The organism is Streptomyces sp. NPDC102437 (genome assembly GCF_044765565.1).
GTDB lineage: Bacteria > Actinomycetota > Actinomycetes > Streptomycetales > Streptomycetaceae > Streptomyces.
Genome location: NZ_JBIWKI010000033.1, coordinates 1 through 57,324, shown reverse-complemented (window position 1 = coordinate 57,324; position 57,324 = coordinate 1). Strand labels below are relative to the sequence as shown.

At 71.5% G+C, this 57,324-nt stretch carries 46 protein-coding genes and 1 riboswitch (1 of these 47 only partly in view); of the genes, 20 read left to right on the top strand and 26 right to left on the bottom strand.

Features of this window, described 5'->3' with window-relative positions:
* The 5 genes in view from ACIRJP_RS31815 to ACIRJP_RS31795 are tightly spaced (at most 5 nt apart) and all read left to right on the top strand, a layout consistent with a single transcriptional unit that may run on beyond the window.
* Positions 1–496: the final stretch of a MupA/Atu3671 family FMN-dependent luciferase-like monooxygenase gene (locus ACIRJP_RS31815; protein WP_404181587.1), read on the top strand. It extends 557 nt beyond the left edge of the window; 496 of the gene's 1,053 nt are visible here — the last part of the coding sequence; its start codon lies beyond the left edge, outside the window; the stop codon is at positions 494–496.
* Complete coding sequence (locus tag ACIRJP_RS31810; protein WP_404181584.1) at positions 496–5,175, top strand: amino acid adenylation domain-containing protein; 4,680 nt, start codon at positions 496–498, stop codon at positions 5,173–5,175. Before ACIRJP_RS31815 ends, ACIRJP_RS31810 begins: the two co-directional genes overlap by 1 nt.
* Positions 5,172–9,125, top strand: coding sequence for an amino acid adenylation domain-containing protein (locus ACIRJP_RS31805; RefSeq protein WP_404181581.1), 3,954 nt, complete (start codon positions 5,172–5,174; stop codon positions 9,123–9,125). The genes ACIRJP_RS31810 and ACIRJP_RS31805 overlap by 4 nt, the downstream gene beginning before the upstream one ends.
* 5 nt (positions 9,126–9,130) lie before the next feature.
* A complete protein-coding gene (locus ACIRJP_RS31800) occupies positions 9,131–12,427 on the top strand; it encodes an amino acid adenylation domain-containing protein (RefSeq protein ID WP_404181578.1) in 3,297 nt (1,098 codons plus the stop codon).
* Positions 12,424–14,472, top strand: a complete 2,049-nt coding sequence (locus tag ACIRJP_RS31795) for a beta-ketoacyl synthase N-terminal-like domain-containing protein (RefSeq protein WP_404181575.1) — start codon at positions 12,424–12,426, stop codon at positions 14,470–14,472. The genes ACIRJP_RS31800 and ACIRJP_RS31795 overlap by 4 nt, the downstream gene beginning before the upstream one ends.
* A gap of 80 nt (positions 14,473–14,552) precedes the next feature.
* On the opposite strand, the gene ACIRJP_RS31790 is transcribed toward ACIRJP_RS31795, so the two are convergent.
* Genes ACIRJP_RS31790 through ACIRJP_RS31780 form a run of 3 tightly spaced genes read right to left on the bottom strand, consistent with a single transcriptional unit; the run spans position 14,553 to position 16,107 of the window.
* Positions 14,553–15,305 (bottom strand): thioesterase II family protein, encoded by a 753-nt coding sequence (locus tag ACIRJP_RS31790; RefSeq protein WP_404181572.1) that lies wholly within the window; start codon positions 15,303–15,305, stop codon positions 14,553–14,555.
* Between the two features lie 60 nt (positions 15,306–15,365).
* The gene (locus ACIRJP_RS31785) at positions 15,366–15,854 is read right to left on the bottom strand and encodes a hypothetical protein (protein ID WP_404181569.1); all 489 of its coding nucleotides are present in this window, start codon (positions 15,852–15,854) and stop codon (positions 15,366–15,368) included.
* 19 nt (positions 15,855–15,873) lie between these two features.
* Entirely contained in the window at positions 15,874–16,107 is a 234-nt protein-coding gene (locus tag ACIRJP_RS31780; RefSeq protein ID WP_404181566.1) for a hypothetical protein, read from the bottom strand.
* Positions 16,108–16,296: 189 nt separating this feature from the next.
* On the opposite strand from ACIRJP_RS31780, the gene ACIRJP_RS31775 reads away from it, so the two are divergent.
* Positions 16,297–17,004: a TetR/AcrR family transcriptional regulator gene (locus tag ACIRJP_RS31775; protein WP_404181563.1), complete on the top strand. Its 708-nt coding sequence runs from the start codon at positions 16,297–16,299 to the stop codon at positions 17,002–17,004.
* 125 nt (positions 17,005–17,129) lie between these two features.
* Here ACIRJP_RS31775 and ACIRJP_RS31770 read toward each other — a convergent pair whose 3' ends face one another.
* Positions 17,130–17,528, bottom strand: coding sequence for a hypothetical protein (locus ACIRJP_RS31770; RefSeq protein ID WP_404181561.1), 399 nt, complete (start codon positions 17,526–17,528; stop codon positions 17,130–17,132).
* 80 nt (positions 17,529–17,608) lie between these two features.
* Here ACIRJP_RS31770 and ACIRJP_RS31765 point away from each other — a divergent pair, with 80 nt between their 5' ends.
* Positions 17,609–19,819, top strand: a complete 2,211-nt coding sequence (locus ACIRJP_RS31765; protein ID WP_404181558.1) for a prolyl oligopeptidase family serine peptidase — start codon at positions 17,609–17,611, stop codon at positions 19,817–19,819.
* A 39-nt stretch (positions 19,820–19,858) separates the two neighbouring features.
* The gene (locus tag ACIRJP_RS31760) at positions 19,859–20,311 is read left to right on the top strand and encodes a Rieske (2Fe-2S) protein (protein ID WP_404181555.1); all 453 of its coding nucleotides are present in this window, start codon (positions 19,859–19,861) and stop codon (positions 20,309–20,311) included.
* Between the two features lie 189 nt (positions 20,312–20,500).
* Here the strand turns inward: ACIRJP_RS31760 and ACIRJP_RS31755 are convergent, their stop codons facing one another.
* Positions 20,501–21,160: a cysteine hydrolase gene (locus tag ACIRJP_RS31755; RefSeq protein WP_404181552.1), complete on the bottom strand. Its 660-nt coding sequence runs from the start codon at positions 21,158–21,160 to the stop codon at positions 20,501–20,503.
* Between the two features lie 113 nt (positions 21,161–21,273).
* Between ACIRJP_RS31755 and ACIRJP_RS31750 the strand changes: the two genes are divergently transcribed.
* Positions 21,274–21,750: a pyridoxamine 5'-phosphate oxidase family protein gene (locus ACIRJP_RS31750; protein WP_404181549.1), complete on the top strand. Its 477-nt coding sequence runs from the start codon at positions 21,274–21,276 to the stop codon at positions 21,748–21,750.
* Positions 21,751–21,811: 61 nt separating this feature from the next.
* Here the strand turns inward: ACIRJP_RS31750 and ACIRJP_RS31745 are convergent, their stop codons facing one another.
* The 4 genes from ACIRJP_RS31745 to ACIRJP_RS31730 all read right to left on the bottom strand — a co-directional run bounded on the left by ACIRJP_RS31745 (position 21,812) and on the right by ACIRJP_RS31730 (position 26,906).
* Positions 21,812–22,450 (bottom strand): response regulator, encoded by a 639-nt coding sequence (locus ACIRJP_RS31745; protein ID WP_404181546.1) that lies wholly within the window; start codon positions 22,448–22,450, stop codon positions 21,812–21,814.
* Positions 22,447–23,679, bottom strand: a complete 1,233-nt coding sequence (locus ACIRJP_RS31740; RefSeq protein WP_404181543.1) for a sensor histidine kinase — start codon at positions 23,677–23,679, stop codon at positions 22,447–22,449. Before ACIRJP_RS31740 ends, ACIRJP_RS31745 begins: the two co-directional genes overlap by 4 nt.
* Positions 23,680–23,684: 5 nt before the next feature.
* Complete coding sequence (locus ACIRJP_RS31735) at positions 23,685–25,874, bottom strand: MMPL family transporter (protein WP_404181540.1); 2,190 nt, start codon at positions 25,872–25,874, stop codon at positions 23,685–23,687.
* Between the two features lie 123 nt (positions 25,875–25,997).
* Positions 25,998–26,906 carry a LysR family transcriptional regulator gene (locus tag ACIRJP_RS31730; protein ID WP_404181537.1) on the bottom strand — a complete coding sequence of 303 codons (909 nt, stop codon included), beginning with the start codon at positions 26,904–26,906 and terminating at the stop codon, positions 25,998–26,000.
* Positions 26,907–26,979: 73 nt separating this feature from the next.
* On the opposite strand from ACIRJP_RS31730, the gene ACIRJP_RS31725 reads away from it, so the two are divergent.
* Positions 26,980–28,032 (top strand): DMT family transporter, encoded by a 1,053-nt coding sequence (locus tag ACIRJP_RS31725; RefSeq protein WP_404181534.1) that lies wholly within the window; start codon positions 26,980–26,982, stop codon positions 28,030–28,032.
* Here the strand turns inward: ACIRJP_RS31725 and ACIRJP_RS31720 are convergent.
* On the bottom strand, positions 28,023–29,354 hold the full coding sequence (locus ACIRJP_RS31720) for an aminotransferase class I/II-fold pyridoxal phosphate-dependent enzyme (protein ID WP_404181531.1): 1,332 nt from the start codon (positions 29,352–29,354) through the stop codon (positions 28,023–28,025). The genes ACIRJP_RS31725 and ACIRJP_RS31720 overlap by 10 nt on opposite strands.
* 35 nt (positions 29,355–29,389) lie before the next feature.
* Here ACIRJP_RS31720 and ACIRJP_RS31715 point away from each other — a divergent pair, with 35 nt between their 5' ends.
* Positions 29,390–30,088: a pyridoxamine 5'-phosphate oxidase family protein gene (locus ACIRJP_RS31715; protein WP_404181527.1), complete on the top strand. Its 699-nt coding sequence runs from the start codon at positions 29,390–29,392 to the stop codon at positions 30,086–30,088.
* A gap of 69 nt (positions 30,089–30,157) precedes the next feature.
* Here the strand turns inward: ACIRJP_RS31715 and ACIRJP_RS31710 are convergent, their stop codons facing one another.
* Positions 30,158–31,216 (bottom strand): EamA family transporter, encoded by a 1,059-nt coding sequence (locus ACIRJP_RS31710; RefSeq protein ID WP_404181524.1) that lies wholly within the window; start codon positions 31,214–31,216, stop codon positions 30,158–30,160.
* Positions 31,217–31,377: 161 nt separating this feature from the next.
* Positions 31,378–31,968 carry a Clp protease N-terminal domain-containing protein gene (locus ACIRJP_RS31705; RefSeq protein WP_404181521.1) on the bottom strand — a complete coding sequence of 197 codons (591 nt, stop codon included), beginning with the start codon at positions 31,966–31,968 and terminating at the stop codon, positions 31,378–31,380.
* Positions 31,969–32,213: 245 nt separating this feature from the next.
* Between ACIRJP_RS31705 and ACIRJP_RS31700 the strand changes: the two genes are divergently transcribed.
* Both ACIRJP_RS31700 and ACIRJP_RS31695 read left to right on the top strand, forming a co-directional pair.
* Positions 32,214–32,435, top strand: a complete 222-nt coding sequence (locus ACIRJP_RS31700) for a hypothetical protein (RefSeq protein ID WP_404181518.1) — start codon at positions 32,214–32,216, stop codon at positions 32,433–32,435.
* 61 nt (positions 32,436–32,496) lie between these two features.
* On the top strand, positions 32,497–32,928 hold the full coding sequence (locus ACIRJP_RS31695) for an SRPBCC family protein (RefSeq protein WP_404181515.1): 432 nt from the start codon (positions 32,497–32,499) through the stop codon (positions 32,926–32,928).
* 82 nt (positions 32,929–33,010) lie between these two features.
* Here the strand turns inward: ACIRJP_RS31695 and ACIRJP_RS31690 are convergent, their stop codons facing one another.
* Positions 33,011–33,628 carry a PadR family transcriptional regulator gene (locus ACIRJP_RS31690; protein ID WP_404181512.1) on the bottom strand — a complete coding sequence of 206 codons (618 nt, stop codon included), beginning with the start codon at positions 33,626–33,628 and terminating at the stop codon, positions 33,011–33,013.
* A gap of 176 nt (positions 33,629–33,804) precedes the next feature.
* On the opposite strand from ACIRJP_RS31690, the gene ACIRJP_RS31685 reads away from it, so the two are divergent.
* The 3 genes from ACIRJP_RS31685 to ACIRJP_RS31675 all read left to right on the top strand — a co-directional run bounded on the left by ACIRJP_RS31685 (position 33,805) and on the right by ACIRJP_RS31675 (position 37,432).
* On the top strand, positions 33,805–34,722 hold the full coding sequence (locus tag ACIRJP_RS31685) for an aminoglycoside phosphotransferase family protein (protein ID WP_404181509.1): 918 nt from the start codon (positions 33,805–33,807) through the stop codon (positions 34,720–34,722).
* A 488-nt stretch (positions 34,723–35,210) separates the two neighbouring features.
* Positions 35,211–36,317: a hypothetical protein gene (locus tag ACIRJP_RS31680; RefSeq protein ID WP_404181506.1), complete on the top strand. Its 1,107-nt coding sequence runs from the start codon at positions 35,211–35,213 to the stop codon at positions 36,315–36,317.
* Between the two features lie 293 nt (positions 36,318–36,610).
* The gene (locus ACIRJP_RS31675) at positions 36,611–37,432 is read left to right on the top strand and encodes a PhzF family phenazine biosynthesis protein (protein ID WP_404181503.1); all 822 of its coding nucleotides are present in this window, start codon (positions 36,611–36,613) and stop codon (positions 37,430–37,432) included.
* A gap of 94 nt (positions 37,433–37,526) precedes the next feature.
* On the opposite strand, the gene ACIRJP_RS31670 is transcribed toward ACIRJP_RS31675, so the two are convergent.
* Positions 37,527–38,306, bottom strand: a complete 780-nt coding sequence (locus ACIRJP_RS31670; RefSeq protein ID WP_404181624.1) for a CPBP family intramembrane glutamic endopeptidase — start codon at positions 38,304–38,306, stop codon at positions 37,527–37,529.
* A gap of 184 nt (positions 38,307–38,490) precedes the next feature.
* Here ACIRJP_RS31670 and ACIRJP_RS31665 point away from each other — a divergent pair, with 184 nt between their 5' ends.
* Positions 38,491–40,281: a substrate-binding and VWA domain-containing protein gene (locus ACIRJP_RS31665; protein WP_404181500.1), complete on the top strand. Its 1,791-nt coding sequence runs from the start codon at positions 38,491–38,493 to the stop codon at positions 40,279–40,281.
* 96 nt (positions 40,282–40,377) lie between these two features.
* Here ACIRJP_RS31665 and ACIRJP_RS31660 read toward each other — a convergent pair whose 3' ends face one another.
* Positions 40,378–41,883 carry a glutamate-cysteine ligase family protein gene (locus ACIRJP_RS31660; protein ID WP_404181497.1) on the bottom strand — a complete coding sequence of 502 codons (1,506 nt, stop codon included), beginning with the start codon at positions 41,881–41,883 and terminating at the stop codon, positions 40,378–40,380.
* A gap of 480 nt (positions 41,884–42,363) precedes the next feature.
* On the opposite strand from ACIRJP_RS31660, the gene ACIRJP_RS31655 reads away from it, so the two are divergent.
* Positions 42,364–42,957: a hypothetical protein gene (locus ACIRJP_RS31655; protein ID WP_266735537.1), complete on the top strand. Its 594-nt coding sequence runs from the start codon at positions 42,364–42,366 to the stop codon at positions 42,955–42,957.
* A gap of 320 nt (positions 42,958–43,277) precedes the next feature.
* Complete coding sequence (locus ACIRJP_RS31650) at positions 43,278–43,484, top strand: DUF5999 family protein (protein ID WP_072488625.1); 207 nt, start codon at positions 43,278–43,280, stop codon at positions 43,482–43,484.
* Positions 43,485–43,571: 87 nt separating this feature from the next.
* Here ACIRJP_RS31650 and gcvP read toward each other — a convergent pair whose 3' ends face one another.
* Positions 43,572–46,457, bottom strand: coding sequence for an aminomethyl-transferring glycine dehydrogenase (gene gcvP, locus ACIRJP_RS31645; protein ID WP_404181493.1), 2,886 nt, complete (start codon positions 46,455–46,457; stop codon positions 43,572–43,574).
* A 194-nt stretch (positions 46,458–46,651) separates the two neighbouring features.
* Positions 46,652–46,748, bottom strand: a riboswitch (glycine riboswitch).
* Between the two features lie 113 nt (positions 46,749–46,861).
* Between gcvP and ACIRJP_RS31640 the strand changes: the two genes are divergently transcribed.
* Positions 46,862–47,230, top strand: a complete 369-nt coding sequence (locus tag ACIRJP_RS31640) for a PRC-barrel domain-containing protein (protein ID WP_404181490.1) — start codon at positions 46,862–46,864, stop codon at positions 47,228–47,230.
* Here ACIRJP_RS31640 and ACIRJP_RS31635 read toward each other — a convergent pair.
* The 10 genes from ACIRJP_RS31635 to ACIRJP_RS31590 all read right to left on the bottom strand — a co-directional run bounded on the left by ACIRJP_RS31635 (position 47,155) and on the right by ACIRJP_RS31590 (position 57,134).
* Entirely contained in the window at positions 47,155–48,639 is a 1,485-nt protein-coding gene (locus ACIRJP_RS31635; RefSeq protein ID WP_404181487.1) for a DNA polymerase IV, read from the bottom strand. The two genes, ACIRJP_RS31640 and ACIRJP_RS31635, sit on opposite strands and share 76 nt — an antisense overlap.
* 57 nt (positions 48,640–48,696) lie before the next feature.
* On the bottom strand, positions 48,697–49,314 hold the full coding sequence (locus tag ACIRJP_RS31630) for a MerR family transcriptional regulator (protein WP_404181484.1): 618 nt from the start codon (positions 49,312–49,314) through the stop codon (positions 48,697–48,699).
* Positions 49,315–49,482: 168 nt separating this feature from the next.
* The gene (locus ACIRJP_RS31625; protein ID WP_404181481.1) at positions 49,483–49,956 is read right to left on the bottom strand and encodes a bifunctional nuclease family protein; all 474 of its coding nucleotides are present in this window, start codon (positions 49,954–49,956) and stop codon (positions 49,483–49,485) included.
* Positions 49,957–50,009: 53 nt separating this feature from the next.
* Positions 50,010–50,753, bottom strand: a complete 744-nt coding sequence (locus ACIRJP_RS31620) for a MerR family transcriptional regulator (RefSeq protein ID WP_404181478.1) — start codon at positions 50,751–50,753, stop codon at positions 50,010–50,012.
* Positions 50,754–50,792: 39 nt separating this feature from the next.
* The gene (locus ACIRJP_RS31615; protein ID WP_383723402.1) at positions 50,793–51,581 is read right to left on the bottom strand and encodes an FHA domain-containing protein; all 789 of its coding nucleotides are present in this window, start codon (positions 51,579–51,581) and stop codon (positions 50,793–50,795) included.
* A 190-nt stretch (positions 51,582–51,771) separates the two neighbouring features.
* On the bottom strand, positions 51,772–52,560 hold the full coding sequence (locus ACIRJP_RS31610; RefSeq protein ID WP_404181474.1) for a DUF881 domain-containing protein: 789 nt from the start codon (positions 52,558–52,560) through the stop codon (positions 51,772–51,774).
* Between the two features lie 5 nt (positions 52,561–52,565).
* Complete coding sequence (locus tag ACIRJP_RS31605) at positions 52,566–52,898, bottom strand: small basic family protein (protein WP_003970459.1); 333 nt, start codon at positions 52,896–52,898, stop codon at positions 52,566–52,568.
* Positions 52,895–53,818: a DUF881 domain-containing protein gene (locus tag ACIRJP_RS31600; RefSeq protein WP_404181471.1), complete on the bottom strand. Its 924-nt coding sequence runs from the start codon at positions 53,816–53,818 to the stop codon at positions 52,895–52,897. Before ACIRJP_RS31600 ends, ACIRJP_RS31605 begins: the two co-directional genes overlap by 4 nt.
* Positions 53,819–53,916: 98 nt before the next feature.
* Entirely contained in the window at positions 53,917–56,412 is a 2,496-nt protein-coding gene (locus tag ACIRJP_RS31595; protein WP_404181468.1) for a sugar phosphate nucleotidyltransferase, read from the bottom strand.
* A 113-nt stretch (positions 56,413–56,525) separates the two neighbouring features.
* Complete coding sequence (locus tag ACIRJP_RS31590; protein WP_404181465.1) at positions 56,526–57,134, bottom strand: CDP-alcohol phosphatidyltransferase family protein; 609 nt, start codon at positions 57,132–57,134, stop codon at positions 56,526–56,528.
* Positions 57,135–57,324: the final 190 nt, after the last annotated feature.

Genomic DNA, 57,324 nt, shown 5'->3' with positions numbered 1-57,324 from the left:
GGCCGGACGGCTGCGCGCCGGAGTGCTCGGCGCGACCGTCGGTCAGAGCCGGGACGAGCTGGCCGAGAAGATCGCCCGCTACCGCACCGCCTGCGCCGAGGCCCCCGACCAGCGGGGCACCGACGCCCACGGGCGGGTCACGCTGATGGCCCACACCTACGTCGGCACCGACGACGCGGAGGTCCGCCGGATGGCGGGCGCCCCCCTCAAGACCTATCTCGCCTCGTACGTGCGCCAGACCGCGGCGAACCGCTCCGCGGACGCCACGACCGCGGGCCTCACCGAGGAACAGACCGCGATGCTCGCCGACTTCGCGTTCGAGCGCTATCTCAGCTGGGGCAGCCTGCTCGGCTCCCCGGGCCACTGCGCCAAGATGCTCGCCGATCTGGCGGAGCTGGGCGTCGACGAGGTCGCGTGCTTCATCGACTTCGGCATCGGACGGGACGACGTACTGGCCGGGCTGCACCGGTTGGCCGAACTGAAAGAGAACCTGTGATGAGCGCCCCCACCGTTTCGCGCACCGTCCCGGTCGCGGCAACCCCCTCCATGGCCGACCGGTTCGTCGCACTCGGCCGGGAACAGCGGGTCCGTCTGCTGCGCCGCATGCTGGAGGCGGGGCGGGCCCGCGAGATACCCGCCGTCATACCGCCGCGCGACCCGGCCCGCCGGGTGCCGCTCAGCCCCGCGCAGCACGACCTGTGGGTGTACGACTCGCTGTATCCCGGTACCCCCGCGCTCAATCTGTGCGCCGCCTATCACTTCGAGCGGCCCGTCGACCCGGCGCATCTGGAGGCGGCGCTGACACTGATCCAGCGTCACCACGACATCCTGCGGACGCGGATCGTGACGGACGAGTCGGGCGGACTGCATGTCGAGTTCCCCGACGACGGGCCCTTCGACCTGGAGCGCGAGGATCTGCGAGGCACCGACGCAACGATCGGCGAGGCGTTCGAGACCTTCCGCAGCCGCCCCTTCGACCTCGGCCGGGACAAGCTGATCCGGGCCCGGTTCGTCCGGGTCGACGAGCGGCGTTCCACACTGATGCTGAGTCTGCACCACACCATCAGCGACTGGTGGTCCTTCGACGTGCTGCAGAACGAGTTCGCGCAGGCGTACGGCGCGCTGCGCGACGGGCTGGAGCCGCCCCTGACCCGCCCGGCCGTGCAGTACGCCGATTTCTCGTCCTGGCAGAGCGAGTTGGCGGAGTCGGGGGTCTTCGCGAGCCGGCTCGACTTCTGGCGGCGCTATCTCGCCGACCCGCCCGGTCCGCTGACCGTGCCGGGCAGCACCGGCGGCGTCACCGGGGGCGAAGGCATCGCGCAGGTGCCCTTCCACATCGACGCCCAGACCACCGCCGCCGTGCGGGCCCTGGCCCGGGAGCGCGGCGCCTCGGTGTACGTCGTGCTCATGGCCGCGTTCGCCGTCCTGGCGCACCGGGTCAGCGGCGCCGAGGACCTGGTGATCGGCACCCCCATCGCCAACCGGGCGGCCAAGGGGCTCGACCAGGTCATCGGCTATGTCATGAATGCCGTGCCGACCCGCTGGAAAGTGGAAGCGGACCGGTCCTTCGCCGATCTGCTCACCGGGTTCGCGGTCGACTTCCCGGATCTGATGGCCAACGCGGACGTGCCCGTGGGCCGGATCGTGTCGGCCGCCGCGCCCGAGCGCAGCGCGGGCCGGGCCCCGCTGTACCAGTGGGTGTTCATGCACCTGACGCAGCAGCCGAGCGTCTCGGTGATGAAGGAGTTCGCGGAGCCCGAGCGGATCCACACGGGCGGCGAGCACGACCTGGTCGGCGTGGTGAAGGACAGCGGTGACGGCATGGAGGGCAGCTTCGGGCTGCGCACCGACGTCTTCAGCCCCGCGACGGTGGCCCGCTGGACGCAGTGCTACGTCGAGCTGCTGAAGCGGATCACCTCCGACCCGGCCGCGCTCATCGGGGACATCGACGTGGTGCCGTCGGCCATGCACGCTGAGCTGCTCGCCGGCTCCGCCGGGCCCGTCGCCCCCGCCGCCATCCCGCTGCCCGAGCTGGTGACCCGACTGGCGGCCCGCACACCGGACGCGCCGGCCGTCGAGTCCCCGGAACACACCCTGAGCTATGCCCAACTGGACGACCGGGTGGCCCGGTTGGCCGGGATTCTGGTGAGCCGGGGTGCCGGTCCCGGGCGGATCGTGGCCCTCGCCCTCCCCCGCGGCAGCGACTGGCCGGTGGCAGCTCTGGCCGTGCAGCGCGCCGGCGCCGCCTATCTGCCGGTCGACCCCTCCCACCCGGCCGAGCGCATCCGCCGGGTCCTCGCCGAAGCCGCACCGGTGCTCCTGGTCACCGAACCCGGGGCCGCGCCGCTGGACACCGGTCTGCCGGCCCTGGTCCTCGACGAGGACGCCTGGGCCGGGGAGCCGCTGCCGCCGGGAGGTCCGGAGCTCCACGACACCGCCCATGTCATCCACACCTCCGGCTCGACGGGCGCCCCCAAGGGCGTCGTGGTCAGCCATGCCGGCGTGGCCGCGCTCACCCGGTCCCTGGTGGAGCGCATCGCACTGGGCGCCCACAGCCGGGTGCTCCAGCTCGGGCCGCCCTCCTTCGACATCTCCGTCGGCGAACTGTGCCTGGCCTTCGGCTCCGGCGGAACGCTGGTGCTGCCGCCCCGGGGCCCGCTCGTGGGCGAGGAACTGGGGGCGGTGCTGACCGGGCGGCGGATCTCCTGCGCGTTCGTCCCGCCGTCGGTGCTCGCGACCGTGCCGGCCGGGCCGCATCCGGATCTGCGCGCCCTGGTCGTCGGCGCGGAGCCCTGTCCGCCGGAGCTGGTGGCCCGCTGGGCCGTCGCGGGGCGGCGTTTCCACAACGCGTACGGGCCCACCGAGTCGACCGTCGTCTCCACCGTCTCGGCGCCGCTGGACGCCGATGGAACGGCGCCGCCGATCGGCACGCCGGTGGCGGGCACCACCGCCTACCTCCTCGACGAACGGCTCCGGCCGGTACCCGCCGGGGCGGGCGGAGAGCTGTATCTGGCGGGTGACGCGCTCGCCCGGGGCTACCTGGGCCGTGCCGCGCTCACCGCCGAGCGGTTCGTCGCCGATCCCTACGGTCCGCCCGGCAGCCGCATGTACCGCACCGGCGACCTCGCCCACCGGGACGACCACGGGAACACGTACTGCCTCGGGCGCGGCGACGAGCAGGTGAAGCTGCGCGGGCTGCGCATCGAGCCCGGTGAGGTCGCCGCCGCTCTCGCCGAACTTCCCACCGTGGAACGGGCGGTTGCCGTCGTACGGCACGACCGGGGCGGTACGGCGCAGCTCGTCGCGTACGTGGTGCCCGCGCCGGGAGCGGCGGTCGACGAGGACGGGCTGCTGCTGCACGCCTCGGGGCGGCTGCCCGCGGCCATGGTCCCGGCCGCCGTGGTGACGCTGGACGCGCTGCCGTTGTCGTCGCACGGCAAGATCGACCGGGCCGCCCTGCCCGCGCCCGCCGCCCGGACCTCGGACACCGTCCGGCTGCCCGGGTCGGCGCGCGAGGAGGTGCTGTGCGGACTCTTCGCGGAGCTGCTGGACGTCGAACAGGCCGGCATCGACGACGACTTCTTCCGGCTCGGCGGCGACAGCATCATGGCGATCCAGCTCGCCGCGCGGGCCCGGTCGGCCGGTCTGGTGCTCTCGCCGCACGACGTGTTCACAGTACGCACCCCGGCCCGGCTGGCCGTGCTGGCCCGTACGCCCGAGGGCGACGCCCCCGAGGCCGAGGACACCGGGACCGGGCGGCTGCCCCTCACCCCGGTGATGCACTGGTGGCGCGAACAGGTCCGGGACACCGCCGCGTTCACCCAGTCCATGCTGTTCCCCCTGGGCTCCGGCACCCGACTCGCGGCGATCGAGGAGGCCGTCTCCGTACTGACCGCGCGGCACGCCGCGCTGCGGATGCGGCTGGTGCGCGAGGACGACACCGGCTGGGAGCTCCAGGTACCCGAGGAGGGTGAGCCGTGCGGTGCGCGGGCCGTCCGGGTGGCGGTGCCCGCGGACGCCGATCTGCACTCCCGGGCGACCGAGCTCGCGCGCACCGTGACCCTGCGCCCCGAGGACGGCGAGATGGTGCGGGCGGTGTGGCTCGACCCCGGCCCGGACCGGCCCGGCGCCCTGCTGCTGACCGTGCACCACCTGGCCGTGGACGGGTTCTCCTGGCGGGTGCTCGGGCAGGAGCTCGCCGCGGCGCTGGAGGGCGGACCCGGGAGCGACGCCGCACCCGCGAGGACCGCCTCGTTCACCCGGTGGGCCCGGCTGCTCTCCCAGGAGGCCGGACTACGGCTCGGTGAACTCCCCTGGTGGGAAAGCCAGTTGGCGGACGATACGGCCCGGCTCACCGATGGCCGGGGGGCAGGTGGCCGGCGGGAGACTCTCACCTTCGATCTGGCCCTCGGGCTCACCCGCAGTGTGCTCCTCACCCTGCCGGGCGCCTTCAACTGCCGCCCCGACGCGGTGATGCTGACCGCTCTGACCGCCGCGGCCGTCCAGCGGCGCGGCACCGGCTCCTCGCTCGTCGTCCATCTGGAGGGCCATGGCCGCGAGGCCGTCTCCACCCCGGTCGACGTGTCCGGCACCGTCGGCTGGTTCACCACGCAGTACCCGGTCCGCCTGGACATCGGTGCGGCGGCGGTGGCGCCCGGCGGCCGGCCGGGAGAGGCCCTGAAGTGTGTCAAGGAGCAGCTGCGGGCGGTGCCCGCCGGCGGGCTCGGCTGGGGCCTGCTGCGCTACCTCCACCCGGAGACCGGCCCGGCACTCGCCGCGCTCCCCGCACCCGATGTCCGCTTCAACTATCTGGGCCGTTTCGCCGGGACCGACGCGGCGGGCGGGCGGCTGCTGGAACCCGGCCCGGACGCCGTGCCGCTGGCGCACGCCCTGGAGGTGGATGTGCTGGCCCGCGAGGAGAACGGTGAGCCCGTGCTGGAGGCGAGCTTCTCCTACCCGTCCGGCGTGTTCACCGAGGACGAGGTGCTCGCGCTGGCCGGGGCGTGGTCCGAGGCGCTCGGCGTCCTCGCCGACCACTGCGGGTCGGATGGCGCAGCCTCCCACGCCCCGTCCGACTTCCCGCTCGTCGACCTGACCGGGGACCAGCTCGAACTTCTGGCGCTGGAGATGGACTTCGGCGACCTCGACGCCACCGACGAGGAGGGACGGCGATGAACGCGCGCATCGCGGACGTGCTGCCGCTCTCCCCGCTCCAGGAGGGCCTGCTGTTCCACTCCGCCCGGCAGACCGAGGGCCCGGACCCGTACCTGGTGCAGGCCCGCTTCAGGGTCGGCCCCGCGATCGCCGGGGACACGGTACGGGCGTCGGTCGCCGCGCTCCTGGACCGGCATCCGAATCTGCGCGCCTGCTTCCGGCACGAGCGCCTGGACCGTCCGGTCCAGGTCGTGCCGAAGGAGGTCAGGTTGCCGTGGACCGAGGTGGACCTGACGGGTCTCACCCGCGACGAGGCGGCCACCCGGACCGAGGAGGTGCTGCGGAAGGATGCGGCACTTCGCTTCGACGTGGCCCGCCCGCCCCTGGTCCGTGCCACGTTCCTGCGGCACGACATCGGCGCCGAGCTGATCGTGTCCTTCCACCACATCCTGCTGGACGGCTGGTCCATGCCGGTCGTCGAGCGGGACCTCGCCGCGCTCGTGGCGGGCCGGCCGCTGCCGCCCGCCGCGCCCTACCGGGACTACCTGGTGTGGCTGGGCGCTCAGGACCGGCAGAAGGCCGAAGCCGCGTGGTGCGAGTCGCTGGAGGGCCTGGGACGGCCCGCGCTGCTGGCCCCGGCCGGACCGGACACGGCGCCCGACCGTTCGCGGCTGTGGCTGACCACCGGCCTCACCGAGCGGCTGGTCCGGCGGGCCGCCGAGGCGGGCGTCACCCTCAACACCCTGGTGCAGGTCTCCTGGGCACTGGTCCTGGCCCGGCTGACCGGCTCCCGCGACCTGGTCTTCGGCGCGGTCGTCTCGGGGCGCCCGCACGATTTGCCGGGTGTCGAATCCATGGTGGGCCTGTTCATCAACACCCTGCCGGTACGGGTCCGGCTGAGGGACGGCGAGCAGGTGGACGAGCTGCTCCGCCGGATCCAGGACGAGCAGTCCAGGCTGCTGGAGCACCACCACGCCCGCGCCGCCGAGGTGCAGCGCGCCGTGGGGGCCGGTGAGCTCTTCGACTCGATCATCGCCTTCGAGAACTTCCCGCGCGGTTCCGGGGGCGACGACGGTCCCGGTGCCGTCCGCCTGTTGAGCGTGAACGACGCGACGCACTACCCGGTCACGATCGCGGCGGTCGCCGAGGACCGGCTGCTGCTGTCGGTCAGCTGCCGCCGGGGCATCCCGGCGACCGCCGTCACCGAGCGCCTCGCGCATGTACTGGAGCAGCTGGCCGGCTCGCCGCGGACCCCGGTGACGGACATCGACGCCCTGCCCGTGGCGGAGCGGCACCATCTGCTGGCCCTGGCCGACGGTCCGGCCCGTACCCCCGCCGGACCCGCCACGCTGACCGGGCGGTTCGCCGACCGGGTGGCCCGCACCCCGGACGCACCGGCTGTCGACACCGACGGCGAGACGCTCAGCTACGCCGGGCTCGACGCCGCTTCGGACCGGCTGGCCGGCCGTCTGGTCCGGGCCGGGGTGGCGCCCGGAGACACCGTGGCCCTGCTGCTTCCCCGCTCGGCGTCCCTGGTCGTGGCCCAGCTCGCGGTCCTCAAGGCGGGTGCCTGCTGGCTACCGCTGGACCCGGCGCACCCGGCACAGCGGCTGGCCCGGCTGATGGCGGCGGCGGGACCCGCCCTGGTCCTCACCGAGGGGACGGCCCCGGCCGCCGCCCGGCTGCCCGCCGGTGTCGTGCTGCTGGACATCACCGAGGAGTCCGCCCCCGCGGCCTTCGACCGGGTCGACAACCAGCCCGGGTCCGCCGCCTGCGCGATCTACACCTCCGGCTCCACCGGAGAGCCCAAGGGGGTGGTCGTCCCGCACCGGGCGATCACCGAACTCGCCGCCGACGGCCGCTTCGCGGGCGGTGCCCACGACCGGGTGCTGCTGCACAACCCGTACACGTTCGACGCCTCGACCTACGAGGTGTGGGTCCCGCTCCTGAACGGCGGGACCGTGGTCGTGGCCCCCGCCGAGGCGGTCACCCCCGAACTGCTGGAGCGGGTGGTACGGGAACGGCGGGTCACCGCGCTCATGCTCACCCCCGAACTGCTGCGCACCGTCGCGGAGATCGCGCCCGGCGCGCTGTCCGGACTGCGCGAGGTGTGGTCCGGCGGCGACGTCCTGGCGCCCGGCACCGTGCTCCGGATCCGGGAGCACTGCCCGGACACGGTGGTCGTCAACGGCTACGGCCCCACCGAGACGACGGTGTTCGCCACCGCGCACACGGCCGCCGGCCGGTCCGCGGAGCGGCCGGGGCCCGTCCCGATCGGGCGACCCCTGGACAACACCCGCGCCCACGTCCTTGACGCCCGGCTGTGCCCCGTCCCGGTGGGCTCCACCGGTGAGCTCTACATCGGCGGCAGCGGTCTCGCCCAGGGCTACCTCGGGCGGCCGTCAGCCACCGCGGAGCGGTTCGTCGCCGATCCGTACGGGCCGCCCGGCAGCCGCATGTACCGCACCGGGGACCTGGCCCGCTGGACGGCGGACGGTGTCCTGGAGTTCGCGGGCCGGGCCGATGACCAGGTCAAGGTGCGCGGCTTCCGGGTGGAGCCCGCCGAGGTCGAGGCCGCGCTGGCGGGCTGCCCCGGCGTGGCGCGGGCCGTGGTCGGCGCCCGGCAGGACGCGGCGGGCGGCAAGCTGCTGGCCGCCTGGCTGGTGCCGGCCGGCGGCGGGGAGGATCAGTGGCAGCGGACCCTCGCCGGGGTGCGGGCCCATGCCGCCCGGCAGCTGCCCCCGCACCTGGTGCCGTCCCTGTGGGCCCGGATCGACGAGGTGCCGCTCACTCGCCACGGCAAGGCGGACCGGGCCGCGCTCCCGGACCCCGGGCCCACCGGCGAACCGGTGATCCACCGGGCGCCGGGCACCCCGCGCGAGCGGGAGCTGTGCGCCCTGTTCGGCACGGTGCTCGGGGTTCCTGCGGTCGGACCCGACACCGACTTCTTCCAGGCGGGCGGCCATTCGCTGACCGCGCTGCGCCTGAAGTCGAAGATCGAGACGGTGCTCGGCGTACGGATCCCGTTGTCCGCCCTGTTCGACGCGCCGACCCCGGCCGGTCTCGCCGCCCGGCTCGACGCGCCGCAGTCCGCCGACGGCCCCGCCGCGCGGACACCGCTGCGCCGCACCCGCGAACGCCCCGGGTCCGCGACCGCTCCGGACGGGCCGCACCACAACAGCCTGGAGCATGTGCTCACCCTGCGGACCGGCGGCGACCGCACCCCGCTGATCTGCGTGCACCCGGGGCTCGGGCTCAGCTGGTCGTACGTGAACCTGCTGCCGCACCTCGCTCCGGACCGCCCGGTGCACACCCTGCAGAGCCCGGCGCTGCTGAGCGGGACCGGTCAGCTCCCGTCCACGATGGGCGAGATGGCGGAACTTTATCTGCGCAGTGTGCGTGAGCTCCGGCCGCACGGACCGTATCTGCTGCTCGGCCGGTCCTTCGGCGGCCCGCTCGTCCACGAACTCGCGGTGCGGCTGCGCCGGGCCGGCGAGGAGGTCCGGATGCTCGCCGTGGTGGACGCCATGCCGATGCCGGAAGGGATCAGAGGCACCTCTCTGGACCCGGCCGCCGTCGAGGACGAGATGCTACGCATCCTGCACCGCTCCCATGCGCCGGAACTGCCGTTGCCGAACGGCCCGTTGAAGCGCTCCACATTGTTCGCCCAGGCCCGCGCGGACACCTTCGACGGTCTCTCCCAGGCGCAGCTCCACACCCTCGTCGACGCCGGGATTCATCACACCCGGCTCGTACGGGACTGGCATCCGTCCCTCTACGACGGGGCGACGACGCTCTTCTCCGCGACGCACGACGACTGGCCCACGACGGCCGAGAAGACCGAGGCCTGGCAGCGCGTGACCGCCGCGCTCGATGTGCACGAACTGGACTGCGGTCACAGCGACGTACTCACTCCGGGCCCGGCGGCCGAGATCGCCGCGGTCCTCGAAACCGCCCTCCGAGGGGACTGAGAACCATGACCGTCGACGCCGTCGAGCTCATCGACCTCTACGCCGGGGAGGGCTGCCGGGACGAGGAGTACGAGTTCCCCGCCTCCGACGCCCAGAGCCGCCTGCTCGTCCTCGACCAGCTGAACCCGGGCTCCGCCCAGTACAACGTGCCGGTCGCCTTCGCGGTGCACGGCCCCTTCGACACCGACGCGTTCGGCCGCGCGCTGGACGCGCTGGTCGCCCGCCACGAGGCGCTGCGGACCGTGTTCCGGACTGCCGACGACGGCACCCCGGCGCAGCGCGTCTCGGCCCTCGGGCGGGTGCGGCTCACCCTCCGGCGGGACGTGCCGGCCTCCGACGCCGAGACCCTGGTGCGCGCCGAGGCCGCCCTCCCCTTCGACACCGCCGCGGGTCCGCTGCTGCGCTGCACCGTGTACGCCGTGGCGGACGGCAGCCACCGGGTGCTCCTCGTCGCCCATCACCTGGTCTGCGACGGCTGGTCGCTCGGGCTGATGCTGGACGAACTGTCCGAGGGGTACCGGCGCGAGGCCCGGGGGCTGACGTACCGGCCGGCCGAACTCCCGCTCCAGTTCCCCGACTACGCGGCCTGGCAGCGGGAGCGCGCCGCGGACGGCGCGTTCGAGGCGTCCGTGGAGCACTGGACCGACCGGCTGCGCGGCGCGCCCACCACCATGGAGCTGCCGCTGGACCACCCGCGCCCGCCGGTCCGCACAGCCGCGGGCGGCACCGAGCGCTTCCTGCTCGGCACCGAGGTCAGGGAACGGCTGGCCGAGGTCGCCGCAGCCTCGGGCGCCACCCCGTTCATGACGATGTTCGCCGCGTACGCCGCGTTCCTCTCCCGGCTCACGGGCGGCGAGGACCTGGTCGTCGGCTATCCGTCGTCGGGACGCGAGCGGCCCGAACTCCAGGAGATGGTCGGGATGCTGACCAACACCCTGGCGATGCGGGTGGACCTGTCCGGGGACCCGTCGCTCGACGAGCTGACCCGCCGCGTCCGGGCCTCGATGATGGCGGCACAGCCCTTCCAGGACGCTCCGTTCGAGGCGGTGGTCGACACCCTGGCCCCGGTCCGTGAGACCAGCCACGACCCGGTGGTGCAGGTGGCGCTCAGCTACGAGGACGAGGCCTCATCGGAGCTGCGGCTGACCGGCGCCGTCACCGAACGGCTGGCGCTGACGCTGGACACCGCGAAGTTCGACTTCCACCTGTTCGTGGAGCGGTGGGGCGCCGGACTCGCCGCCCAGTTCATCTACCGCAGCGAGCTGTTCGACGCCGCGACGGTCCACCGCTGGACGGAGAACTTCCGCACGCTGCTGGCCGGTCTCCTCGCGGACCCGTCCGCACCGCTGTCCTGCGTGGAGCTGGTGCCGGCCGACGAGGCCCGCCGCACCATCGCCGGTGCGGACCGCCTCGCCGAGGGCGCGCCGCTGGACCGTCTGGTGCCCGACCTGATCGCCGACCGGGCGGCCGAGCGCCCCGATGCCACCGCGCTGGTCTGCGGCGACCTCCGCCTCAGCTACGCCGAACTGCTCTCCCGGGCCGACGCGCTGGCCGCCCGGCTGCGCGCCGCCGGGGTGCGGCCCGGCTTCCGGGTCGGTCTGCTCCTGCCCCGCTCTGCCGACCAGGGCATCGCGGCGCTCGCCGTGCTGCGCGCGGGCGGCGCGTACGTACCGCTGGACCAGGCCCACCCGCAGGCCAGGCTCCGGCACATGGTGGACAGTTCGGGCACCGGCCTCCTGCTGACCTCGCGGGAGACCGCCGAGAAGGCGGCGGGCCTGGAGGTGCCGTGCATCCGGGTCGACCGGCCGGCCGTCACGGACCCCGTCGCACCGGGTGCCGTCACCACCGGCGGGACACCGGCCCCCGAGGACCTCGCCTACGTCCTGTTCACCTCGGGCTCCACCGGCGTCCCCAAGGGCGTCGCCATCGAGCACCGGGCGCTGATCAACCTCACCCGGGCGGTCCGGCACTCCTTCCCGGTGAACGCCGACGACCGGGTGCTGCAGTTCGTCTCGTTCGGCTTCGACGTCGCCGTCTCCGACCTCTTCTTCCCCTGGGTGGCCGGAGCGGAGCTGCACATCCCGGGCGAGGACGAACGGATCGGCGAGGCCCTCCTGGACCGGCTGCGGGACTCCCGCATCACCTATGTGTTCCTGCCGCCGTCCGCCGCGATGCTGCTGCCCGACCTGACCGGTCAGCTGCCCGAGCTGCGGACCGTCGCGGTCGGCGGCGAGGCGTGCCCGGCCGAGCTGGTCGAGCGGCTCAGCGCGCCCGGACGGCGGATCGTGAACGCGTACGGCCCCAGCGAGGTGACCGTCTACGCGACCACCGGGGACCTCTCCCCCGGTGAGCCCGTGGTGCTCGGCGGCACCGTGCCCGGGGCCCGGGTCTATGTGCTCGACGAGCGGCTCCGGCCGGTCCCCGCCGGGGTCGCCGGTGAGATCTATGTGGCCGGTGCCTCGCTGGGACGCGGCTACATCGGCCGCCCGTCCCTGACCGCCGAACGGTTCGTCGCCGACCCGCACGGCGCACCGGGCACCCGGATGTACCGCACCGGCGACCTCGGCCGGATCGACGCGCGGGGGCTCATCCACTACCTCGGGCGCTCCGACCTCCAGGTCAAACTGCGCGGCGTACGCATCGAACTCGGCGAGATCGAGACCCTGCTGGCCGGTGCGCCGGGCGTCGCGCTGGCGGCGGCCACCGTCCGCGGCACGGGCACCGCTCAGCGGCTGGTGGCGTACGTGGTGGGCCGGGAGGGGGCGGCGCCCCCGGACGCGGAGCTGCGCGCCCATCTCGCCCGGCGGCTGCCGGGGTCCATGGTGCCCGAGGTGTTCGTGCGGCTGGACGAGATGCCGCTCAGCAGCAACGGCAAGATCGACCGGGCCCGGCTGCCGGAACCCGCCACCGTGCGGTGCCGGCCGGACGGCTCGACCACCGTCGCGGGCACACCGACCGAGCAGCTGGTGGCCGGTCTGTGGGCCCGGGTGCTCAATCTCGAACTCGTCGCCGTCACCGACCACTTCTTCGACCTGGGCGGCAATTCGATCCGGCTGCTGAGCGTCCTGTCCGCCCTGCGCGAGATGGGTACGTACGGCGAACTCGGCCTGGTCGACCTGTTCCGTCACCCCACCGTCAGCGCCCTGGCCGCCCACCTGGACCGGGCGGCCCTCGGGGCCGCCGCCGGGGCTCCGGCCACCGGTACTCCCGCCGACACGGCCGCCGCGCGCGGCGGTGACCGGCACGCACGACGCACCGCCGCCGCCCGACGACTCAGCTACCGGAAAGGCTCCACACGATGACCGAGAACGCAAGCGCCGCCGAGCCCCTCGCAGCCGACTCCGCGATCGCGGTCGTCGGGATGAGCGGCCGCTTCCCCGGCGCGCCCGACCTGGAAACCTACTGGGAGAACCTGCTCGGCGGGCGCTGCTCGGTGACCGACTTCACCGAGGAGGAGCTGATCGCCGACGGCGCCGACCCGCAGGAGGTGCGCGGCCGCGACCACATTCCGGCCAAGGGCCATCTCACGGACGCGGACCGCTTCGACGCGGAGCTGTTCGGCTTCAACCGCACCGAGGCCGCGGCCCTGGACCCCCAGCACCGGCTGCTCCTGCAGACGGCCTGGTCCGCGCTGGAGGACGCCGGCCGCAGCCCGCTGGGCGGGCAGGCCCGTACCGGCGTGTACGTCGGCGGCGGCCCCACCGAACACATGCTGGCCGCGCAGACCGACCCGCGGCTCGCCGCTTCCCTCGGGGCGCTACAGGTACGGATCCTCACCGACCGCGAGTTCCTCGCCCCGTGGATCTCCTACCGGCTGGGCCTGGAGGGTCCGAGCCTGACGGTGCAGACGGCCTGCTCGACCTCGCTGACGGCGGTGCACCTCGCGGTGCAGTCCCTGCTGCTCGGCGAGTGCGACACGGCGCTGGCCGGAGGCGTCGCCGTGGACACGGTGCGCAAGCGGGGCTACGTCCACCAGCAGGGCGGCATCTACTCGCCGGACGGCCGCTGCCGGCCCTTCGACGAGCGGGCCGGCGGGACCGTGCCCGGCAACGGGGTGGGAGTGGTGGTGCTGCGCCGGCTGTCCGACGCGCTCGCCGACAACGACCCGGTCAGGGCGGTCATCCGGGGCAGCGCCGTGACCAACGACGGTGCCACCAAGGTCGGGTTCACGGCGCCCGGCGTCGACCAGCAGACCGCCGCGATCGTGGAGGCCTGGGCGGCGGCCGGTCTCGACCCGGCCGATGCCCAGTACCTGGAGGCGCACGGCACGGCCACCGCGCTCGGCGACCGTATCGAGGCGGCGGCGGCCACCGCCGCGTTCAAGGGGGCGCTCGGCACCGGGCGGATCGGCATCGGCTCGGTGAAGTCGAACATCGGTCACCTGGACGCGGCGGCGGGCGTGGCGGCGCTGATCAAATCGGTGCTCATGCTGGAGCACGCGACGCTGGTGCCGAACGCCGACGCCGGCCGCCCGCACCCCGAACTGGGCTTCGACGACTCGCCGTTCCACCTGATCGGGCGGGCGACCGACTGGCCGGAGTCCGAGCACGGTCCCCGGCGGTCCGGGGTGAGCTCGGTCGGCATCGGCGGCACCAACGTGCACGTGGTCCTGGAGGAGGCTCCGCGGCGTATCGAGGCCGGTCCGCCGGAGGCCGGGGGTGCGCCGGAGGTCCTGTTGCTGTCGGCCCGTACCCGGGAGGACCTCACCGCGGTGGCCGGCCGGCTGGCCGGGGCGCTGCGGGCCCCGGACGCCCCGTCCCTCGCCGACACCGCTCACACGCTCCGCGTGGGCCGTGCCCCGCTGGCCGTGCGCGGCTATGTGCGGGCCCGGAACCGGGCGGAGGCGGCGGAGCTGCTGGCCGAGCTGGCCTCGGGCGGTGCGGTGGGCCTCGGCGGGCCCGACCCGCTCGGCGAGGCATGGCTGGCGGGTGAGCAGGTGGTACGGGAGCGGGCCGGCCGACGGGTCTCGCTGCCGACGTATCCCTTCGCCGGTGAGAGCCACGGCACTTACCGCCTCGGACCCGTCGCGCCGGTCGCACCGGGCGGGGAGCAGCCGGAGCCGGGCGCCCGCTCCGCCGACCTGGAGCGGGACGTCCGCGCGCTGATCGCCGAGGCGCTGGGGCTGGAGGACGCCGACGACCCGGAGATGACGTACTTCGCGGCCGGCGGCGACTCGCTGACCGCCGTCCACCTGGTCGGCTGCCTTCGGGACGACTTCGACCTCGATGTCCCGATCACACTGTTCCTGGAGCAGCTGACACTGCACGAGATGGCCCGCCGGATCGTCGCGGCACGGGACGGCGACGACTCCCTCGACGCCCTGCTCTCCGAGTTCGAGGCGGAGTGAGTTGACGAGGCACAGGGCTTGGGCCCCACTCCCCGGCGGGTTCCGGGGGGCGGGGCCCAAGCCCTGTGCCTCGTGCGGTGTCAGACCCCCGTACGCACCGTTCGTCCGGGCACACGCGCGGCGATGAGATCCGCGACGCGGGGCAGGTGGTCGCCCAGGAAGAAGTGCCCGCCGGGCAGCACGTGCCGCTCGAAGGGCCCTTCGGTCTCCCGCTCCCACACCTGTACGGCGTCGACGTCGACCCGGGGATCGTCGTCGCCGGTCAGCGCTACGACGGGGCAGCGCAGCGGCGGCCCGGGAACGTGGACGCGCCGGGACAGCATTGCGTAGTCGGCGCGCAGCGGCGGCAGTGCGAGTTCGAGGATCTCCGGTTGGGCCAGCAGCTCCTCGTCCGTGCCGGACAGCAGCCGCATCTCGCGGATCAGGTCGTCGTCGCCGGGCTGTTCGGGCAGCCGCACGCGCCGCGGCAGAGACGGGGCCTCGCTGCCCGAGACGAACAGCGCCGCGGGCTCCCGCCCCACTGCCGCCAGGCGCCGTGCGGTCTCGTACGCAAGGAGCGCGCCCATGCTGTGGCCGAACAGAATCAGCGGCCGGCCGCCGCTCGCGGGGAGCGAGGCCAGTACCGCGTGCACGACATCGCCGAACCGTTCGGCGAACGGTTCGGCGATGCGGTCGTGCCGCCCGGGGTACTGCACGACCAGCGCTTCCGCGACCCCCGCGACCTGCGTCGACAGCGGGACGTAGGCACTGGCCGAACCACCTGCGTGCGGGAAGCACAGCAACTGTGCCGCGGCGTCGGGGGCCGGGCGGAAACACCGTATCCAGTTGTCCACGACATCCCTTCTCTCATGTTCTCGGTCCGGCCAGGGGCCGGCTACGTGAACGGTATCGGCTCATGGTGCGGCGGCGATCCAGTTCTCCAGTTGTTCACGGGTGGTCGCCGGGTCCGCGACGAGAACGGCGAGTTCGTTGTCGCGGGGTTCCAGTGTCGTCAGGGCCGGACAGCGGTGGCAGGCCTCGACACCGGCCTGGTTCCACCACTTGCAGTGCGGGCGGAGGTGGCACCGCGGCACCGCGGCCGGACCGGGCTCGGCCGGTACGGTCGTGATGCGTTCGATCAGCCCGCAGGCCTCGCCGACCCGGTTCGCGCAGTCCGACACGCAGTGCGAGGCGAACCGGAGCACCCGGTTGGGGGCGATGGCGTCCGGGATGCTGCCGAGAACATCGGCGGCGGGTACGGGTTCGGCCAGGTAGGCGACCTGGCCGTGCTCCCCGGACCGCACGCCGAGAACAACGCTCTCCGGGCGGCTCGCATCGCCGCTCGGACACCATCTGAGGGGGCTTTCCCGCCCGTCCCGGGCAGGGTCCGCAGTGCTGTCCACGGTGCTCACCTCCGATTCGTCAGCAGGAACGCGTGCCGGTCGAGCTGAGCACCATGCCGCCGATGACGCCGCCGGTGACGGCACCGTTCTCCTGCTCGGCCGCGACCGCCTGCGCGATGCTTGTGGCGAGCTGCTCCTGGCTGGTGATCCGCTCCGGACGCTCGGCGGCAGCAGCACCGGTGGTGCCGCCCACCGTGACGAGACCGGCAACGAGGGCTGCGGCGGCGGCCGCGGTACGCATGCTGTTGTTCATCCCTGTCCTCCATGGCATCGGTGATGGCTTGCAGGAAACGACGCTAGGGTCCGCCGCCCGCCGCGATCGGCAGTTGCGGCGGCGGCTCGGAGGCTTGTTCCGCGGACCTTCGGGGCCGGTTCCGCGGCCTGCGGCCACCGGTCCACCCGCCGGTTGCCCATTGGTCGCGGCGTCAATAGCATCGCCGGTATGTCGTCAAGCCCTCAGCGGAAGCGGATCCGGAAGTCCCCGTCGGACCGGCGTGCGGAAATCGTCGACGCGGCGGCGGCCGTCGCCCTGACCGAAGGGCTGGAGTGCATCACGCTGCGCCGGATCGGCGAGCAGCTCGGCGTACGCCCCGGTCTCATCAGCCACTATTTCCCGGCGGTCGAGGACCTCGTGGCCGAGGCGTTCGGCACCGCCGCCCAGGCCGAACTGAACACACTGCTCCCGGCGGAGCCGGAAGCCAAGTCGTCCGCGGACCGGCTCGCCCGCTTCTTTGCGCTCGCGACGGGCACCGCGTACGACGACATCAGCCGGCTGTGGATCAACGCCCGGCACCTCAGCCGCTACCGTCCTGCGCTCCGCGAGCGGGTCGGCCACCAGGAGACGCTGTGGCGGGGCCGTCTGGAGGACCTCGTCCGTGACGGCGTCCGCTGCGGCGAGTTCCGCACCGCCGACCCGTATGTGACGACGATTCAGATCCTGGTCGTCATCGACGGCCTGGGCGCCCACGTCAATACCGAAGCCTCCGACCGCCCCGAGGCGGTCACGCGGATGGCCGTCAGCACGGCCGAACGCGAACTCGGCCTGGAGAACGGCACGCTCACCAGGCGCGGTGCCGCGCTCGACGCCGAGGGCGGCGACCCCGCGGACCCGACCGAGGTGTCAGAGGCGGCTCGTAGAGTCCTGCCATGAGCGACTCGTTGAACAGGACACCCCTCGGGGCCGCCACTCCCGCCCCCGTCGCGGTGGAGGGCGGGCCGCTGCCCATCGACGTGGCGGCCGCCCGCCGGACCGCGGAGGAAATGCGCGTCACGCTGTCAGAGCTGCGTCGCGCCGGCCAATCCCAGCTCCGCCAGGACTCTGCCGCGCAGCAGCTCGTACTCCTCGCGCAGCCGCACGATCTCCGCCGGCCGTACGATCACCTCCCCGCCGACGACGATCTCCTCCGGGCGGAACTGCTCGCGGGTGAGGTCGACTTCGACGCCCATGCCCAGCCGGTTCCACCAGTGGTAGTCGACCCGCTCACCGTCCACATGGACCTCGCCGCGGATCAGATCGCCGCCCAGGAGGTCGTGCACCACGAGCGCGGTCACTCCGCACTGATCGCGCGCCGGGTTGTCCGGGGTCCACTCCGCCCGGTGTTCCGGTGTCGTGGTGTCCGCGCCCCAACTCCTGCGAACGGCCTGCTCAAGGTCGGTGAAACTGCTCAGTGTCATACCGCTCAGCGTGACAGACGCCTCTGACAGTCCACGCCCCTCGCTCCCTGCCCGGGCACACCACCTGTCATGGTGTCGCCATGATTCCGACCAGCGACGCCACGACCGACGACACGACGGACGAAACCCACCGGTTCCCGGAGCAGTTCGGGCGGACCCACCGGTTCTCGCTCGGGGTGCCCCGCGGCTTCACCGTCTCACCGGACGGCGCACGGGTGCTCTTCGTGCGTTCCACGTCCGGCACGGACCGGGTCAGCCGGCTCTGGCTGTACGAGGACGGGAAGGAACGGCTGCTCGCCGATCCGCTGAGGGCCGGGCACGGCGGCCCGGTGCCGCCGGAGGAACTGGCCCGCCGCGAACGGGCGAGGGAGACGTCGTCGGGCGTGGTGTCCTACGCGACCGACGCACAGGTGCGGCTCGCGGCCTTCGCGCTCGACGGCGAACTCTGGGTGGTGCGGACGGACGGCGGCGCGCCGTGCCGGATCCGGACCGCCGGTCCGGTGGTCGATCCCCGGCCCTCGCCGGACGGCACGCTGATCGCGTACGTCTCCGGCGGCGCGCTGCGGACCGTCACGGCTCGGGGGACGGACGACCGGCTGCTCGCCGCTCCGGACGGCGACCGGGTGACGTACGGGCTGTCCGACTACGTGTCGGCCGAGTCGATCGGCCGCTCGCGCGGCTACTGGTGGTCGCCCCGCGGCGATGCGCTGCTGGTGGCGCGGGTGGACACCTCGATGGTGGCGCGCCGGTACATCAGCGATCCGGCCCGCCCGGAGCGGCCTGCCCGCGAGATGGCGTATCCGGCGGCGGGCTCCGCGAACGCGGAGGTCTCGCTCCACCTGATGCGGGTGTCCGGGGAGCGGCTCGCGGTGCGGCTGCCGCGCGAGGCGGACGCCGACCATCCCGAGGGCGTATGGACGGACCCGTCGTTCGAGTACGTGGTGTCGGCGGCGTGGGACGGGCACGGGCCGCTGGTCTCCGTGCAGACGCGTGACCAGCGTTCGGTGCACGTGCTCGCGGTCGATCCCGGCACGGGCGGGACGAGCGTCCTGAGCCGTGCCCACGACCGGGCGTGGGTCGCCCTGCGGCCCGGGACACCGTCGCGGCTCCCCTGCGGTGCGCTCGTCGTTCCCGCGCGTCCTGGCGGCGACACCCAGGGGCTGGAGGTCGGCGGCGTGCCGACGCCCCCGGGGCTGGAGGTCCGCGAGGTGGTCGGTTCGAGCGGCGGGAGAGTCTTCTTCACAGCGAGCGAGGAACCGACCGAGGTCCATGTCTGGTCGTACGAAGCGGCGGCCCCCGGTAGTGGCGCCGCCGCCGCTCCCGTGCGCGTCAGCGAGGCCCCCGGCGTGCACACGGCCGCGGTCGGCGGGCCCACCGTGGTGCTGGACAGCAGGACGCCGGACGGTCAGACGGTGACCGTGCTGCGGGACGGAACGCCCGTGGGGCGGATCGCGGTCCTCGCCGAGGCCCCGCTGGCCGTCCCGCGGCCCGCGGCGCTGAGCCTGGGGAAGCGGGAGCTGCGCAGCAGGCTGTACCTCCCGTCGTGGCACCGGCCGGGCGACGCCCCGCTGCCGGTGCTGCTCAGCCCGTACGCCGGCCACGGCATGCAGGTCGTCCTCAAGGTGCGTACCTGGTGGGTGGCGGTCGCCCAGTGGTTCGCCGAGCAGGGCTTCGCGGTGCTGGTCACGGACGGCCGGGGCACTCCGGGACGGGGGGAGGCCTGGGAGAAGTCGGTGCACGGAGACCGGCTGACGGCTGTGCTCGACGACCAGATCGACGCGCTGCACGCGGCCGCCGCACGGTGTTCCGCGCTGGACCCGGCCCGGGTCGCCATGCGCGGCTGGTCGTTCAGCGGGTATCTCGCCGCTGCCGCCGTGCTGAGGCATCCGGAGATCTTCCACGCCGCGGTGGCCGGGGCCGCGCCGGCCGACCGGCGGCTCTACGACACGCACTGGGAGGAGCGGTTCCTGGGCCACCCGGACGTGCTGCCGGAGAACTACCAGCGCAACTCGCTGCTCGCGGAGGCGGCCGGGCTGACCCGCCCGCTCATGCTGGTGCACGGACTTGCCGATGACAATGTGGCCGTCGCCCACATGCTGCGGTTCTCCGCCGTGCTGCTGGCCGCGGGCCGGCCGCACACGGTGCTGCCGTTGTCCGGGGCCGGTCACCTGGTCACCCGGGAGGCGGCGGGCAATCTGTTGCTGCTGGAGCGGGACTTCCTCCGGAAGTCCCTGGGTGTTGAACACGGGGGTACCGACGCGCGTACACCTGGTCGTACACCGAAGCCGTGAACTCCGGAGTCGTGAACTCCGCGGAAGGGAAGCGCCAGTATGAGCACAACGCAGAACCACGAGGGCCGTCCCGGGCGGCGCGCCGTTGTCGCCGCGGCCGGGGCCGTGTCGGTGACCGCCGTACTCGCCGCCTGCGGCAACCAGAAGGACGCGGACGGTGCGGACGTGGTCGAGCCCGCCGCCGAGGGAACGGACGGCGGCGGCGCCGTTCTGGCCCGGACGGCCGACATCCCCGAGGGCGGCGGGAAGGTCTTCGCCGACCGGGGTGTCGTGGTGACGCAGCCGAAGGCGGGCGAGTTCAAGGCGTTCTCGTCGAAGTGCACCCATCAGGGATGCGCGGTGTCGAGCGTCGCGGACGGCACCATCGACTGCCCCTGTCACGGCAGCAGGTTCGACGCGTCCACGGGCGCCGTGGCGCACGGCCCCGCCACCGAACCGCTGCCCGCCAGGACGATCACGGTCTCGGGCGGTGCGATCACGCTCGCGCCCTGATCGCACCGCCCCGGTGGTGTCGGGCTTCCACCGCCTGCTCCGGCCTCTCTCCGGCCGTGTCCTCCGGCCCGGCGCTCAGGCCCAGTTCCGGGGTCGGCCGCCGGAATCCCCGGGTGAGCCGGAGGAGATGGCCGAATCCGAGGGCGAGCCGGCACCCTCCGATGACGAGGGCCGTCGCACTGAGCTGCGTCAGCACACCGGTGCCGCGGTTGCGGATCTGCGGTTCAGCCAGCAGCCGAGTACCTCGTCGGTGGTCGTGATGGTGGCGACGAGGGCGAGCGTGTTGCGGATCATCGCGGGGGTGTATTCGGCCGGCACCCCCGCGATGGCGTCGGACGGCACCACGGCGGTGTAGCCGAGGTTCACCGCGTCGAACACGGCGTTGGGAATGGCGACATTGGCCGAGACCCCGGTGATGACGAGGGTCCGGCAGCCGAGGTTGCGCAGCAGCGCGTCCACGTCGGTGCCGGCGATGGGCGAGAGGCCGTGCAGCCTGCGTACGACAAGGTCCTCGTCGGCCACTTCGATCGGTGCGGCGACCCGTACCGCCGTGGTGCCGCGGTGCTGTTGCACGGGCAGCCGGCCGGCGGCCCGGAAGAGCCTGGCGTTGTTGTTGGCACCCCGCCCGTCGGGGCGGCGTTCGGCCACCGCGTGCAGCACCTGGACCCCGGCCTCGTGCGCGGCCGCGACCAGCCGGGCGACCCGGTCCAGCGCGCCGGAGGAGCGGGCCTGCTCGGCCAGTTCGGGCAGTGCGCTCCCCGGGCCCACGACCCCCTGCTGGCATTCGACTGTCAGCAGCACGGTGGTGTTCGGATCGAGCTGCTCGGCGAGTTGGTTCCTCGAGGGCACGGCTGCCCCTTTCTGCGGCGGACGGGGCGCGCGAGGCTAACCGGCATTGCGCGACGAGGGAAGAGACCCCATGATTTCTGACACTCAGTCAGACAATGGGAGGAGGCGCGCCCATGGCCGCCATTCAGCGACGGGGCCGTCGGATCATGATGACGGACGACGAACGCGACGCCTATCTCGCCGAGCAGCGCACCTGCCGGGTCGCCACCGTGTCCCCGGACGGCCGCCCGCACGTCGGCGCCCTCTGGTTCGCCTGGGACGGGACCTCTCTCTGGCTGTACTCGATCACCCGCAGCCTGCGCTGGTCCCAGCTACGCCGGGACCCGAGGATCGCGGTGGTCGTGGACGACGGGGTGGAGTACGCGGAGCTGCGCGGCGTCGAGCTCTCCGGCGATGCCGTACCCGTGGGCGAGGCCCCCCGAACCGGCGAGCCGTGCCCCGAACTCGTCTCCCCTGAACAGCTGTTCGCGGGGAAGTACTTCGGAATGGACACCATGCCGCACGACGGCCGCCATGCCTGGCTGCGGCTGACCCCGCAGGCCCTCACCTCCTGGGACTTCCGCAAACTCACGGACCCGCCCACGGCGTGAGAGCCACCCTTTCCGCGACCTGACCCGCGATCCGGCGCGTCCGGCCCGTTCCGCGGCGTATTCAGGAGCGTCTCAGCAGCCCCCGTTCCATGGCCACCACCACCGCCCGCGTCCGGTCGCTCACGTCGAGCTTGGCGAACAGCCGCAGGAGGTGGGTCTTGACCGTGGCCTCCGCGATGACGAGGCGTCTGCCGATCTCGGCGTTGGTCAGCCCGTCGGCCACCGCGTCGAGCACGTCGGTCTCGCGGGCGGTGAGCGGCTCCTGGGCCGGGCGCCGCATCCGCGCGATCAGCTTCTCGGCCACCCGGGGCGCGAGGACGGTCTCGCCGCGCGCCGCCGAGCGGATGGCGTCGGCGAGCTGTTCGCGGGTGGCGTCCTTCAGGAGGTAGCCGATGGCGCCGGCCTCGACCCCGCGCTCGATGTCCTGATCGGTGTCGTAGGTCGTCAGGATCAGGACGCGGGTGCGCGGGTACCGGGCGGTGATCTCGGTGGTCGCCCCCACCCCGTCCAGCACCGGCATCCGCAGGTCGACCAGGGCGACGTCGGGGTCGTGCCGTGCCACCAGGTCGAGGGCGTCCCTGCCGTCCCCCGCCTCCCCGACGATCTCGATCCCGTCCTGACCGGCGAGCAGGGCGACGACGCCCGCCCGCATGACGGTGTGGTCGTCCACCACGACCACCCTGATCCGGCCGTCGGTCATCGCGTCCCCTCGCTCTCCGCGTCGTTGGCCACATCGCCGTCCCCGGGCGCCGGCTCCAGCGGGATCACCCCCAGGACCCTGGTGCCGTCGCCGACGGAGCTGGTGACCGTGAGTCGGCCGCCCAGTTCCGCCAGGCGTTTGCGCATCCCGTCGAGGCCGAAGCCCTTCGACTCCCCCGGTACGAATCCGATGCCGTCGTCGGTGATCTCCAGCTCCACCGCGTGCGGCCCGCGGGTCAGCAGCACGCCGACCGTGGAGGCGCGCGCGTGCTTGCGCACGTTGGCCAGGGACTCCTGCGTACAGCGCAGCAGCGCGATCCGGGTCCGCTGGTCGCACTCGACGTCCGCCAGATCCCCGGCCGCCGTGAGCCCGGTGTCCTCCGCGAAGCGGTCCAGGATGCGGCGCAGCGTCTGTGCCACCGACCCGGCAGCCGGACCACCCCGCTGCCGTCCCGAGCCGACCAGCTCCCGGGCCTCGGCGAGATTCTCCCTGGCCGTGGACTCGATCGAGCGCAGCTGCTGGGCACTGCGGGCCGGCTCCGCGTCGAGTCCGGCCCGCGCCGCCTCCGCCAGTACGACGATCGACGCGAGGCCCTGCGCGAGGGTGTCGTGGATGTCCCTCGCCATCCGCTCCCGTTCGTCCGCCGCCCCCTGGCGCTGGTGCGCCTCTGACAGTTCCGCCTGGGTCCGTTCCAACTCGACGATCAGCCGGGCGCGTTCGGTGCTCTGCGCGACCACCGAGTGCGCCCACAGTCCGATCAGGACCCCCACGGCGACGACGATCAGGGTGGACACCATGGTCTCGGCGAAGAACTGCAGCGATCCGCCCTCCCGGTACCAGCTCCCCGCCAGCGTCGCCGCCGTCGCCAGCCCCAGGAACCCCATCGACGTCCTGGGGGTCCGCCCGAACATCCAGTAGTGCGGCAGCGTCACCATGAACAGCGCCGCGTAGCTGCCGCCCAGATGGGCGAGCCCGCCGAGCGCGAGCACCAGCACGCAGAGGTAGACATGCGGCCGTACGACGGGGTTGTCGGGAAAGCGGTCGAGGAGCGCGTAGCAGAGCACCACGCAGCCGAGCAGCGCGAGCGACGCGTACCGGTCCCGGACGGATCCGTCCATGGCGGCGAGCCCGGCGGCCATCGCGGCGAACAGCACCCAGCACACGGCGTTCCAGCGGCGCAGTGATGTGGTCCAGAAGGCGTCGGCCGAGGTCCCGGCGAGAGCGGTCATGCCGATCAACGTACTTCGGCCAGTGGCTCGTCGCGGACGGTCCGGTCCGATCCGGCCGGGACGGGACGCGACGGCCACCAGGTCGCCTCGCCCAGCAGGAGCAGTGCCGCCGGCAGGATCATGACGCGGACGACGAAGGCGTCCAGCAGCACGGCCACCGCGAGTACGAAACCGATCTGCTTCATCTCGATGATGTGCAGCAGGACGAAGCTCACGAAGACGGTCGTCATCACGACCGCGGCGCTGGTGACCACGCTCGCCGACGTGCGGAGCCCGTCCAGGACCGCCTGCCGCGTGGGCACACCGGCGAGCACGGCCTCCCTGATCCGGCTCACCACGAACACCTGGTAGTCCATGGAGAGTCCGAAGAGGATCACGAAGAGGAAGAGCGGGACGCGCGAGCCGATCGAGCCGGTGGAGTCGAAGCCCAGCAGCCCCTCGGCCCAGGTGCCCTGGAAGACGAGGACGAGCAGTCCGAGCGCGGCCGCGGCGGAGAGCAGGTTGAGTACGACCCCGATCAGGCCGAGCACCACGGAACGGAAGGCGTACACGGTCATGGCGAAGGTCACCAGCAGCAGCGCCCCGAGGACGAGCGGGATCCTGCTGTTCTGATGGGCCGGGTAGTCGGCGTACCGGGCGACGTCCCCGCTGACGCCGTACTCCGCTCCCCGGACCCGTCCGACGGTGGCGGGCAGGTACGCGTCTCTCAGATGGCCGAGGGAGTCGCGGGCTCGTGCGGAGTTGCCGAGGTGCGGCACCTTCAGCCGCAGCACACCGATCCGGTGGTCGGCCGAGGTCTCGATGCGCGGGCCGTCGGTGAACAGCGGGTCCGCGTCGGTGAGCCGGGCCAGTTCGCGCAGCGCGCCGGTGACCTCCCCGCTGCGCGAGGCATCGGCGCGCACGACGACGTCGTGCGTCACCCGCTGCTCGGGGAACGCCTCGTTGAGGCGGTCGTACACCCGCATCGCGGGAATCTCGCGGGAGTGCGTGTCCCGGCTCATCTCCGTGACGTTCAGTCCGGCCAGTGGCAGCGCGAGTGCGATCAGGGCGAGGACCGGGACGCAGAGCGTGGCGAGGGGGTGCCGGGCCGCGGGCCGCAGCAGCACCGTCCAGATCCGGCCGCCACCCTCGCGGCGGGGGCGCGGGGCGGGCTTCCCGTGCTCCGCGCGGCGCCGTACCCGTCGCTCCGCCCGCTTCCCGAGCACGGTCAGCAGCGCGGGCAGGACTGTCAGGGAACTGGCCACGGCGACCAGTGTGACCACGATGGTGCCGGTGGCCAGCGAGGAGAAGATCACGTCGGAGGCCAGATACAGCGTCGCGGTGGAGATGACGACCGCCAGCCCCGACACCACGACCGCCCGGCCCGACGTCGCCGCGGCCAGTTCCACCAGCGCCTCGGTGCTCAGCCGGCCGCCGCTGCGGGCCCGTTCCTCGCGCTCCCGTTTGAGGTGGAAGAGGGTGTAGTCGACTCCCACGGCGAGACCGATCATCAGGATGACGTTCGTGCCGACCCCCGCGTCGGGTGAGACGTGCGAGACCACCATCGACAGGCCGATGGCCGCCGCGATCGACGTGAGGGCGAGCAGCAGCGGCACCGCGGCCATGACCACCGACCCGAAGGCGACCAGCAAGGTGACCAGGGTGACGGGAAGAGTGATCTTCTCGGACAGCGCCAGGTCGTCGCCGCGCTGCTGGTCGACCCCCTTGCTGATGGAGGGGCTGCCCGTCTCCTCCAGCAGCAGCCCGGGACTGGTCTTCCCAACGGCCGAGGTCTGCGCCGCGACGGCGTCGACCTTGTCCTTCGCGTCCCGCTCCTCGCCCTTCAGGGCCACCTCGACCATGAGGATCCGGCCGTCGCCGGACCAGAGCGGCGCGGCCACGTCCGCGACCTCCGGCAGCTTCCTCATCCGGGCCGTGAGATCCCGCGCGGCCGCTTCGGCGGCCTGCCTGTCGGGGGCTCCCGACCGGGTGGAGATCAGCACCTGCTCGGTGGAACGGCGCTCCAGGTGGCCCTCGGCCGCCATCGCCTCGGCCCGGCCCGCCTCGCCGACGCGGTAGTCGGCGGTCTTCGCGTTGTCGGTGCCGACGGCTCCGCCGACGACCAGGCAGAGCCCCACGAACACCAGCCAGCCGACGACCGCCCGCCAGGGGTGCCGCGCGCTTCGGCGCGCCATGCGCACAGTGAATGAATTCATGCCCGAAAGCCTTGCTGAACAGGGCAGTTGACGGACAGAGGTGTCAGGTTGAACCTGCCGTCCACCGATCGGTGGACCCCGGTGCTGGGGTAATCCCCCGCACACCGGGCCGATGGCCGTGGCTCACTGCGCGTCCGGCTCCAGCCCCGCCGCACGCAGGGCGGCCACCGCGGCCCTGATCGACGGACGCCGGTCCGCGTCGGTACGCCAGACGGCGTGGACGTGACGTCGCATCTTCTGCCGTACGGGCACGAGCCGTACCCCGTCGGGTACCGGTCCGCGGCCCAGCCTCGGCGCCACACAGACACCCACTCCGGCGGCGATCAGGGCGAGTTGGGTGTGGTGTTCGCCCGCCAGGTGCGCGATGCGCGGTTCGATTCCCTTGGAGCGGAGGGTGAACATCAGCCAGTCGTAACAGAATTCGCCCTCGGGCCAGGAGACCCAGTCGTCGTCGGCGAAGTCCTCCAGGTCCACCTGGTCCCGGTCGGCGAGCCGATGACCGGCCGGCATCGCGATGTCGGGTGCGTCGTCCAGGAGTTCGGCCTTGGCCAGGCCGGCGGGCACGGGCAGTCGCTTGTTGCTCCAGTCCAGCACCACCGCGAGGTCGATGTCGCCTCTGATCACCGCACGGATTCCGTCCTCGGGCTCCAGTTCCCGGGTACGTACGCGCAGTTCGGGGTGGTCCCCGCGCAGCGCGCGGAGTGCGGCGGGGAAGAGTCCGCGTGCCGCGGTCGGGAAGGCGGAGAGCCGGATCTCGCCCACCACCTCGCCGCGCTGCGCCTCGATGTCGGACTGAGCGAGCTCGACCTGGGACAGGATCCGGGCCGCGTGGTCGGCGAGCAGCCGGCCGGCGTCGGTGAGCCGGACCCCGCGCCCGTTCCTGGCCAGCAGTTGCTGCCCCACCTCCCGCTCCAGCTTCGCCATCTGCTGGGAGACCGCGGACGTGGTCACGTGCAGCCCCTCGGCGGCGCCGCCCACGGAACCGTGCCGGGCCAGTGCGTCCAGGGTGCGCAGGCGCTCCAGATTCAACATGTAAGCAATGCTACGCAGACACCCGTACAAAGTCTCGCTTGTCCTACGCGGTCGGGGCCGCCATCGTTGACCCATGAGCGCCACCGCCGCACCGGGAACCACCGCACCGAAGACCATGCCTGCCACCGAGTCCACCGCCTTGAGCCCGCCTGGGGCGCCGGCCGCCCGCCCGGCGCTGGACTGGCGGATCCGCTTCGGGGCGCTCTCGCTCATCTGGGGCTTCAGCTTCCTGCTGATCAAGGTCGGCACCGAGGGGTACGCCCCGTTCCAGGTCACCCTGGGCCGTCTGCTGTCCGGCACCGCGGTGCTGGCCGTCGCGATGGCGGTCCGGCGCGAGCGGCTGCCCCGGGGTGCCCGCACGTGGGGGCATCTGGCGGTCGCCGCGTTCTTCCTGAACGCGCTTCCGTTCTCGCTCTTCGCCTATGCCGAGCTGACCATTCCGTCGACGCTGGCGGGCATCTGCAACGCGACATCGCCCCTGTGGGGCATGGCGCTGTCGCTCGTCGCACTCTCCGAGGACCGGCCGACGCGTCGCCGGGTCGCCGGACTCGGGCTGGGCTTCCTCGGCGTGCTGACCGTGCTGGGGGCCTGGCAGGGCTTCTCCGGGCTGGACTTCGGCGGCACGGCGATGGCCCTGCTCGCCTCCCTCAGCTATCCGATCGGCTGGATCTACGTCCGCCGGACGCTGGCGGGCAGCGGCTCGTCGACGCTCGCGCTCACCGGCAGCCAGCTCTTCCTGGGCACGGCGCAGATCGCCCTGGTGACCCCGCTGTTCACCTCGGCCCCCGACGGGTTCCCGCTGCTCCCGACCCTGGCCGTGGCCGCCCTCGGGGCGCTCGGCACCGGCCTCGCGGTCCTGTTGCAGTACGGCCTGGTGGCGGAGGTCGGGCCGACGACCGCACAGATGGTCACCTACTTCATCCCGGTCATCGCCACGGCCGCCGGGGTGATCGTGCTCGGCGAGCAGCTGAGCTGGAACACCCCGGTGGGCGCCCTCGTGGTCCTGGCGGGCGCCGCCCTCACCCAGAGCAGGGCCCGGGGCGGCCGGACATCCACCGGCCGGGCCGGGACCGGCCGGACCGGGACCGAAGCCGGCATCAAGACCAGGGCCGGGGATCAGCCGTAGGCCAGCGGCTTCACCGGTCCCACCGCTGCCGCCACCGCATCCGCGAGTGGTCCGATCTCGTGCTCGGCGAGCGGCGAGACGGTGAGCCGGATCCCCTGGGGCGCGGCCAGCCGGAACCGGGCCCCGGGCGCCACGGCCCAGCCGGCGTGCAGCAGTCTCGCCACGGCACCGGTCTCGTCGCCGACCGGCACCCACACATTCATCCCGCTGCGCCCATGGGCCGCCACGCCGCGCTCCGCCAGCGCCCGCACGAGGGCGTCCCGCCGCTTCGCGTACGCCCGCGCCACCTCCCCCGGATCGACGGCGCCGGAGGTCCACAGGTGCACCACGGCCCGTTGCAGCAGTCTGCTGACCCAGCCGGGGCCCAGCCGCTGACGCCCCGCCACCCGGTCGGCCGTGACCCGGTCACCGGTCAGCACGGCGACCCGCAGGTCCGGCCCGTACGCCTTGGCCACGGACCGCACGAAGGCCCAGCGGTCCGTGGCACCGGACAGGGGATGGAGCGGCAGATCGACGATGCCGTGCCCGTGGTCGTCCTCGATCAGGAGTACGCCGCGGTGTCCGGCGAGAACTCCCCGCAGTTCGAAGGCGCGTCCGGCGGTGATGGCCGCCCCGGTCGGATTCTGCGCGCGGCCGGTGACCACGAGCGCGCGGGCACCGGCGTTCAGCGCGTCCTCCACGGCGTCGGGCACCGGCCCGTCGTCGTCCACCGCGACGGGCACGGGGCGCAGCCCCAGCGCCGGTACGAGATCCAGCATGCTGCCCCAGCCGGGGTCCTCGACGGCCACCGCGTCGCCGGGCCTGAGGTGCTCGACGAGAACGCGCTCGATCGCGTCCAGCGATCCCGAGGTCACGACCACGGGCCCGGCCGGCACCCCGTCCGCGTCCAGTGCGGCACGGGCGAGGGCGGCGAACTCCGGGTCCACCGGCGCCTGCCCGTACATCCCGGGCTGCTGCGCATACTCCTGCGCGACCGCCGCGAAGGCATCCCCCAGCGCGGGAAGCAGCACCGGATCGGGGTTGCCCGCGCCCAGATCCCGGACGCCCGCCGGCGCCTCGACCCGGAGCGATCCGCGCGCCGTACTCGCGGGACGCGGCCGCACCCGGCTGCCCCGGCGCCCCGCCGTCTCGATCACCCCGCGCTCGCGGAGCGTGCGGTAGGCGGCCGCCACCGTATTCGGGTTGACCCCCAGCTGCTCCGCCAACTCCCGCATGGGAGGCAGCACTTGCCCTGGTTCGAGCTCACCGGAGCCGATCCCGCGCTCCACACTGGCGGCAATCTCCGACGCGCGCCGCCCGACAATCCGATACTCTCCTAGCACAAACAAGATTATGCACTAGTGCAATGGAGTACGCAATGTCGGACACCGCATCGCCGCAGACCACGACCCCTGACGCCGCAGCAGCCGGATACGAGCCGACCGAGCGCACCATCCCGACCCGTTCCCGTGAACGAGCGTCATACGATCGGGAGGTGGTCCACTCGGTACTCGACGAGGCATACCTCTGCCACCTCGGCTTCGTCCGTGACGGCGCACCCGTCGTCCTGCCGACGCTCTTCGGCCGGATCGGCGACCGGCTCTACGTGCACGGCTCGACGGGCTCCCGTCCGCTGCGCGAGGCGGGCCGCACCGACCCCGGTCTGCCCGTGTGCCTCACGGTGACCCATGTCGACGGGCTCGTCCTGGCCCGCTCCGCCTTCCACCACTCGATCAACTACCGCTCCGTGGTGGTCCACGGCGTCGCGCACACGGTCACCGACCCCCAGGAGCGGCGGACCGCACTCGACGCCATCGTCGACCATGTGGTGCCCGGCCGGTCCGCCGATTCCCGGCCCGCCGACGAGAAGGAGCTCGCCGCGACCGCGGTGATCCGGCTGGACCTGCGGGAGGTGTCCGCGAAGATCCGCACGGGCGGCCCCAACGACGAGCCCCGCGACCTCACGCTCCCCCATTGGGCAGGCGTTGTCCCGCTCGCCCGCGGCTATGCGGCGCCGCTGCCCTCGGACGACCTCGACCCCGCGATCGTCGTGCCGGACTACATCACCGGACTCTGACGCACACCGGGTGACGTGCGGGCCCGCCACCGTGTGGGGCCCCCATCACCCGCCACCACGGGTGGGACGTCACGTAGCGACACGACCGGCGGACAGCTCCCCCTCGGCAGCGGTCCGGCCGGCGTCCGGACCTTCGGCAGCGGTCAGGCCGGCGTCCGCCCCCTCGGCGGCCCCCGCGCCCGGTCCTGACGCAACTGGCCCCGACGGCGTCCGCGGTGTCGACGACTGGGCGATGAAGGCGCCGATCAGCACCATGGCACCGCCGATGAGCTGGGGCGCCGACAGGTGCTCGCCGAGCATCACCCAGGCGAGCACCGTGGCGATGACCGCCTCAAGACAGGCGACCACGCCCGCCACCGCGGGTGAGAGCAGGCGCACCGAGATCACCCCGGTGACGTACGCGATCACGGTCGCCAGCAGCACGATCCAGACGAGCAGCAGCCAGGCCGGAACATCCGTGCCGTCCATGCCCGCCGTGCCGCCCAGGACGGACCAGTCCATGCCCCAGGGCTGTGCGACCACGGTGAGAACGGCCGCACCGATCAGCAGCCCGTACGCGATGACCCCGACCGGATGCGGCGGTTCGACACCGTCCGCGCCGTCCGCGCTGCCCTGGTCCGACAGAACGAAGTAGCCGACCTGACAACAGGCGGCACCGAGCGCCAGCAGCAGCCCGACCACGTCGAAGCTCAGCCCCGACCAGACCTCGACCACGCACGTCAGTCCGCCGACGGCGAGCACCACGCCGACCGCGGCCCGCCGGGTGACCGGCCTTCGCTGGACGAACCGGACCCAGCCGAGCACGAGCGCGGGCGCCAGGTACTCGACGAGAAGCGCGACCCCGACCGGGATCCTGGAGAGCGAGGCGAAGTAGAAGGCCTGCACACCCGCGACGGCGAGCAGCCCGAAGCCGAGCAGCAGAACCGGCCGGCTGCGCACCAGATCCCGGTGGCGCCAGGCCACCGGCAGCATGACCAGCGCCGCGCCCGCCACCCGCAGCCACACCACATGGAGCGGATCGAGCCCTGCCTCGATCAGCGGCTTGGCCGCCACCCCTGAACCACCGAATGCGAACGCCGAGGCCAGGGCTAGTCCCAGGCTGGCGCTTCTCCCCTGAGACGCGTGCATCGGCCCATCATGACAGCTGTGGTCAGGGGCGTCACCCCCGGTCACCCCTGACAGGCCCGCCGTCGGGCGGGCGACTCCACACCGCCCGCCCCAACATCTCCGCACCGGCCGTCCGAACGGCTCCCACACCGCCCTCCCCGTCGGCGGCCAGGAGCGGACGCTCAGACTCCACCCTCCGGCACGCCCTGCCCGGCAACATCCGCGACCCGGGCGGCGATCCGGTCCGCGTCGACCCCGCCCCGCACCAGCACCTTCACGGCCCGGCACTCGTGGTCCGAGGCCAGTGCCGCGAGCAGATCGAGCCCTCGCGCCCTTACGTCGCCGCGCGACTCCGCCCGGTCGAGCGCCCCGGCCATCGCGGAAGCGGCCGAGGGCGACCAGCCCTCCATCCCCGCGCCCCGGACGGCGGGACCCGTGCCCCGCACGATGCCCCCCGGGTCCGGGACGACCGGGACGGCGCCGGAGTCCTCGACCGAACCCTGCCAGCGGAGTCCGTATCCGATACTGCGCTGGACGAGGTAGCCGAGCACCCTGGCCAGCTGGGGGCCGCCCTCGAAGGCCGCCCGGACCGCGGGGTCCGATTCGATGAGGGAGTGCAGCAGATGCGCCGTGTCGATCTGCCGGTCGCCGTCGCGCAGCGCACGCCTGCGGGCGCCCGTCACCACGGCGGCCAGCTCCACGGTGAGTCTGGCGTCGAGCTCGGCGCGGTTCGGTACGGGTTGCTGGGGGATCCGCGGCGTCCGGTTCTGCACATCTCTCACCCCATCAGGCCCGCAGCGCGAATACATCCCCGGATGGGCCCATCCAGGCATCCCACGCAAGTTGGGCACACTCGAACGGTTTCTCCTCCTTGCGGATGAGATCGCGCCATTTCCGGATCCGATCGACGAAAAGGGCGCGCGCCGCCTTGCCACGCGCTCCCCGGGCAACCGGAAACCACCCCCGGACGTCCCACAGGCCATACCCCCACGCGACAGCCGGAAGGGAGCCCGCGTACGTGTCCTGGTTGGTCGCCCTGCCGGCACTCGACGGACGGGAGTACGTGTACCGGGTCCACGCCCCGGCCGACGCGCTGCGCGCCGACCTCTTCTGGGCCGCGTTCCACTGCCACGACGACGGTCCATACCCCCGCGCCTTCGACCGGTTCGACGCGGCTCTGATCTGGCACGCGGGAGCGGACGGGAACGACCACGCAGATCTGACGGTTCATCAGTATTGAATGTTCCGGCCACTGCGGCTACGTTCCGCGACACCGTAACCCGCCGAGAAGGGGTGGTCGCATGGCCGAAGTCAGCGCAGAGGCGCGCATCGAAGCACCGGCCGAGAAGGTGTGGGCCCAGCTGACGGACTTCACCACGTACGGTCAGTGGAACACCACCCACACCAGCTTCCCCAAGGGCGGCCCTGCGACACTCGAACTCGCCGCCACCTACGAGGAGAACATGAAGCTCATGGGCTTCCCGGCCGAGGTGACCTGGACGGTGGCGGAACTGGAGACCGCACGCCTGCTGGCCACCAAGGGCAAGGGCCCGATGGGCGTCAACCTGGCCATGCGCTACTCGCTGACCCCCGACGGGGACGCGACGACGGTCCGCATCGACGGGGAGTTCACCGGCGCCGCGGTCTCCCTGATGGCCGGAAAGCTCAAGGACTCGGCGACGGCCGCGCTCGTCGAGTCACTGCGGAAACTGGGCGGGCTCATCGCCGCCTGACACCACCCGCCGACACGAAGGGCCTCACGGCTCGGCCGCGAGGCCCTTCGCACCACACCCACGGGCAACACCACCCATGGACTCAGTGCTCGTCGGCAAGGATCAGGTACAGCTTCTTCCGGGCGTCGTTGATGACCGTGAGCGCCTTCTCCCGCTGATCGGCCGAGCCGGTCTTCCAGACCTGGCCGAACGCCTCCATCAGGCCGAATCCGGCCTGCCGGATCTCATTGACACTCTCCCAGTCGACACCGCGCCCGGCTTCCTCCCAGGGCGCCTCGGCCCCCGACTCCGCCTCGGCGCGGCCGGTGTCGGTGAGCGTGAACAGCTTCTTGCCGCCCTCGCTCGCACTGACGATCAGGCCCTCGTCCTCCAGCAGCTGAAGGGTCGGGTAGACCGAGCCCGGACTGGGCCGCCAGGCCCCGCCGCTGCGCTCACCGATCTGCTGGATCATCTCGTACCCGTGCATCGGCCGGTCCTTGAGCAGCGCCAGGATCGAAGCGCGTACGTCACCGCGCCTCGCCCTCCCCCGACCGCCGCCCCGACCGCGCCCACCCCCGAAGGGGCCACCCCCGAACGGCGGTCCGAACTGCCCGAAGGCCGCCCGCCGCCCCTCGAACTCACCACGCCCCTGATGACCGGGCCCGCAGTGCCCGTATCCACGCCCATGCCCGAACTCTTGCTCGTGCCCATGTGAACGCATCGCTCCACTCCTTCTACCGTTGATCTGTCGCGATGCTTCACGATATATCGGAACCGGTCGCCTGACAATCGCCGCAGCAGCGTGGACCCGCCCCGGGTCCACTCCATCGAGATCGAGCGGCACGGAATGCTGTGCGTCACAAACAGCCGGCCGTCGTCCGACTAGCCTGGCTCCGCATGACCCACTCCGAGATCGAAATGACCGCGGATCTGATCCTGGGACTGCTGCACGACCAGCACCCCGACCTGGCCGATCACCCTGTGCGGCTCGGCGCACGCGACTGGGACAACCAGCTGTGGCGGCTGGGTGACGACCTCGCCGTCCGGCTGCCCTGGGCAACGGAGTCGGCGGACGAGCTGCTGCGCAAGGAGTACGACTGGCTGCCCGGTCTCGCCCCGCGCCTTCCCCTTCCGGTCCCCGTCCCACAGCGCATCGGTAAGCCCTCGGCACGCTTTCCGCGGCCCTGGATCGTCACCACCTGGGTGCCCGGGACGCCCGCCGACCGCGCCCCCGCCACACGCGTCGCGGAATCGGCCGACGCCCTGGCCGCCTTTCTGACGGCCCTTCACAGACCCGCCCCCGACGGCGCTCCGGCCGGCCGTGGCCGCGGAGGGCCGCTGGCCGATCACACCGAAGGGTTCACCCAGCAACTCGCCTCGGCCACCGAGCAGGGACTGATCCCTGACCCGGACGCCGTCCGCGCGGTCTGGGAAGACGCCGTCGCCGCTCCCGACTGGTCAGGCCCGGCGCTATGGCTCCACGGCGACCTGCACCCCGCCAACGTCCTTACCGAGGACGGGACTTTCTGCGGCGTGATCGACTTCGGCGACCTCTTCGCGGGCGACCCGGCGTGCGATCTCGCCGCCGCTTGGCTCCTGCTGCCGGACGGCGCGGTAGACCGCTTCCATGACGCCTACCGACCGGCCGCGGACCCCGCGACCCTGCGCCGCGCCCGCGGCTGGGCGGTGGTGAAAGCCCTCGTCTGCATCCTCATCGGGGAGGCAGGCGTCCACGGCCGCCCCGGCGGCAAACCCACCTGGGGCCCGCCCGGACACGCCTCGCTGAGACGCCTCATCGCGACGGCCCGTCACTGATCACACCTCGCGCGCCGGGATGACGTCTCCGGATCCATGAGAGAGGGAACGCAGTGAGCACGACGACGGATCTGGCCCTGGCCTACAACCCGGCCTTCCTGGGCTTCGGGTCCTGCTCGAGGTCTTCGCGCTCTTCTGCTTCGGACTGTGGGGCCGGCGCCGGGTGCCCTGCCGACTGCGGTACCCGGCGACGGTCGCGATACCGCTGGCGGTGGCCATTGTGTGGGGCGATTTCGCCACCGCAGGCGACGAAGCCCGCTCGGGCGGGACGACGTTCACCAGACCCGGTCGTACGCAGCGATGTGGTACAGGACCAGGACGGCCAGGAACCAGCGGGCGGTTCCCCGCAGGCCGGCATGGCGCAAGGCCGGTTGCTCCGCCACTGACCCGGCGCGGCAAGCTGTGCCTCGTACCCGCGGCGGCCAAAAATGCGTTGGCCGGTCGCCGCCGGGCTGCGACGATGCCCCTGTTTCTCAAGTGGAGGGCATTTGTTCGTGTTCGAGTGTGCGGGGTGCGGCGCCACGCTGACCGCACCGCTGTCCGAGGTCGCCCTGCCGGCCCACGCACATCAGAAGTACGGGAACGGGAATCAGCTCCCCGTCCTCATGGAGCCGGGCACGTTCGCCGTGGACCCCGAGCCCTGGGGACCGCCGTGGCGGAAGTGGGAGGAGATCGACCCGGACGAGGCCGAGGCCCGCGGCATCCACGCACCGGTCCACGCACTGTCCGACGGGCCGGCCGGCACGGTCGTCATCGCCCCCGGGGACATCCGCAACACCGTGCTGATCCCGGAGATGGCCGGTGGGTACTGCTGCGGCCTCGACGGGTCCGACGGCCCCAACATGGCCTGCGAGGCGTGCGGCCTGCCCGTGGCCAGCAGGATCGACGACTGCTCGCTCTGGCAGGCGGTGTGGCTCGTCCCGGACGCCGTACGCCGCCTTCCCGTCGACGGCACCGCCATCGCACCGCTCTCCTGGGCGGAGCTGATGGCGGAGGGGACGGGCACGCCCCCGTACGAGCCGCTCACCGGCTGGGGCCGGCCGCTGGGATCCGGCCACCGGTGGTCCTGGAGCCCGCAGTGGGAGGTGGCGGCCGGCCGGGCACTCGCTCACCTGCTCGCTGCCTCGGGAGGCCACCCCGTGATCGTCCCGGACGGCCTGATCACAGAGGTGTTCCAGCGCGCCCTCGACGCCGTGCTGCCCGCTGGCCCGCCCGCGCGGCACGCCGTCCTGGCCGGACCGGAGCTGCCTGCTCCTGACGCGGAAGCCGACATTCTCCTCGTGCCGGTGCATCCGCAGACGGGGAAGCCCTGGACCCCGGCCGGCCCGGCCGCCTCCGCGTACCCGGTGCCGCTGCCGTTCGGGATGTGGCTGTGGCTGGTCCACCCCGAGCCGGACCTGCCCGTCCCCACATCGGGAGTCATGCCCGACGGCGTCCTCGACGTGGACCCGCCCCTGCCGCGCCCCGACCACCTGTTCTGGGCCGACGCGGCAGCGTTCCAGCACACCCTGGTCCGGCTGCCGGCCGTCCGCAGTCCCTGGCTGCGCGAGATCGCGGGAGACCTCCCGCGGTCCATGCGCGGCCTCATCTTCTGAGGGCTGTCCCGGCCAGGGAGTGGCGACGAGGTCAGGGGGTGGCCACGAGGGCGAGGTCGCCGAGTCGCGTGGCGGGCCACGGCCTGCGTCCCCCTGCCCGCAGCCCGCCTCGCGTGCGCCCTCCCGATCGGCGGGCGCCAAAAGGAGACCAGCAGGAACGTGGCCGGCGCCGCCGTGAGAGATCCACATCGGCGAGGTAGTGCGCTGCGGCGGGGACGGCCCAGCTCCGCAGAGGTCCAATGACGCGGAATTGGCCTTGGCGTACGGCTCCGCACCGTACGTATGGTCGCGGCATGAGGATTCGAATCGTCGACACGTTCACCGACCGCCCCTTCACCGGCAATCCGGCGGGAGTCCTGGTCCTGGATTCCGACACCTTCGCCGACGACGATCGCCTCCAGCGGATCGCCATGGAAGTGAACCTCTCCGAGACCGCCTTCGCCCATCCGCTGCCTCCGGGCGGCGAGGCCGACTGGGCGCTTCGCTGGTTCACCCCGACCACGGAGGTCGACATGTGCGGGCACGCCACCCTCGCCACCGCGCACGTCCTGCACACCACCGGGACGGCGAGCGGCACGGTGCGCTTCGCGGCCCGGTGCGGGATCCTCACCGCGACCGCCCGCCCGGACGGCGCGATCACCCTCGACTTCCCCACATCCCCGTTGACCCCCGAGGCCACCCCGGCCGGGCTGGCCGCCGCCCTGGGCGCGGAACCGCTCTCCGTCCACGACACCGGCCCGCACATCGGCGACCTGCTCGTCGAACTGTCCGACGAGGCGACCGTGCGAGGGCTGACTCCCGACATCGCCAGGCTGGCCGACGTGTCCCGGCGGGGCGTCATCGTCACAGCAGCCGCGCAGGACCCGGCCCGTGGCTACGACTTCGTCTCGCGCGGCTTCTTCCCGCGCGTCGGGATCGACGAGGACCCCGTGACCGGCAGCGCCCACACCGCCCTGGCACCCTTCTGGTCGGCCCGCCTCAGCCGTGACGAACTGACCGGCCTACAGGCCTCCGCGCGTTCCGGCCTCGTACGGACCGCTTTGCGCGGCGACCGTACTCTGCTGACGGGCGACGCCGTGACGGTCATCGACGGCGAACTGCTCGCATCGCTCTGACCCTCGGACGAGGGTGCGAGGCCCCGAGGACCGCTCCACCACTCCCCCGCATCCTCCCCTGCACGCGTCCCGTACCCCACAACCCTCACGGCCTTCACGGCGTGGGCAACCAGCCCACCTTCCCCGCCAGCAGCGCGTATCCGACGAACGCCCCGATATCCAGCAGCGCGTGCGCCGCGACCAGCGGCCCGACCCGCCCCCAACGCCGGTACAGCAGTACGAAGACGACGCCCATCACCATGTTCCCGATGAAGCCGCCGACCCCCTGATACAGGTGGTACGAGCCGCGCAGCACCGAACTGGCGACCAGCGCCGCCATCGGCGTCCATCCCAACTGCCCCAGTCTGCGCAACAGATACCCGACGACGATCACTTCCTCCACGACGGAGTTCTGGATCGCGGACAGGACCAGGACCGGGAACTTCCACCACACGTCGGGCAGTGACTCCGGGACCACGGTCAGATTGAATCCGGCGGCCCTGGCCACCAGGTAGAAGGCGAGGCCGGCGCTTCCGATCCCCGCCGCGACCATCGTGCCGCGTCCCAGGTCCGGCCACGGCCTGGTGCGGTCGAAACCGATGGCCCGCAGGCCGGTGCCCTCCCTGATCAGCAGATGCGCGACCAGGGCGACGGGCACCAGGGCCGTCGTGATACCGAAGAGTTGCCAGGCGAGATCCAGCCATGGACGTCCCGGAGCATACGAGCTGTTGAGCGTCGCCGCCTGATCCTTCAAACCCCCTGGTTTCGTCAGCGAACCGACAAAACTGATCAGGGCAGACACCGCACTGGCGCCCAATGAGAGAGCCAGCACGAGGACCGTTTCGGACCGCAGGATCCGTCGCGAAAAAGCCTCCCGGGGGAAAGAATCAGCCATAAGCCCCGCCTCCACCTGTACACCTGCCTTGAGTTGTGCATTCACGCCCCATCCTGCTCCCCCTCCGGCTAGGGTCTCGAATGCAGGTACGAAGATCATGCGCGACAGGCCGGGGGACAAGCACCATTGCCGATGGTGTGGTCCCCCTTTTCCTTGTTCATCCTCAAGGAGGGGCACCACCGACATGGGACGTCACAGCTTGCCCGATGACTACGCGGGAGACGGAAGCGGGGACGGATCGCCACCACGCCGTCGCCGTACCGTTGCGATCGCCACCACGCTCGTCCTCGCGGTGGTGGCGGGCACGGCCGTAGCGGCGCAGAGCGGCCTGTTGTCGTTCTCGAAAAGCTGCGAGGACTCCGCCGTACGTCTGTCCATGATGGCCTCCCCGGACATCGCCCCCGCCGTTCGCGCCATCGCCGACAAGGCGCGCAAGGACGAGGTGCGTTCCGACGGTCGGTGTCTGTACGTGACGGTGGTCGCCCGCGACTCCTACAAGGTCGCCGACGCCCTCTCCGACGGCACCCATACCCCGGACTTCCAGATCTGGCTGCCCGACTCCGACCTCTGGCCCGACCGGGCCAAGGGTTCCGGTGACGGCGTCCCGGTCACAGCGGGCGACTCCATCACGTCCTCCCCCGTGACCCTGGCCATGGTTCCGTCCGCGGCCAAGAGCCTCGGCTGGCCGAAGAAGACGTACTCCTGGGCGGAGTTGACGGCCGCCGCCATGGAATCGGACAAAGTGCGCCTCGGCTCGGCCGACCCCGCACGCAGCGCCACCGGTCTGCTGGCGCTCACCAGCATCGGTGCGTCCTCCGAGAAGCAGGGCGGAGACAGCGACACCAGGGTCGCGGCGACCGCCAAGCTGCTCGCGCAGCGCATGTCGGACAGTGACACCCAAGTACTGGAGACCCTGGCGCAGGGCGACTCGGGCGCCGAACAGGGCAACCCGGAACGCAACCAGGCGGTGCTCCTCTCCGAGCAGGCGGCGTTCACCCACAACGCGGAGTCGACCGGCGGCGGAAAGCTCGATCTCTTCTACCCCAAGGACGGCACACCGCTGCTCAACTACCCCTACACGACGGTCGACGAGACCACTATGAGCACGGCCGAGAGCCGGGCCGCGCTGCGATTTCGAACTCTGCTGGACGAGCCCGCCTCACAGGCCACGCTGGAGAGGCACGGCTTCAGGAACGTCGACGGCACCGCGGGCGAGTCGGTGGTCGCTCCGGCCGGCGGCAAGAAGCCTCAGCCCTACGCCACCGCGGCCGCCGCCGCACCGACCGCCGAGGAGCTCCAGCAGACCCTCGGCATGTGGACGATCACTGTCCAGAGCGCCCGGCTGACCACGGTCGTCGACGCCTCGGGGTCCATGGCCACGACCGTCCCGGGACGTAACCAGTCCCGGATGGATGTCACCAAGGCGTCACTGATCCAGGCCCTCAACCAGTTCACTCCGAACGACGAGATCGGGCTCTGGGAGTTCGCCACCAGGCTCGACGGCGACAAGGACTACCGCAAACTGGTCCCGGCCACCAGGCTGGGCGATCCGGCGAAGGGCGGCGGCACCCACCGCGAGAAGCTCTCCGCGGCCTTCGCGGCGCTGCAACCCGTACCGGATGGCGCGACCGGTCTCTACGACACCATGCTCGCCGCCTACAAGGACGCCCAGGCGACCTATGTGAAGGGCAAGTTCAACGCGGTCGTGATCCTCACCGACGGCTCGAACCAGGACAGCGTCTCCATCTCCCGCAGTGCACTGATCGCGGAACTGAGGCGGATCGCCGATCCGGAGCGTCCGGTGCCGCTGCTCGCCATCGCGGTCGGTCCCGAGGCCGACCGCGATGAGGTGAACGAGATAGCGAAGGTGACCGGCGGCGGTGGCTACCAGGTCATCGACCCGGCCGAGATCCAGACGGTGATCCTGCAGGCCATCATGACGGCTGGCCAGAGCGGTCACGCCGGCCAGGACTAGCGCCTGTCCGACCCTGATCCGCCGGACAGGCCCTGACCCCGGACACGGCCGGTCCTGACCGCGGGGAGCCGGGCCACGGCATCCGCGGTGCCCGGGTCAGGGCTTTGGAGCACCCATCGGCCAGCTGTGCACGGGCTCCCCGCTGTGCATCAGCTCGGCGTACCGCCGGGTCGTCGCGGCCAGCGCCGCCTGCCGGTCGAGCCCGCCCTCCCGTGCCCGGTGGTAGGTGTCCGCCTGCCAGGACGCCCCGTTCACCCGTCGTTTGCAGCGCTCCTCGATGACACCGAGGTAGCGGTCGCGGTCAGCGGGCTCGATGTTCCAGGCATCGAGCCCCGCCGCGGCCAGCGGCAGCAGCTCGTCCCGTACCAGCTTGACGGCGGGCACCCGGGTGAGCCCACCCGCACGGCCGGGACGCGGCCAGGTCAGCTCCGCGTCGATGCCCAGGCGGCACGCCGTGTCGAAGTTCTCCTCCGCCGCGGCGAACGGCAGCCGCGTCCACACCGGACGAGGCTCCTCGGCGAGCGCCCGCACGAGCCCGTAGTACAGGGCCGCGTTGGCGATCAGATCGGTGACCGTGGGGCCGGCGGGCAGGACCCGGTTCTCCACCCGCAGATGGGGTACGCCGTCGGCCAGCCCGTACACGGGCCGGTTCCAGCGGTAGACCGTGCCGTTGTGGAGCACCAGTTCCTGCAACCGCGGCACCCGGCCCTCGTCCAGGACCCGCAGCGGCTCCTCCTCGTCGCAGATCGGGAGCAGCGGCGGAAAGTAGCGCAGGTTCTCTTCGAAGAGCTCGTACGCCGAGCCGATCCACCGTTCACCGAACCAGGTCCTGGGCCGCACTCCCTGGTTCTGGAGTTCGGGCGGTCTGGTGTCGGTGGCCTGCTGGAAGAGCGGCGGCCGCGACTCCCGCCACAGCTCCCTGCCGAACAGGAACGGCGAGTTGGCGCCCAGGGCGATCTGGACCCCGGCGACGGCCTGGGCGGCGTTCCACACGGCCGCGAATCGCGCCGGTGTCACCTGCAGGTGGAGCTGGACCGAGGTGCAGGCGGCCTCCGGGGTGATCGAGGCGGAGGTGGACACCAATCGCTCCACGCCCTGGATATCGAGGGAGAAATCCTCGCCCCGGGCGGCCACGATTTGATCGTTGAGCAGTGTGTAGCGGTCCGCGTCCGAGAGGTTCGCCGCGACGAGGTCCTCGCGGCGCAGGGTGGGCAGAATACCGATCATCATGATCCCGGCGTCGACCTCGCCCGCCTTCCGGTGGGCATATCCGAGCCCGGTCCTGAGCTCTTCGGCCAACTGGTCGAAAACCTGCCCGTCCAGGCGGTGCGGGACTATGTTCACCTCCAAATTGAACATCCCGAGTTCCATCTGGAAATCACGGCTCGCGATGCGTGGGAGGACCTCCCCATTCATCATCTGCGGCATGCCGTCGGCGCCCGCGAGATTCAGCTCGATCTCCACACCCATGAGGTTGCGCGGCCGGTCGAACCTCCGCTCCGCCAACAGCCGCTCCAGCCCCTCCAGGCACTGGTGGAGCTTCCTCCGGTACCCCTGCCGATCGGACAGGTCAAAGGCGCCCGCCACGACCTTCTCCCCCATCGGAGCGTCCCTCCCTCAAGTGGGCGGCCCGCGGCCCAGGCCGCTCGCGTCACGATCGATAATGCCCAGGCCGGGTGATCCATAACGCCCCCGCGAACGCCGTGGACCCAGTAATCTGAGTGCGCCCGCCCGAGGCACATTCCATGGGCATGGTGCAGCACCGGTTTCCCCGCCCGGCGCACGGTGAATACACGGTCGCGATTCAGCCGTCCGCACCCGGGGAAAAATCCCAGGCGGTGGCTGCGCCGCTGACACAGAATCAGCAGATTCTCCGCATAATAAAGTCTCGATACCGCCTTGTCGGCAATACCTGCGACGGCTAGTGGAATCACCGCGTGAACACGTGTCGTATAAACTCCGCGGACGAGGCAGAGAGTTGACGCACCGGCCCAGTCCGGCCTCCTCTGGCCCCGCATGCCGACAGCGCCGTCTGCACCCACCCACGCACCACCGTGTCTCCGAAGTGAGAGGCGACCCACTATGCCGCTGCATGTTCCCCCGGCTCCCGCGCCCGCTCTGCGCAGCGTTCTCGCGGCACTCGGTTCACCCACCGCAGTCCGCGAGGCCCGCACCCCAGCCCTCCGGTCCGCCGAGGGACCGCTGAGCCCCGAACTCCCGCTCCCCGTCCATGTACTGGACCGGATCGGGCCGGGCGGGCTCGCTCCCGCCACCAGGCTCGCCGGGTGGCGGTTCCTGATCCGCGGCTCGGAGCAGCCCGTCGCCGCGGCGGACACCATGCTCACTCCGGACGGCTGGACCTTCTCGCACTTCTTCGAGGGGCCCTACATCGCCTCGACCGAACTCGCCCTGCGCCAGGCAGAGACGGTGACCAGTCACTACCAGCCACGGCTGCTGTCCATCCCGGAGCTCTACATGCTCGCCCTGTGGCTGCACGGCGACGCCGAGGCCGACGCCGCCGGCGGGGCGCTCGCCCCCGCCGATCTCCTGGTTCCGCTGGCTCCCGCCCCGCCGGGCATCGCGGCCCATCGCCCGCACCGGGTCGCCGATCTGCTGCGCGTGATGACGCTGCGCATCACCCCCGGCCCCGGCCCCCTGCTCGGATCACCGGCCTGAGGACCGGACCCCGTACGAGAGCGCTGTGCCCCGCCACCGTCCCCCGGTGGCGGGGCACAGCGCTGAGGGGGCGCACTTCGGTGCCCGACCGGACTAGCCCGGTCCGACCACCCCGAACCACCCGAAGTGACAGTGCAGTTGCGGTGAACCGTCCGCGTGGGTGACGCGTCCTTCGAGTAAGGACAAGTGCTGCTGCGAAATCCCTGCGGAATGACGCCCGTGGGGCAACACTGGGACCGGACCGATCGATACGGGGGGCGGCCATGAACACCTCATCCAGCCGCAGGACATTCACTACAACGCAGCGAAAGAACCCAGCCATGTGCCAGCACCAGCCACCATGCCCGACCGCCGATTCAGCCGACCGGGAAGCCGCCCGCCTGACGGCCCACCACCCGGAGCAGGGCTGGAGCCTGCTGTGCAACGGAGTCCTGCTCTTCGAGGACACCGGTGAGCTGCTCCCCGACGGTCAGATCATCGCTCCGCACCGGCCCCTGGGGACCGACCGGGTGATGAAGGCCGCCTGACCGCGGCCGGTACGAGCTGGGGCCGGCCCGGAGAATTCTCCGAACCGGCCCCGCCGCATGCGCGCGTCACTCCCGCGCGCTCATGACTCAGTTGTCGTACTCGTCCAGCGGCGGGCAGGAGCAGACGAGGTTGCGGTCGCCGAAGGCGCCGTCGATCCGGCGCACCGGCGGCCAGTACTTGTCGGCGGCCGAGACGCCGGCCGGGAAGACCGCCACCTCACGGCTGTACCCGTGCTTCCATTCCCCGCCCAGCATCGCCGCGGTGTGCGGAGCGTTGTGCAGCGGGTTGTCGTCCGCACTCCACTCGCCGCAGGCCACTTTCTCGACCTCGCCGCGAATGGCGATCATCGTGTCGCAGAACCGGTCGAGCTCCGCGAGGTTCTCGCTCTCGGTCGGCTCGATCATCAGTGTCCCGGCGACCGGGAACGACATGGTCGGCGAGTGGAAGCCGTAGTCGATCAGACGCTTGGCGATGTCGTCGACGCTGACACCGGTGGCCTTGGAGATCGGCCGCAGGTCCACGATGCACTCGTGCGCGACCAGACCGGCCGGGCCGTTGTACAGGATCGGGTAGTGCGGCTCCAGACGCTTGGCGATGTAGTTGGCCGCGAGCACGGCGACCTGCGTGGCCCGCTTCAGGCCCTCTCCGCCCATCAGCCGTACGTACGCCCAGGAAATGGGCAGGATACCGGCCGAGCCCCACGGAGCGGCCGAGATCGGGCCGACCCCGGCCTCGGGGCCCGCGGCGGGCTGCAGCGGGTGGTTCGGCAGGTACGGCGCGAGGTGCGCGCGCACCCCGACCGGGCCGACGCCGGGGCCGCCGCCGCCGTGCGGGATGCAGAAGGTCTTGTGCAGGTTCAGGTGCGAGACGTCGCCGCCGAAGCGGCCCGGCTTCGCGAGGCCCACCAGCGCGTTGAGGTTGGCGCCGTCGACGTACACCTGACCGCCGGCGTCGTGCACCTCGGCACAGATGTCGGCGACGTGCTCCTCGAACACACCGTGCGTCGACGGGTACGTGATCATGAGTACGGCGAGCTCGTCGCGGTGCTTCTCGATCTTGGCGCGGAGGTCATCGACGTCCACCTCGCCGTCGTCGGCGGTCTTCACCACGACGACCTTCATACCGGCCATGACAGCGCTGGCCGCGTTGGTGCCGTGCGCGGAGGACGGGATGAGGCAGACGGTGCGCTGGTCGTCACCGTTGGCCCGGTGGTACGCGCGTACGGCCAGCAGGCCCGCGAACTCGCCCTGCGATCCCGCGTTCGGCTGGATGGAGACCGCGTCGTAGCCGGTGACCTCGGCGAGGCGCTCCTCCAGCTCGCGGATGAGGGTGAGGAAGCCCTGCGCCTGCTCGGCCGGTGCGAAGGGGTGCAGCGCGCCGAATTCGGGCCAGGTGATCGGCTCCATCTCGGTGGTCGCGTTCAGCTTCATGGTGCAGGAGCCGAGCGGGATCATGCCGCGGTCCAGCGCGTAGTCCCGGTCGGCGAGCTTGCGCAGGTAGCGCAGCATCGCGGTCTCGGAGCGGTGCTGGTGGAAGACCGGGTGGGTGAGGATCTCGTCGGTGCGCAGCAGCGCCTCGGGCAGCGTGTCGGCGACGGTGGCGTCCAGCGCCTCGATGTCCCCGTCGGCGCCGAAGGCCGCCCAGACGGCGGCGATCTGCGTACGTGTGGTGGTCTCGTCGCAGGCGAGGGAGACCAGGTCGGCGTCCACGAGCCGCAGGTTGACCCCGCGCTCACGCGCGGCGGCGACGGTCTCCGCCGCCTTGCCCGGGACGCGCACGGTGAGGGTGTCGAAGAAGGCGCCGGTCACGACGTCGACCCCGGCGGCGCGCAGGCCCTCGGCCAGGATCGTCGCGTAGCGGTGGGTGCGCCGGGCGATCGTCCGCAGCCCGTCCGGGCCGTGGTACACCGCGTACATTCCGGCCATGACTGCGAGCAGCACCTGGGCGGTACAGATGTTGCTGGTGGCCTTCTCGCGGCGGATGTGCTGCTCGCGGGTCTGCAGGGCCAGCCGGTACGCCTTGTTGCCGTCCGCGTCGACGGAGACACCGACGAGGCGGCCCGGAAGGCTGCGGGCGAACTTCTCGCGCACGGCCATGAATCCTGCGTGCGGTCCGCCGAAGCCCATCGGCACACCGAAGCGCTGGGTGGTGCCGACCGCGATGTCCGCGCCCAGGTCGCCGGGCGAGTTGAGCAGGGTCAGGGCGAGCAGGTCGGCGGCGACCGTGACGATCGCGCCCAGCTCGTGGGCCTGATCGATGACGGGCTTGATGTCCCGGACCGCTCCGGAGGCGCCCGGGTACTGCACCAGCACGCCGAAGACACCGCGCTCGGCGAGCTCCGCCGGGATGCCCTCGGACAGGTCGGCGACGACGACCTCGACGCCGGTCGGCTCGGCACGGGTCTCTATGACCGCGACCGTCTGCGGCAGGGCGTCGGCGTCGACCAGGAAGACGCCGCCCTTCACCTTGCCGACGCGCCGGGAGAGCGCCATGGCCTCGGCGGCCGCGGTGCCCTCGTCGAGCAGCGAGGCGCCGGAGGTGGGCAGCCCGGTCAGCTCGGCGACCATGGTCTGGAAGTTGAGCAGCGCCTCCAGGCGGCCCTGCGAGATCTCCGGCTGGTACGGCGTGTAGGCCGTGTACCAGGCGGGGTTCTCCATGACGTTGCGCAGGATCACCGGCGGGGTGAAGGTGCCGTGGTAGCCGAGCCCGATCATCGGCGCCAGCACCTGGTTGCGGTCCGCGAGCTCGCGCAGCTCGGCGAGGACCTCGGCCTCGGTGCGAGCGGAAGGCAGTGCGAGCGCCTCGGCGCTCTTGATGACATCGGGCACCGCGGCGGCGGTGAGTTCGTCCAGCGAGCCGTAACCGACCTGGGCGAGCATCTTCGACTGCGCCTCGTCATCGGGACCGATGTGGCGCTGCTCGAACGGAATGCCCTGCTCCAGCTGGGAGAGCGGAGTGCGACGGGGGGTCATGGTGGAGGCCTCCTGGTCTGTCACGACCTGCGAGGGGCACCACGGCGCGGGTGCCCGAACGGCCTCCCCCTCTGTCATCTCAACCTGAGAGCTTCACCGGCGCGCCTTGCGGCGTACCGGCTTTCACCGTCGGTGAGGAAGGGAATCGCACCGGCACTCGGCCGCACGAAACCCGCCCTGCTTTCCAGAGTGACCTCGTCCGTGCGGTACGGGGGCCTGAGAGATTCCGGGGAGGATTTGCTCCTTCGGCGCCTTCGGATCAACTCCGGAGGACTCTCCCGCACGGGGTCAGCAGCCGTCACCAGCCTACCAGCGGGGTTCGTGGCTGATTTCTCGAGTGGCCAACCACCCGGATCTGCCTTTTTGTGGTGCTTGTGGAGTAGCCGCGACCAGTGGGAGGGACCGTGCAGAGCGACATCGATCCGCGCCGCCTGATCGGCCGCAAGGCGTTCGACCGCAAGGGCACCAAGATCGGGACCGTGGACGAGGTGTATCTCGACGACGCGACCGGTGTGCCCGAGTGGGCGGCCGTACGTACCGGACTCTTCAGCCGGGACGCGTTCGTCCCGCTGGAACCCAGCGAATTCGTGGAGGACACGCTCCGCATCCCCTTCGACCGTGTGCTCATCAAGGACGCACCGGACTTCGGTGTCGGCCGTCATCTCTCGCCGGAACAGGAGCTCCAGCTCTACCGGCACTACGGGCTGGACTCCCCACCCGAGGAGATCGGTCCGGACAGGGACTTCGGCAGACTGGCCGGCCAGGACGAGTAGTCCACCGGGTCCCTCACCAGCGGCAGCGGATCGGCGGGCCGGAGTTCCGGGTCGTCGATCCGGAACGTACGTACCCGGCCGGGCGCCGACCCGGGCTCCTCGAACCGCACCGTAACCCGGCCGACGCCACTGCCCTGCACCCAGCCGTGTCCGTACGTCCCGTGGTGCACGTCGTGTCCGGCGGGCCAGCGCCGGGCTGCGCGCTGCTCGGCGGTCTCCGGGGCCTGCGCCCGGGGATCGCCCGGCGGCTCGCCCCCGTCGTCCCCCGCCGGTGCCGTCCCCTCCGCCGATTCCTCGGCCGATTGACCCGCGGCTTCCTCGGCCGCGATCCGCTCACCGGCGGCCTGGGCGAAGAGATCCTCCTGGGTGTAGTCGGCGAGCCCCGTCACGCCCACTCCCAGGAGCCGGACGCCTCCGGTGGTGTCAACGGCCTCCAGGAGCCGTGCGGCGGCCTCACGGACCACCGTGGGGTCGTCCGTGGGCCCACGGAGCGTCTCGGACCGCGTGAGCGTCGAGAAGTCGTACCGTCGCACCTTCAGCACCACCGTGCGCCCGGACCGCCCCGCGCCCCGCAAGCGCTGGACGCACCGGTCGGCCAGTCGCTCGACCTCCGTCCTGATCCGCACCCGGTCGTGGAGGTCGGCATCGAAGGTGTCCTCGACGGACACCGATTTGGCGTCCCGCTCCGCGACCACCGGCCGGTCGTCGTACCCCAACGCCATGCGGTGCAGCGAACCGCCGTGCGCCTTCCCCAGCAGGCGTACGAGCTCGTCCTCGCCCGCCTCGACCAGGTCGTCGACCGTCGTCATCCCCGCACGGCGCAGATGATCCGCCGTCGCCGGCCCGACCCCGGGGAGGATCCGCACCGACATGGGTGCGAGCAGCGCCCGCTCCGTGCCCGGCTCTATGAGCAGCAGGCCGTCCGGCTTCGCCTCCTCCGAAGCGATCTTGGCCAGCATCTTGGAACCGGCGAGCCCGACCGACCCGGTGAGCCCGGTGACCGCCTTGATGGCCGTACGCAGCTGCTCACCGATCTCCCGCGCCGAAGCCGCGTCGTCGGCCGCTCCCCCGGCCTCCAGGTCCACGAAGGCCTCGTCCAGGCTGAGCGGCTCCACCAGCGGCGAGAGCCGGGCGAGCAGCTCCATCACCTGGTCGCTCACGGTCCTGTACAGCTGGAAGCGGGGCACCAGATAGGCCGCGTTGGGCGCCAGCCGCCGCGCCTGTGCCGTGGGCATCGCCGAGTGCACCCCGAAGCGACGGGCCTCGTACGACGCGGTGGCGACGACTCCGCGCGGCCCGAGCCCGCCCACCACGACCGGCTTGCCGCGCAGGCTGGGCTTGGCCGCCTGCTCGGCGGAGGCGTAGAAGGCATCCATGTCCAGATGCAGGATGGTGGGCGCGGCTCTCACATCAATCGATGCTGCCCTACGGCACTGACAATCGCCGCGCCCGGACCGCGGGCCGCGTCAGCCGGCGCGGTTGCGCCGCCGCGCGAGCTCGTCGGTGGGGTTGTTCCCGATGAGGGTCTCGCCGGTGTCCACCCGCTCGCCGTGCAGCTGCGAGAGCGCGGCGTCGACGTCCTGCCACACCACACCGACCGCGATCCCGAAGACCCCCTGGCCACCCTGGAGCAGGCTGACGACCTCGTCGGGCGAGGAGCACTCGTAGACCGTCGCCCCGTCGCTCATCAGCGTCATCCGCTCAAGGTCCTGGAAACCGCGGGCCCGCAGATGCTGCACCGTCGTGCGGATGTTCTGGAGTGCCACACCGGTGTCCAGGAAGCGCTTGACGATCTTCAGCAGGACGACGTCCCGGAAGCTGTAGAGCCGCTGTGTGCCGGACCCGTACGCCGGACGCACGCTCGGCTCCACCAGCCCCGTGCGCGCCCAGTAGTCGAGCTGCCGGTAGGTGATCCCGGCCGCCGCGCAGGCGGTCGGCCCGCGGTAACCGATGTCGTTGACCGAAGCCACTCCGTCCCCCGCCACCGCCGCCGGCTGAACCGGTTGCACGATGGTGTGGTCGGCTGTACTCCCCTGCTGCGGACACGGCCCACCCGCTGCCGTACCGTCGCCGCTGCTTCTCACGCCGACCTCCGTCCTTGACCTGCCATCTCGAAGGTAGGCAGTCACTCGGGGTGCGTCAACGATCGCCACACTCGGCACGCCGAGTGATAATCACCCTGAGGGTGGTTTCCCGTGTCTCTCGAGCGGGAAAGGCTTGCCGGATGCGCTGACGGCGACCCCGAAGAACGGTCACTGACTGTTGGTGCCGAAATCCTCCGGGGAGATCTGATCGAGGAACTCGCGGAACTTCTCCACCTCGTCCTCCTGCTCGTCCGGGATGGAGATGCCTGCGTCATCGAGCACCCCGTCACTGCCGTAGATCGGTGTTCCGGTGCGCAACGCGAGCGCTATGGCGTCGGACGGCCGCGCGCTCACCTCCACCCCGCTGGCAAAGACCAGCTCCGCGTAGAAGACCCCTTCCCGAAGGTCCGTGATGCGGACCTCGGTGAGCTCCTGGCCGACGGCCTCGAGCACGTCCTTGAAGAGATCATGGGTCAGCGGCCTGGCCGGAGCCATGCCCTGCTGGGCGAAGGCGATCGCGGTCGCCTCACCAGGACCGATCCAAATGGGGAGGTACCGGTCGCCTCCCACTTCACGCAGGAGCACGATCGGTTGGTTCGAGGGCATTTCCACCCGGACACCCACAACGTCGAGCTCGTTCACACAGCAACCCTAGGACGTGCCCGGCAGGTTTGGGTAGTCGGGCAGCCTGGCGATCAGTGGAGCCGGATGTGCAGGGCGCTCTGTACCAGGGCCGAATGAAGCCTCACGGACAGCTCCGCGAGTTCTTTCGCAGTGGCCTCCGCATGGGCTCTGGTCTGCGGATTCCGGTGCCGCCGCAGGGGTGCGACCACCTGCTCGATGAGCCCGACCTCGCGATCCGCAGCGGCCCGCATGGCACGCAGGTGACGCGGCTCCAGACCGAACCTGCCCAGATCCGCCACAAGCCTGGCCACAGTCACCATCTCGGCGTCGTAACCGCCCTCGGCGGTCGGAACCACCAGTCCGTACGACTCCCACTCGTCGAGGTCGCTCTCGGTGACCTCGGCAGCCGCCAGCAGCTCCGCACGGCCGATCCGGGCCGCGGTGGCCCGTCCCGGCTCCGCGTCCCAGCCCCCGCCGGTCACGTCCCTCGGGCCGCCCCCGGAAGGCAGGGCGGCCTGTTCACCACGGGCGAGGGCATCCAGATGCTCGCGGATGACCTTCAGCGGGAGGTAGTGGTCCCGCTGCATGCGCAGCACCTGCGCCAGCCGCTCCACATCGGCGCTGCGGAACTTGCGATAGCCGGAAGGGGTCCGCTGCGGCTCGACGAGCCCTTCGGCCTCCAGGAAACGGATCTTGGAGATCGTGACCTCGGGGAACTCGTCCCGCAGCCGCAGGAGCACCGTGCCGATGCTCATCGGGCGGTCGTCGGCGGAGGCGGTGCCGGTCACGGCACCGCCCGTCGGTGTTCTCAGCATGGACCTTCCTGGGCATCCCCCCGACGGAGTCAGGGCGGGTCAGATACCGCGCTGGCTCGCGTAGAAGACCAGCCGGTACTTACCGATCTGCACTTCGTCGCCATTGGACAGGGCGACGGAGTCGATGCGCTCACGGTTGACGTAGGTGCCGTTGAGGCTGCCCACGTCCCCGACCGTGAAGCTCCCGTCGGGGCTCCTGCGGAACTCCACGTGCCGACGCGACACCGTCACGTCGTCGAGGAAGATGTCGCTCTGCGGGTGGCGGCCGGCCGTGGTCAGCTCACCGTCCAGCAGGAAACGGCTACCGGAGTTCGGACCACGACGCACCACCAGGAGCGCCGAGCCGAGCGGAAGGGCGTCCACGGCGGCCTGAGCCTCGGGCGAGAGGGACGGCACAGCCGTCTGCCCGGTGGCCTCCGCCTCGTACGCCTCGAGACCGGAGATGGAGATGGTCGACGTCGTCTCCGAGGCACGCTCGGGGACCCCGCCCCTCAGCGGAGCACCGCAGTTGGAGCAGAAACGGCTGGCCTCGGCATTGCGATGCCCGCACCTCGTACAGACCGGCATGGACGAACCCTCCTGCCTGGGGGCGAACTCTCCACCCGAACTCGAGGTCGACGATTCCCCGAAACCTATGCGGCCGGGACCGGCAGGGTCAACAGACGACGCGCCGGATACTCCCGAATTGTCACCGCCCGTACCCGACACCTGATCACGGAAGAGCGGGCGCTCCGTGCCCTGCTCCTCCGCCTGGCCATGGCGCGGCGCGCGATGGCGGGCGGCCTCGTCGCGAGCGCTCTTGCCGAACAACTTCCCAAACAACTTCACGGGCGATTCCCCTTGACCGAAATAGACCCGCCCGTGGGGCAGGACGAACCCTGAATGAACACACCTGCCGACCCGGACATCCTCACAACGTCCGTATCCACTCGACAGTTTCCACCACGCACCACCAATACGATGCGGCGACCCCCCGCAACCTTGCGCCTGTCTCCTTCGCCCCTTGCGCACCGCCGCCTCACGGGGACGACGACCGAGCGTAGTCAGGCTGCTTCGCCGGTCGCAAGGCGTCAACGACGATGTCGTCGGCCTGCTCCACCTGCACGGTGGCCTGCTCCTTCTCCAGCGTCTGCACGATGCCGCCAGGAATGTTCAGCGCCGGCTCCAGATCCTGGGGCTTGCCGATCACTTCGAAGACGTACGGCGCGGTGATCTTACGGTCGTCAACCCTGACGTTGCCGCCGTCACCGGAGAAGTACGTGTTGGCCACCACGCGCACCCCGTTGACCTCGATCGCCTCGGCGCCCGCCGCCCGCAGTTCCTGGAGCGCGTCGAGCAGCATGTCCGCCTTCACCCCGTCCCCGGGGTCGTTGACAGTCAGCGTGATGCCGGGCCCGTGTGCCGCCACGGTGCCCGCGAGCACGCCGAGTTGCCGCTCCTTCTCCACCGTCTGCTTACGCGCCTCCTCGGCCTGGTCGGAGCTGTTCTCCAGCTCCGTGCGCTGGGCGTCCAGCCGCTGCTTCTCGTCCTCCAGACGCTGGGTCCGGTCGTCCAGCTCGTCGAGGATCCTGACCAGGTCCTCCTGCCGGGCGCCTCGCAGCGCGCTGTTGTCGCTGTTGGACCGCACCTGAATGGCCAGGCCGAGACCGAGGACGAACAGCAGTAGCGCGACGATCAGTTGGGCCCGCGTCACCCGCGGCGGCCAGAGTCCGGCGATCAGCCGCTGACGGCCGGTGAGCTCGTTCGCGGAGCCCGCCGCACGCTCCGGGGCGTGCTCCGTCTCCTCGGGAAGTTCTTCGTTGCTCATCGGCCTCAGGCCCGGAAGACGTGCCGGCGGATGGCCGCGGCGTTGGAGAAGATCCGGATCCCGAGCACGACCACCACACCGGTGGACAGCTGCGCACCGACGCCCAGCTTGTCGCCCAGGAACACGATCAGTGCGGCCACCACGACGTTCGAAAGGAACGACACGACGAACACCTTGTCGACAAAGATCCCGTCGAGCATGGCGCGCAGACCGCCGAAGACTGCGTCGAGGGCAGCGACGACGGCGATCGGGAGATAGGGCTCGACCACCGCCGGCACCTCGGGCCGGACCAACAGTCCGACCACGACTCCCACGACGAGGCCCAGTACGGCGATCACGATGTGCCCTTCCCTGTGTCTGCCGCACCACTGCCGGTGTCTGCGGCCTTGTAAGGCTCTGCTGTACGTACGATCAGACTCGGCGCGACCGGAAGGCTCACCTTCTGCTGCACGGACAGGTTCGTCCGGACATCGAAGGTGTCCTTGAGCGCCTGAAGATACTGGCCGTCCGCACTGTCCTGGAACGCGGTGCCGAGTTGCTTCCCGTTCCCCACCGCCAGCACCGTGTAGGGCGGAACAAGCGGTCTGTTGTCGACCAGTATGGCGTCGCCCGCCGCACGGATCGCCGACAGGGCTGTCAGACGCTGCCCGTTGATCGCGATCGCCTCGGCACCGGACTGCCACAGGCCGTTGACGACCCGCTGGAGGTCCCGGTCGCGGACCCGACCGGTGTCGGCGAATCCACTGGTCTCCCGCGGTCCGCCGCCGCCCTGGTCGGTGTCCTTGGCGTCGTCGATGACGAGCTTCACGCCGGGCCCCTCCACGGGGGTCGCTCCGGCGAGGAGTGCCACTCGTTGCCCCTGGTCCCCACCGTGCTTCTCCAGCGCCTTGCGCTGGCGCCGGCCCACGTCGTCCCGGAGCTCGTCCACCTGCGACTCGAGGTCGTCGGCCGCCGCCGTCTCATCGTCGATGCGGTCAATCAGCTCCTGGCGCTCCTTGGCGAGGACCGGCGCCGAGACGCGCGCCTCCGCGGCCCCGAGCGTGACGACCAGGGCGGCCAGCACCAGGCAAGCGGCGAGGCCGAGTTTCGACTTGAGCGTACGGGGCAGGCCCGCGGTCCCGTCGGCCTTGCGACGCGCCGAGGCCTCGGCGTATCCGTCGTCCAGGCTGTGGTCCATCACATTGGTCAGCAGCGACATGGACGCATCGGGACGCGCGGGAGGCGAGGCGGTACTCCGATCGGGGGGCTGCTGCGACATGCCGCACATCGTCGCACGTCGCCACGGCTAGCGCCGAATGGCCCCACCGGTGTGCCCGCTGACGCCGCCTGGCGCCACCGGACACACCGGGAGAACCGTCACTGACCTGCGCTGTCCACTACCGCCGCCCATTCGTCCAGCAGCGCCTGCGCGGAGGCGTCGTCCGGACCTTCGGCCCACAGATGGGTGACCGCTTCGGCCGGGTCCGGCAGCACCATCACCCACCGCCCGTCGGTCTCGACCACCCGCACCCCGTCCGTCGTATCGACGCTGCGGTCACCGGCGGCCTCCACGACCCGCCGCATGACCAGCCCCTTGACCGCCCAAGGGGTGGCGAGATCACGGCGCAGGACATGGGCGCGGGGGATGCGGGCATCGATCTGGCTCAGGGTGAGCTGGGTCCTGGCCACCAGACCGAGGAGCCGGACGAACGCAGCCGATCCGTCGAAGACGCTGCTGAATTCGGGAACGACGAAGCCCCCGCGCCCGTCTCCACCGAAGATGGTGCCTTCCTCACGGGCCACGCGGGTCAGATCGTCGGGCGATGTCGTCGTCCATTCGACCTGCGTGCCGTGGTACGCCGCGACCTGCTCGGCGACGCGTGTCGTGGTGACCGGCAATGCCACCCGCCCGCTGCGCCGCTCGGCTGCCACGAGGTCGAGCATCACGAGCAGCGCCCGGTCGTCCTCGACGATCCTGCCCCGCTCGTCGACCAGGGAGAGCCGCTCGCCGACCGGGTCGAACCGCACGCCGAACGCGGCCCGCGCCGAGGAGACGATCTCGCCGAGCCGTACGAGTCCGGAGCGCCGGGTCTCGGCGGACTCGGTCGGTCGCGATTCGTCGAGGCCGGGATTGATGGTCAACGCGTCGACACCGAGGCGTCCCAGCAGGCTGGGCAGCACGAGCCCGGCACTCCCGTTGGACGCGTCGACGACCACCTTGAGACCCGCATCGGCAATACCCGCGGTGTCCACGTTCCGCAGCAGCGCTCCGGTGTACGAGTCGAAGACGCTGGACGGGAAGTGCAGATCGCCGATCTCGCCCGGGAAGGCACGGCGGTATTCCTGACGTGCGTAGACCCGGTCCAGTTTCCGCTGCCTCGCCTGCGACAGGTCCGCTCCGCGCTCGTCGATGAACATGATGTCGACCGAGTCGGGCACGCCTGGAGACGTACGGATCATGATCCCGCCGGCGCTGCCCCGGGCGGTCTGCTGACGCGCGACGGGCAGCGGTACGTTCTCCAGGTCCCGGACGTCGATGGCACTGGCCTGAAGGGCCGAGATCACCGCTCGCTTCAGGGCACGGGCACCGCGGGAGTGGTCACGTGCGGTGGTGACCGTCGAGCCCTTCTTCAGAGTCGTGGCATAGGCACCGGCGAGCCGGACGGCCAGTTCGGGGGTGATCTCGACGTTCAGGATCCCGGACACACCGCGGGCGCCGAAGAGATGAGCCTGTCCGCGCGATTCCCAGATGACCGAGGTGTTGACGAAGGCGCCGGCCTCGATGGTCTTGAAGGGGTAGACGCGGACATTGCCCTGGATGATCGACTCCTCACCGATCAGGCATTCGTCCCCGATGACCGCGCCGTCCTCGATGCGGGTCGCACGCATGACATCGGTGTTCTTACCGATCACGCAACCGCGCAAATTGCTGTGCTGACCGATGTAGACGTTGTCGTGCACCACGGCCTTGTGCAGGAATGCGCCGCTCTTGACGACGACGTTCGATCCGATGACCGTGTGCTCGCGAATCTCCGCTCCGGCTTCCACCTTCGCGTAGTCCCCGATGTAGAGAGGTCCGCGCAGAACAGCGTCGGGATGTACCTCCGCGCCTTCCGCGACCCATACTCCTGGCGAGATCTCGAAGCCGTCGATGTCGACATCGACCTTGCGTTCAAGAACGTCGGCCTGTGCCTTGACGTAGCTCTCGTGAGTGCCGACGTCCTCCCAGTAGCCCTCGGCGACATAGCCGTAGATGGGCTTGCCTTCCTTCATGAGCTGCGGGAAGACATCGCCGGACCAGTCCACCGAGACGTCGGCCTCGACATAGTCGAATACCTCTGGCTCCATGACGTAGATGCCGGTGTTGACCGTGTCCGAGAAGACCTGACCCCAGGTGGGCTTCTCCAGGAAGCGTTCGACCTGGCCGCCCTCGTCCACAATCGTGATGCCGAATTCCAGAGGGTTCGGCACACGGGTCAGGCACACCGTGACGAGACCGCCCTTTTCTTTGTGGAAGGCGATCAGATCGCTGAGATCGAAATCGGTGAGAGCATCACCGGAAATGACGAGGAAGGTGTCGTCCTTCAGCGCTTCCTCGGCATTCTTCACGCTCCCCGCGGTACCGAGAGGTTTCTCCTCGTTGGCATAGCTGAGCTCCATCCCGAGCTCTTCGCCGTCCCCGAAGTAGTTCTTGACCAGCGAGGCGAGAAACTGGACCGTCACGACGGTCTCATTCAGCCCGTGCCGCTTCAACAGCCGAAGCACGTGCTCCATGATCGGCCGATTGGCGACGGGCAGAAGCGGCTTGGGCATGCTCGAGGTCATGGGGCGAAGGCGTGTGCCTTCGCCGCCAGCCATCACGACGGCCTTCATGTCGGAAACGTCCTCCTTGAAGAGACGACGGTCTGGCCGACTTCGCCCGTCGGGGCACCATCCGGGACATCAGCGGCGGGCCGGCCACACTGCACGGCACCGCATCAACGAGCTCAATCGGCTGCTACATCCGCCTGCACGAGCCGGCGGACCTGAACCACGTAGAGGATCCCTGCCCACCAATAGAGCGTTGTACCCCAACCTGCGAACGCCCATCCGAAAATAGCGGCCAGCGATGCAAGCCAACCACTTCCGTCGCTGAGCAGCAACAAGGGGAACGCGTACATCAGGTTGAACGTTGCAGCCTTGCCCAGGAAGTTCACCTGGGGCGGCGGATAGCCGTGGCGCCGCAGGATTCCTACCATCACGAGGAGCATCAGCTCACGTGCGACAAGTGCTGCGGTCAGCCACAGCGGCAGGATCTCCCGCCAGGTGAGGCCGACGAGGGTCGAAAGGATGTAGAGGCGATCGGCAGCAGGATCCAGGAGCCGGCCGAGGTTGCTGATCTGGTTCCACCGGCGGGCGAGCTTACCGTCGAGGTAATCGCTGATACCGCTGAGCATCAACACCAGCAGGGCCCAGCCGTCGCTCTGCGGCCCGCCGAACACAGGGCGAAGAATCAGCCACAGGAAGAGCGGAACCCCGACAAGGCGAGCCATGCTGAGGATGTTGGGGATGGTGAGTACCCGGTCCGTCTGAACCCGAGTCTCCTGGACCTCCACCCGGGGGCCTCCTGTGAAGAAAGTGCCAATGATGCCCCCTGACCTTACCCTCAGCCACCGCTCGCGGATGCACAGGGGTGAGGCAAGGGCCTCGTGAACGCAGAAAAGCCCCGTGTCCAAAAGGACACGGGGCTTTCCCGTAAAAGGAGTTCGGCGGCGTCCTACTCTCCCACAGGGTCCCCCCTGCAGT

What these genes read in the sequence shown, in the direction of transcription:
- ACIRJP_RS31800 (WP_404181578.1), top strand. Translation starts at nt 9,131, where the DNA reads ATGACCGTCGACGCCGTCGAGCTCATCGACCTCTACGCCGGGGAGGGC.
- ACIRJP_RS31795 (WP_404181575.1), top strand. Translation starts at nt 12,424, where the DNA reads ATGACCGAGAACGCAAGCGCCGCCGAGCCCCTCGCAGCCGACTCCGCG.
- ACIRJP_RS31740 (WP_404181543.1), bottom strand. Translation starts at nt 23,679, where the DNA reads ATGACCGCTCTCGCCGGGACCTCGGCCGACGCCTTCTGGACCACATCA.
- ACIRJP_RS31610 (WP_404181474.1), bottom strand. Translation starts at nt 52,560, where the DNA reads ATGAGCAACGAAGAACTTCCCGAGGAGACGGAGCACGCCCCGGAGCGT.
- ACIRJP_RS31730 (WP_404181537.1), bottom strand. Translation starts at nt 26,906, where the DNA reads ATGTTGAATCTGGAGCGCCTGCGCACCCTGGACGCACTGGCCCGGCAC.
- ACIRJP_RS31745 (WP_404181546.1), bottom strand. Translation starts at nt 22,450, where the DNA reads ATGACCGACGGCCGGATCAGGGTGGTCGTGGTGGACGACCACACCGTC.
- ACIRJP_RS31690 (WP_404181512.1), bottom strand. Translation starts at nt 33,628, where the DNA reads ATGCGTTCACATGGGCACGAGCAAGAGTTCGGGCATGGGCGTGGATAC.
- gcvP (WP_404181493.1), bottom strand. Translation starts at nt 46,457, where the DNA reads ATGACCCCCCGTCGCACTCCGCTCTCCCAGCTGGAGCAGGGCATTCCG.
- ACIRJP_RS31620 (WP_404181478.1), bottom strand. Translation starts at nt 50,753, where the DNA reads ATGCTGAGAACACCGACGGGCGGTGCCGTGACCGGCACCGCCTCCGCC.
- ACIRJP_RS31595 (WP_404181468.1), bottom strand. Translation starts at nt 56,412, where the DNA reads ATGAAGGCCGTCGTGATGGCTGGCGGCGAAGGCACACGCCTTCGCCCC.
- ACIRJP_RS31725 (WP_404181534.1), top strand. Translation starts at nt 26,980, where the DNA reads ATGAGCGCCACCGCCGCACCGGGAACCACCGCACCGAAGACCATGCCT.
- ACIRJP_RS31735 (WP_404181540.1), bottom strand. Translation starts at nt 25,874, where the DNA reads ATGAATTCATTCACTGTGCGCATGGCGCGCCGAAGCGCGCGGCACCCC.
- ACIRJP_RS31775 (WP_404181563.1), top strand. Translation starts at nt 16,297, where the DNA reads ATGTCGTCAAGCCCTCAGCGGAAGCGGATCCGGAAGTCCCCGTCGGAC.
- ACIRJP_RS31695 (WP_404181515.1), top strand. Translation starts at nt 32,497, where the DNA reads ATGGCCGAAGTCAGCGCAGAGGCGCGCATCGAAGCACCGGCCGAGAAG.
- ACIRJP_RS31750 (WP_404181549.1), top strand. Translation starts at nt 21,274, where the DNA reads ATGGCCGCCATTCAGCGACGGGGCCGTCGGATCATGATGACGGACGAC.
- ACIRJP_RS31660 (WP_404181497.1), bottom strand. Translation starts at nt 41,883, where the DNA reads ATGGGGGAGAAGGTCGTGGCGGGCGCCTTTGACCTGTCCGATCGGCAG.
- ACIRJP_RS31650 (WP_072488625.1), top strand. Translation starts at nt 43,278, where the DNA reads ATGTGCCAGCACCAGCCACCATGCCCGACCGCCGATTCAGCCGACCGG.
- ACIRJP_RS31805 (WP_404181581.1), top strand. Translation starts at nt 5,172, where the DNA reads ATGAACGCGCGCATCGCGGACGTGCTGCCGCTCTCCCCGCTCCAGGAG.
- ACIRJP_RS31715 (WP_404181527.1), top strand. Translation starts at nt 29,390, where the DNA reads ATGTCGGACACCGCATCGCCGCAGACCACGACCCCTGACGCCGCAGCA.
- ACIRJP_RS31765 (WP_404181558.1), top strand. Translation starts at nt 17,609, where the DNA reads ATGATTCCGACCAGCGACGCCACGACCGACGACACGACGGACGAAACC.
- ACIRJP_RS31780 (WP_404181566.1), bottom strand. Translation starts at nt 16,107, where the DNA reads ATGAACAACAGCATGCGTACCGCGGCCGCCGCCGCAGCCCTCGTTGCC.
- ACIRJP_RS31600 (WP_404181471.1), bottom strand. Translation starts at nt 53,818, where the DNA reads ATGTCGCAGCAGCCCCCCGATCGGAGTACCGCCTCGCCTCCCGCGCGT.
- ACIRJP_RS31760 (WP_404181555.1), top strand. Translation starts at nt 19,859, where the DNA reads ATGAGCACAACGCAGAACCACGAGGGCCGTCCCGGGCGGCGCGCCGTT.
- ACIRJP_RS31810 (WP_404181584.1), top strand. Translation starts at nt 496, where the DNA reads ATGAGCGCCCCCACCGTTTCGCGCACCGTCCCGGTCGCGGCAACCCCC.
- ACIRJP_RS31675 (WP_404181503.1), top strand. Translation starts at nt 36,611, where the DNA reads ATGAGGATTCGAATCGTCGACACGTTCACCGACCGCCCCTTCACCGGC.
- ACIRJP_RS31670 (WP_404181624.1), bottom strand. Translation starts at nt 38,306, where the DNA reads ATGGCTGATTCTTTCCCCCGGGAGGCTTTTTCGCGACGGATCCTGCGG.
- ACIRJP_RS31655 (WP_266735537.1), top strand. Translation starts at nt 42,364, where the DNA reads ATGCCGCTGCATGTTCCCCCGGCTCCCGCGCCCGCTCTGCGCAGCGTT.
- ACIRJP_RS31770 (WP_404181561.1), bottom strand. Translation starts at nt 17,528, where the DNA reads ATGACACTGAGCAGTTTCACCGACCTTGAGCAGGCCGTTCGCAGGAGT.
- ACIRJP_RS31710 (WP_404181524.1), bottom strand. Translation starts at nt 31,216, where the DNA reads ATGCACGCGTCTCAGGGGAGAAGCGCCAGCCTGGGACTAGCCCTGGCC.
- ACIRJP_RS31665 (WP_404181500.1), top strand. Translation starts at nt 38,491, where the DNA reads ATGGGACGTCACAGCTTGCCCGATGACTACGCGGGAGACGGAAGCGGG.
- ACIRJP_RS31685 (WP_404181509.1), top strand. Translation starts at nt 33,805, where the DNA reads ATGACCCACTCCGAGATCGAAATGACCGCGGATCTGATCCTGGGACTG.